Below are 56,593 nucleotides of genomic sequence, written 5' to 3'. Positions count from 1 at the left end.
CTGACCGAAGTGTCTTGCGAAAATGATCGACCTGAGCGATTTGCAGCGAATATGGTTTCAATAGAGAGCTTGCAGGTCGGCGGATTTATTGAACATCCCCCAATCAATCCCCTCTCCCTCTGGGAGAGGGTTAGGGTGAGGGGCTTTTGATCTTTCACAATTCCTGCGCCCGATAAGCCCCCGGTGTCAGCCCCGTCCATTTCTTGAACGCCCGGTGAAACGCCGATGGCTCGGAAAACCCGAGCTGCTCGGCAATCTGCTGCAACGACAGATCCGCCCGCCCCAGATGGTAGATGGCGATATCCCGCCGCAGCTGGTCTTTCAGCTCCTGAAAACTCGTGCCTTCCTCACGCAAGTGCCGCCGCAACGTTTGCGGGCTGATATGCAGATGCGCCGCGACAGCTTCCAGATCCGGCCAATGCGCTGCGTCACGGCTGAGCAAGCGGCGCAGGCGGCTGCTCAGGCTGTCGCCGTCGTCCGGGCGTGAGAGCAGGTCGGCGGGGGAGCGTTCGAGGAAGTGTTTGAGTGTGCGTTCGTCCTGCAACAGCGGCATGGCCAGATAGCGACTGTGAAACAGCAGGCTGCTCCGGGCGCCATCGAAGGTCAGCGGGCAGGGGAACAGCAGGTCGTATTCGCTGCCGTGAGCGGGGCGCGGATAGCTGAAGGTTGCCTGTTCGAGGCGAATCCGCTGGCCGATCAGCCAACTGCCGAGGCGGTGCCAGATCACCAACAGGCTTTCGCTGAGAAAGTGATCCGGGTCCCACAACTGCGCGTCATCCAGGCTCAAACGCACCCATTCGTCTTCGCGGCTCAGGGTCAGGCGCGGGGCGTCGGGGAACAGGCTATAAAACAATAAACCGCGTTGCAGCGCCTTCTCCAGGTTGCGGCAGTGAATCGAGGCGTGACACATCATGGCGAAGCTGCCGGGCTTGCTCGGGACGTTACCGAAACCGAGGTATTCGTCGTCCAGCGCCAGCCACAGCCCTTGAATCAGGCGGGTGAACTGCTCCGGGGCGATGCGCGCGCGAGGCTCGGCGAGCAACTCCGGGCTGATCCCCAGTTGCTGCAACAGCTGTGAATAATCGAAACCGCGCCGGCGTGCACCACCAAGGGCGGCACGGGCGAAATGGCTGGCGATGGTGCGTTCACGCATGAGCGGCAATCCTTGTTCAGGCGACGATCGTAACGGCGGGCCTGCAACGCAACAAGGCGGATTTCCGCCAAATTGCAGGACGAGGGGCGGTGAGTTGGCGGAAATCCGCCATGTTCAAGTAACCGATTGGTGACAGGAAAATCCCGCAGCCCCTGATATCAAAAGGCTTGCTGCCCATCGCACCAATCTGGCACGACGTTTGCGATACAAGCGACAGAAGCGTGCATTTCTCCCGCCCGGGAAGATGCCGTTCCAACAACAAATCCCTCCAGTGCAGGAGGGTTCGCAATTAAGGTTCGGCGCTCGACAGATGGATGTTGCCGCTGGACGCTTGAGGAAACCTGCAATGACGACTCGTCAGCCACTGTACAAATCCCTGTATTTCCAGGTGATCGTTGCCATCGCGATCGGCATCCTGCTCGGTCACTTCTACCCGCAGACCGGCGTGGCCCTCAAGCCACTGGGTGACGGCTTCATCAAGCTGATCAAAATGGTCATCGCCCCGATCATCTTCTGCACTGTTGTCAGCGGCATCGCCGGCATGCAGAACATGAAGTCGGTGGGCAAGACCGGCGGCTACGCGCTGCTGTATTTCGAAATCGTTTCCACCATTGCCCTGCTGATCGGTCTGATCGTGGTCAACGTTGTGCAACCGGGCGCCGGCATGCACATCGACGTCACCACCCTCGACGCCTCGAAAATCGCCACCTACGTGACGGCCAGTAAAGACCAGAGCATTGTCGGCTTCCTCCTCAATGTGATCCCGAACACCATCGTCGGCGCGTTCGCTACCGGTGACATCCTGCAAGTACTGATGTTCTCGGTGATCTTCGGCTACGCTCTGCATCGCCTCGGTGCTTACGGTCGTCCGCTGCTGGACATGATCGATCGCTTCGCCCACGTGATGTTCAACATTATCAACATGATCATGAAACTGGCGCCGATCGGTGCGTTCGGTGCCATGGCGTTCACCATCGGTGCCTACGGTGTCGGCTCGCTGGTGCAACTGGGCCAGTTGATGATCTGCTTCTACATCACCTGCATACTGTTCGTCGTGCTGGTGCTGGGTGCGATCTGCCGTGCTCACGGTTTCAGCGTGTTCAAACTGGTGCGTTACATCCGTGAAGAGCTGTTGATCGTACTGGGCACGTCCTCGTCGGAATCGGCACTGCCACGCATGCTGATCAAGATGGAGCGTCTGGGCGCGAAGAAATCGGTGGTGGGGCTGGTGATTCCGACCGGTTACTCGTTCAACCTCGACGGTACTTCGATCTACCTGACCATGGCCGCCGTGTTCATCGCCCAGGCGACCGACACGCACATGGACATCACCCACCAGATCACCCTGCTGCTGGTACTGCTGCTGTCCTCCAAAGGCGCAGCGGGCGTGACCGGTTCGGGCTTCATCGTGCTGGCTGCGACCCTGTCGGCGGTAGGTCACCTGCCGGTGGCCGGTCTGGCGCTGATCCTCGGTATCGACCGCTTCATGTCCGAAGCCCGCGCACTGACCAACCTGGTCGGCAACGCTGTAGCGACCATCGTCGTGGCCAAGTGGGTCAAGGAGTTGGACACCGATCAACTGCAAACCGAGCTGGCTTCCGGCGGACGCGGGATCTCCGACGAGCGTGCAGAAGACGACCTGGGTGTAGCTGAAGGCCCAACCCCGAGCAATGTGAAGTAAGCATCGCTTGCACAGAAAAACCCGCTTCGGCGGGTTTTTTCTTGCCCGGAATTTGAGCGCAACGGTCACACCTGCTGACATTTGCGGTGATTGCCGCATCGGCGATGGCTGCCTAGGCTGAGTGCATCGCCCAAGGAGTTCGCCCATGTCCGCACCGCTGGCCTCACTGAAGATTCTTGATTTCTCGACCTTGCTGCCGGGGCCGTTCGCCTCGTTGCTGCTGGCGGACATGGGCGCCGAGGTGCTGCGCATCGAATCGCCGACGCGTATGGATCTGCTGCGGGTGCTGCCGCCGCATGATGGCGGGGTATCGGCCAGCCACGCCTACCTTAACCGCAACAAGCGCAGTCTGGCGCTGGATCTGAAACAGCCCGCGGCGCTGGAGATCATCAAGCAGCTGCTGGGCGATTACGACATCGTTCTCGAGCAATTCCGCCCCGGGGTGATGGACCGCCTGGGCCTGGGTTATGAGGCGTTGAAGGCGATCAACCCGCAGCTGATTTACGTGTCGATCAGCGGCTACGGCCAGACCGGGCCGTATAAAGAGCGCGCCGGGCATGACATCAATTATCTGGCGCTGGCCGGGCTGGCCAGTTACACCGGGCGCGCCGACAGCGGGCCGTTGCCGCTGGGCATGCAGGTGGCGGACGTAGCGGGCGGCTCGTTGCACGGGGTGATCGGCTTGCTGGCGGCGGTGATTGCCCGCCAGCAGAGCGGGCAAGGCACGCATCTGGATGTGAGCATGACCGACTGCGCGTTCAGCCTGAACGCCATGGCGGGGGCGGGATATTTGGCCTGCGGGGCCGAGCCGGGTTGGGAGGACCAGATGCTCAATGGCGGCAGTTTCTATGATTATTACCGCACCCGGGATGGGCGCTGGATGTCGGTGGGCAGTCTGGAACCGGCGTTCATGCAGCAATTGTGCGCGGCGCTGGGCCGGCCGGAACTGGCACCGCAAGGGTTGTCGCCCAGGCCTGAGCAGCAACAGGCGCTGAAGGAGGCATTGCGGATCGAATTCGAGCGACATGATTTTGCAGAACTGTGTGAGCTGTTCGCCGGGCTCGATGCCTGTGTCGAGCCGGTATTGAACCTGGGCGAGGCACTGCGCCATCCGCAGTTGCAGGCGCGGGAGCTGGTGACCCAGGTGCCACGCGGCGATGGCACGACGCAGGCGCAGATGGCTTGTCCGTTGAAATTCTCTGAAGCGTTGCCGGCACCAAGGCATGTCGGCGCGGGGTTGGGGCAGCATACGGATGAGGTGTTGGGGGAGTTGGGGTTGAGTACTGAGCGGATTGCAGAACTGCGTTCGGCCAAGGTGATTCTTTAGTACCTGAGCCGCCGCCTTCGCGAGCAGGCTCGCTCCCACATTGAAATGCATTCCCCTGTGGGAGCGAGCCTGCTCGCGATGGGGCCGGTCAAAGCAACACAGAAACCAACTATTCCACCCGCATCTCACCACTGAACACCAAAGTACTGCGGCAGCGCCGGCACAAGTACCGTCGCCCTTGTCTCACCAGGCCATGGCGCTGGGCGGTAAACGGGAAGTCACTGTCGGGGCATGGGCATTTGTAGATATAGCGGGTCACGCTGCGCCGCTTGATTTCATAGGTGTGGCAGCGGTCCGGCGGCAGTTCGTAGACGCCGCGCATGATCAGTTGCCACTCCTCGCCATGGGGCTGGATGCGGTCGCCGAACAGTTGATGAGCGATCAGGTGGGCGACTTCGTGGGCCACGGTCTGCTTGAGGAAGTGTTCGGTGTTTTCCCGGTACAGCTGCGGGTTGAAACGCAGCAGGTTCTCGTGCAGATGCGCGACACCGGCTTTCTGCCCGCGCAGCTTGAGGCTGACCACGGGGCGTTTGAAGGAACGTTTGAAAAAGGATTCAGCGAGTTGGTAACAATCTTCGACGCGGGTATTGAGTTGCTCGGGCATGCTTGATGGATCTCCAGAGATGCCGAGTATGCCGCAACCCCGGTGACTTGCGAATCGCCGACCTGCCGAATGGTCGTCGCCCAACGAGAAGGCCGCCTTGCGGCGGCCTGTATTGGCAGAGGTTGTTTTTCTCAGGGAGGAAACAGGTCAGTTGGTATAGACCGGGCCGACACCCAGGCCCCAGACAATTACCGTAAACGCCATGATCGCCACCAACACCACCAGGCCCACGGCAAGCACCGAGCTGGAAAACAGGAAACCTTCATCGGGCGGGATGTTCATGAACGTCGGCAAGCCGACATACAGCAGGTACACCGTGTAGCAGATAGCCGCCGTGCCGACGATCATCCCCAGCCACATGTGCGGATACAGCGCCGCCAGACCGCCGACGAACAACGGTGTCGCCGTGTAAGTGGCAAACGCCACGCAACGGGCCAGGCTTGGATTGGCGTCATAGGTACGCGCCATCCAGTGCACGAAGGCGCCCATCACCGCGACCCCGCCGAGCATCGCCAGGTACGACATGATGGTCATCCACAAGGCGCTTTCGAACGTGAGCATCACCGGCGCGCGGTTGCCGATCACCCAGCCGACCTGGGTCGTGCCGATGAACGCCGAGACCGCGGGAATCGCCGCCAGAATCAGCGTGTGCGTCAGGTACATGTGGCTGATGCTTTCCTCTTGGTCGCCACGGATTTCCTTCCATTCCTGATCGGGGTGGGTAAACAGTCCCACTACGTGATGGATCATGCCATTCACTCCTCTTGTCATTGCCATCGCCCCCCAACGGAGCGCCTACGGGCCAAGGTGGCCGAGCAAATACAGGTCTAAAGACGTGTGCGACCTTATGTCGCAGTATAGAAAGGACTCCAGCGCACCGGTATGCCGGGCTTAGAGCAAATCGCGCTGTAAACAAAGGGCTTAATCGCGCCAGAATCTTGGTGCTTAGGAGCCGAATGGTTCGGTGGTGAGGGAGCTTGCTCCCGCCCGGCTGCGCAGCAGTCGCAAACCCTCCCGGCTCGCCGTGTCAGGAAAAATTCCGTTGCAGGTTTGGGGGCGCTTCGCACCCCAGCGGGAGCAAGCTCCCTCGCCACAGTAGAGGTGAGTCAATTCGACTGCGGCCCTTCGCCCGCGCCGGGTTTTTGCGTAAAATGCCGGCCTTTCGTCACACCTCACGGATTTCGCGTCATGGGCACTCTTACGGTCAACCAGAACAAACTGCAAAAGCGCCTGCGCCGCCTGGCCGGCGAGGCGGTCGCCGATTTCAACATGATCGAAGACGGCGACAAGGTCATGGTCTGCCTGTCCGGGGGCAAGGACAGCTACACCATGCTCGACGTGCTGATGCACCTGCAGAAGGTTGCGCCGATCAAGTTCGACATCGTCGCGGTGAACATGGACCAGAAACAGCCGGGCTTTCCCGAGCACGTGCTGCCGGCGTACCTGAAAGAACTGGGCATCGAGTATCACATCGTCGAGAAGGACACTTACTCGGTGGTCAAGGAACTGGTGCCGGAAGGCAAGACCACCTGTTCGCTGTGCTCGCGCCTGCGTCGCGGAACGTTGTACACCTTTGCCGACGAAATCGGCGCGACGAAAATGGCCCTCGGTCATCACCGCGACGACATCGTCGAAACGTTCTTCCTCAACATGTTCTTCAACGGCACCCTGAAAGCGATGCCGCCGAAACTGCGCGCCGACGATGGCCGCAACGTGGTGATTCGTCCGCTGGCGTACTGCAACGAGAAGGACATTCAGGCCTACTCGGACTTCAAGCAATTCCCGATTATCCCGTGCAACCTCTGCGGGTCGCAGGAAAACCTGCAGCGTCAGGTGGTCAAGGAAATGCTCCAGGACTGGGACCGCAAGACCCCGGGCCGCACCGAATCGATTTTCCGCAGCCTGCAGAACGTGGTGCCGTCGCAACTGGCCGACCGCAACCTGTTCGACTTCACCAGTCTGAAGATCGACGAGACCGCGGCATCGCGTTTCGTCAATGTCGTCAATCTGTAAACCCGATCCAGATGTGGGAGCGAGCCTGCTCGCGAAAGCGGCGTGTCATTCAACCCAAGTGTTGACTGATCCAACCCCTTCGCGAGCAGGCTCGCTCCCACAGGGATCTGTTCGTTTCATTCAATAGGAGAGGGCATGCGCGATTACAAGTGGCTGCACGAATACTGTCTGAACCGTTTCGGTTCGGCGGCTGAACTGGAAGCCCATCTGCCCGTTCCCAAGACTCCCGCACAACTGCGCAAGATCCGCGACGACCGCTACCTGTCGACCATGGCCCTGCGGGTTTTCCGCGCCGGGCTCAAGCACAGCCTGGTCGACGCCAAATGGCCGGCCTTCGAAGAAGTGTTCTTCAAGTTCGATCCGGAAAAAGTCGTGCTGATGAGCGCCGAGCACCTTGAGCGGCTGATGCAGGACGCGCGGATCATTCGCCACCTCGGCAAGCTGAAAAGCGTGCCGCGCAATGCGCAGTTCATTCTCGATGTGGAAAAGGACAAGGGCAGCTTCGGCGCGCTGATCGCCGAGTGGCCGGTGACCGATATCGTCGGCCTGTGGACGTACCTGAAGAAGCACGGCCATCAACTTGGCGGGCTGTCGGCGCCACGCTTTTTGCGCATGGTCGGCAAGGACACGTTCGTGCCGAGCTACGACGTGGTCGCGGCGCTGAATGCGCAGAAGATTGTCGACAAAGTGCCGACCAGCCAGCGTGATCTGGCGACGGTGCAAAACGCGTTCAATCAATGGCACGAACAAAGTGGCGGACGGCCGATGAGCCAGATCTCGATGATGCTCGCCTATACCGTGAACCATTAAGACCGCGTCGCTGCATTCGCGAGCAGGCTCGCTCCCACAGGGGAATGCATTCCAGATGTGGGAGCGAGCCTGCTCGCGAAAGCGGTTGTTCAGGCGACGCTGATCTCGCCTTCACCCGCCAGTTTGCGATTCAGCTGATAGCGCCAGCGCACATACAGCAACGCCGAGCAGAACACCGCCAGGCTCACGGCCATTTCCAGCAGGCCGAACAGCTGTCGGTTGGGGTCGTACGCCGCCAGTGCACCCTTGATGAAATACAGGTTCACCACAAAACACATCCACGAATGTCCACGGGCGCTGCCCATGATCATCGCCGGCGCTAGCACCAGCCACGGGATCAGCTCGACCAGCAGAATCACCCACGGCCGCGCGCCATGCAGGTCGGCGAACAGCAGGTAATAAGCGGCAAGCAATCCGGCGAGGGCGAAAAAGCTCAGCAGGCTGAGCACGCGCATCGCCTTGACCCGTGGCTCAAGCCACGCCACCGAGGGCAGGACTTTCGGCTTCTTCGCCATCAGCCCACCAGCTTCTGCGCGGTTTTCGCCAGGCGCAGACCGAGCGCGCGACACAGCGCCACTTCGTGCTGATCGAGGCCGTTCTTGCCGTCGGCACCGGCGTGATGGCTGGCTCCGTAAGGCGTGCCGCCACCTTCGGTTTCGAGCAGGGCCGATTCGCTGTAGGGCAGGCCAGTGATCAACATACCGTGGTGCAACAACGGCAACATCATCGACAGCAGCGTGGTTTCCTGACCGCCGTGCAGGCTGGCGGTGGAAGTGAACACACCGGCAGGTTTGCCGACCAGCGCGCCGGTCAGCCACAGGTTGCTGGTGCCGTCGAGGAAGTACTTGAGCGGCGCAGCCATGTTGCCGAAACGCGTCGGACTGCCCAGGGCGAGGCCGGCGCAGTTCTTCAAATCGTCGAGGCTGGCGTAGAGCGCGCCTTCATCGGGAATGTCCGCGGCCACCGCTTCGCATTCGGTGGAGATCGCCGGAACCGTGCGCAGACGCGCTTCCATTCCGGCCTGTTCGACGCCACGGGCAATTTGCCGGGCCATCTCGTTGGTCGAACCGCTGCGGCTGTAATAGAGCACCAGAATGTATGGCGTGCTCATGGCAACAACTCCAGCACGTTCTCCGGTGGCCGGCCGATGATGGCTTTGTCGCCGGCCTCGAGAATCGGCCGCTCCATCAGTTTCGGATGCGCAGCGATGGCCTCGATCAATTTATCGTCGGGGAGACTGGCGTCCGCCAGGTTCAGGGTTTTGTATTCCTCTTCGCCAGTGCGCAGCAGCTGCCGCGCGCTGATTCCGAGCTTGCCGAGCAGAGCCTTGATCTGCGCGGCGTTCAGCGGCGTTTCCAGGTAGCGCACGATAGTCGGCTGCAAGCCGCGGGCTTCGAGCAGTTCCAGCGCGGCGCGGGATTTCGAGCAGCGCGGATTGTGATAAAGCGTCAGATCGGTCATGGCGGGTCGCTTCTGGCGTAAAGTGGCGGCTATTCTAACTGTGCGGCGCGCAATCCAGAACCGTCAGAGGCGATGGGTCGCAGGCGCTTTCGAATTTTCACAAGGAACACGACATGACACGGCGATTGGCAGCGGCATTGACCATTATCGGGGCGTTGATGCTGGGGGGCTGCGGCAATGATTACGGGATCGACCAGAACGGCCAGAAGGTAGCGTCCGAACGTCTCGACAAACATTGGATTGTGCTTAATTACTGGGCCGAATGGTGTGGCCCGTGCCGTACAGAGATTCCTGAACTGAATCATTTGGCTGAACAGCTCAAGAGCAAGAATGTCGGGGTGTTCGGCGTCAACTTCGACAACGTGCAGGGCGCGGAGCTGAAAGAAGCCAGCGAGAAACTGGGCATCAAGTTCACCGTGCTGGCGCAGGATCCGGCCGAGCTGTTCGACCTGCCGCGCAGTGAGGCGCTGCCGGTGACTTTCATCATCGATGACAAGGGCAAGGTACGTGAACAGTTGCTCGGTGAGCAGACGGCGGCGGGGGTGATGGCGAAGCTGGAGGCTTTACGAGCGAGCAAATAAGCCTGCCTGGTCGGTTTTGTGGCGAGGGAGCTTGCTCCCGCTGGGCTGCGAAGCGGCCCTGAACCCTGTTGGCTCGGTGTATCAGGCACACCGCAGTTACCGGTTTTGCGACTGCTGCGCAGCCGAGCGGGAGCAAGCTCCCTCGCCACAGGTAACCTCAGTGTGCATTAAAGGGCTTTAACCCTCTTCCAGCCACCAACGCAACGGCTTGCCTTCAGCCGGCCAGAAGCGTATCTGCTCGATCGGCGAAATGTCCCAGCGTTCGACTTTTTCCAGCGCCTGCAAAAAGCGCTGTTCCTGCTCCATCACCGCCGGGGCGCAGAGCTTGCGGGTCTTGCCGATCTTGCCGAAGCTCAGCTTGTCGCCGTCCTGCGTATAGGGCGCGAACCAATGGTTGCAGCCGCCGTTGCCGTAGGCGCGGCCGTCATCGCCGAGGGTCACGGTCAGATGGCTGTAATCCATCAGTGGCCGCTCGCCGATCCACTCCAGAATGTAGCTGCGGTTGTGCTGCAGTTGGACCGGCTCTGCGGCGCAACCGACCAGTGCGACACCGATCAGTGCGGTCAGGGCAAAGCGTTTCATCACGCAGGCTCCTGGCATTTCGGGCACAGGTGTTTGTCGCCGACGGCCTTCCAGCCCAGTTCGGCAATGCGTGCGGTGGCGGCGGGTTTTTCGGCGGTCTTGCCGAGTTTGGCATCCACGGCAAATTCGAAGCTCAGCTCTTTCGCGCAGCTGTCGCAGTTGACCTGCCAGGTATGAATCGCCAGCTCGCCGAACACCGGGCCTGTGGTCATTGCGGTCCATTGGCCCGGCGGGTTGATCAGATGGCGGACTGTGTCGACGGTCAGGCGCATGGACAAATCCTTGCTGCCTTTGAGCGTGACCAACAGGGCATCGCCGATGCGGATCGAGCCACCGTTGCCGGTCACCTGATAGCGGCCCGGAACCAGGGCGCGGCATTCGGTGAGGGTGTGTTGCGGGTTCATCAGGGTGTAGCGGAAATCGTGTTCGACCATGGGTCCTCCAAATATGCGCGACATGCTAGCACGGGCTCGATTGCAGAATGATGCACGCGTGCGACCTTCGATCCGGTTCAAATGCACCGACAGTCATGGCAAACTGCCGGCCCCCGAATCTGAAGGAACGGAACATGGCGCTGATCGAATGTTATGAATGCAAGCGGAGCATCAGTTCCGAAGCGCTGGTGTGCATTCACTGCGGCGCCCCGATGGCCGAACACGCTGCCATGCAGGCGCCGTCCGCGGCGGCAGCGGCGCAGCCCGCGACAATTTCCTTCGGCAGCCTGCCACGCAACAAGACCGTGCCCGAGGCGGTTGCGCCGCCAGTATCCGAGCCATTACCGAAAGTGATGCCGGCAGCGGCGGGGCGTCGCCGTCGTCAGCAGGCGGCAGAACAGGCACGCGAGGCGCAGCAACCGCTGAATGCCGATGGCAGCCGCCCAGTGGAAGGCTGGCTGAAAATCATGGTGTTTCTGTTGCCGGCGTTTTTCGTCTGGTTCCTCCTGCGCAGCGGCCATTCGAGCAAGCAGCGCCTGCTCGGGTTCGGCTGGCTGGGCTTGCTGATCCTGGCGTCTTCACTGCCCAAGTAACTCGGTTCAACCCTCGACCTGGTTCTGCGGCGCACCCGCTGCCCAGGTCGCGATGTTGTGCAGGGTGGTCGCGGCAATCGCACCCAGCGCCTCGCTGGTCAGAAACGCCTGATGCGCGGTGATGATCACGTTGGGAAAGGTCAGCAGGCGTGCCAGCACATCGTCCTGCAACGGCAGGTCGGAGCGATCCTCGAAAAACAGCTGCGCCTCTTCTTCATAGACATCCAGCCCGAGATACCCGAGTTGACCGTCCTTCAGCGCGTCGATCAGCGCCGGCGTGTCCACCAGGCCACCGCGCCCGGTGTTGATCAGCATCGCCCCCGGTTGCATATGCGCCAGTGACTGGCGATTGATCAGGTGTTTGCTCTGCTCGTTGAGCGGGCAATGCAGGCTGATGATCCGCGACTGCGCGAGCAGCTCCGGCAGGCTCAGATAACGCGCACCCAACGCCAGTACCTCGGGATTGGGATACGGATCGTAGGCCAGCAGTTCACAGCCAAAGCCATGCATGATTTTCGCGAAGGTGGCGCCGATCTGCCCGGTGCCGACGATGCCGACGGTCTTGCCGACCAGATCGAAACCGGTCAGGCCATGCAGGCTGAAATCGCCTTCACGGGTGCGGTTGTAGGCACGGTGCAGGCGACGGTTGAGGGCGAGGATCAGCGCCACCGCATGTTCGGCTACGGCATGCGGCGAGTAGGCCGGCACACGCACCACGGCCAGTCCGAGGCGTTTCGCCGCCGGCAGGTCGACATGGTTGTAACCCGCCGAACGCAGGGCAATCAGCCGTGTGCCACCAGCCGCGAGGCGTTCGAGCACCGGGGCGCTGAGATCATCATTGATGAACGCACAGACCACTTCGTGCTGCTCGGCCAAAGCCGCTGTATCGAGGCTCAGTCGCGCCGCTTGAAAGTGCAGTTCGAGCCCGGCCGGGCAGTCGGCGGCGAGGAAGCTGTCGCGGTCGTAGGTCTGGCTGCTGAAAAAGATCGTGCGCATGAATCCTCCTGGAACATCGACGCGGGCCGCAATCGCCCGCGACAACTGTAGCGCTTTGCGTGCGCTGTGCCTTGCCCTGGATCAGGCGCTGATACGTGCCTGCGCCGCGAGTCGATTGATCGAGCGCTCCAGTTCATCGAGTGCGGCCGCGGCTTTCGGATCGCCCTGCTTGAGCAGGGTTTCGCTGCGCTGGCAGGCCGCACGCAGTTGCGGCACGCCGCAATAACGGGTGGCGCCGTGCAAACGGTGCACGCGTTCGAGCAGGGCATTCTGGTCGTGGCTGTCACGCGCGGCGCGAATCGCTTCGCGGTCGGCTTCCAGCGAGGCCAGCAGCATCGCCAGCATGTCTGCCGCCAGATCGGCCTTGCCCGCCGCCAGACGCAAACCTTCTTCGTGATCGAGCACCGGCAGCTCCTGCTGACTCGCTGCGCTGTCGCCGCTGCGCTCCGGCGCCTGATTGCGCAGGGCCAGTCCGGTCCACTTCAACACCACCTGCGCCAGTTGCCGCTCGCTGATCGGTTTGGTCAGGTAGTCGTCCATGCCGCTTTGCAGCAGCGCGCGTTTTTCGTTGGCCATGGCGTGGGCGGTGAGGGCGACGATCGGCAGCGGCGTGCAATGCCGTTCGCTTTCCCACTGGCGAATGGTTTCGGTGGTCTGGCGACCGTCCATGCCGGGCATCTGCACGTCCATCAATACCAAATCGAAGGATTCGCTCTGCACGGCTTTGACTGCCGCGTAGCCGCTTTCCACCGCGAGTACTCTGGCGCCCATGTCTTCGAGCAGGGTCTGCACCAGCAACAGATTGGCCGGGTTGTCGTCGACACACAGCACGCGCGGCGCACGGCTGGACAGCGGCTCGCCCGGTTCGCTGCGGGTCTGGCGCGGATTGACCAGATCGGCCAGCGCCCGGCGCAACTTGCGCGTACACGCCGGTTTGGCTTGAAGCTGGCTATGCGGGTTGGGCACCGACAGGTGAAACAGCGTCTGCTCGGTGGTCGGGCACAGCACCAGCACTTTGCAGCCCAGATGTTCGAGATCCCAGATGTGCTGATTCAAACGCTCCGGGAGCATGTCGTTGCTGGTGATGCCGATCACCGCGAGATCGATCGCCTGATCGGTCTGATGCGCGCCGGTGACGCCGTTGCTCAGGCTTTCCAGAGTATTGAACGGGGTGACATCGAGGCCGCAGTCTTCCAGTTGATGCTGCAAGGCCTGACGCGCCAGTTCATGGTTTTCCAGTACCGCCACGCGACGCCCGAGCAATGGCGCGGCGGGCAGGTCTTCGGCGTCATCGCGCGTCTTCGGCAGGCTCAGGCTGATCCAGAATTCCGAGCCTTCGCCCGGGGTGCTGTCGACGCCGATCTCGCCGCCCATCTGCTCGATCAGACGCTTGGAAATCACCAGCCCCAGACCCGTGCCGCCGGGCTGCCGCGACAGCGAATTGTCGGCCTGACTGAAGGCCTGGAACAGCGCGCGCACATCCTGATTCGACAAGCCGATGCCGGTGTCCTGAATGCTGATGCGCAGTTGCACGCTGTCTTCATGCTCCTCTTCGAGCATCGCCCGGGCGACGATGGTGCCTTCGCGGGTGAACTTGATTGCATTGCTGACCAGGTTGGTGAGGATCTGCTTGAGACGCAGCGGATCACCGACCAGCGACAGCGGCGTATCGCGATAGACCAGACTGACCAGCTCGAGCTGCTTGGCGTGCGCCGCCGGGGCGAGAATGGTCAGGGTGTCCTGCAACAGGTCACGCAGGTTGAAGGGAATGTGGTCGAGCACCAGTTTGCCGGCCTCGATCTTCGAGAAATCGAGAATCTCGTTGATGATCCCCAACAGACTGTCGGCGGACTTTTCGATGGTGCCCAGATAGTCGAGCTGGCGCGGCGTCAGTTCGCTTTTCTGCAACAAGTGAGTGAAACCGAGAATGCCGTTGAGCGGCGTGCGGATCTCATGGCTCATGTTGGCGAGGAATTCGGATTTGATCCGACTCGCCTCCAGCGCTTCTTTGCGCGCCAGGTCCAGTTCGATGTTCTGGATCTCGATGGTTTCCAGGTTCTGCCGGACGTCTTCGGTGGCCTGATCGACGCTGTGCTGCAATTCTTCGCGAGCGTTCTGCAGGGTGCCGGCCATGCGATTGATGCCAGAGGCCAGTTCGTCCAGTTCCTGACTGCCGAGCGGCGGCAAGCGGGTTTCCAGATGCCCGTCCTTGAGTTGCGCGACGGCCTGTTTGATCTGGCTCAGCGGACGGTTGATGGTGCGGCCCATGCGCAATGCGAGGAGGGCCGCGCCGGCCAGCCCGGCGGCGATCAGCAGCAGGCTGGCGAACAGGCTGCGATAGCCGCGCAACAACATGCCGTTGTGCGACAGCTCAAGTTCGACCCAGCCGAGCAGCCGTTCCGATTCTTCGGGAATGATTTCACCGGCAAGGTTGCGGTGCTTGCCGAACACCGGCATCAGGTAGCGCGTGGCGTCATTGCCGCTGCGCCGTTGCAACAGCGCGCTGTCGCCGCTTGGCGCCTGATTGAGCATGGTCGGGCCGGCGTGGGCCAGTGGCGAGCGGTCCGCAGCGAGGAAGGTCACCGCGCGCACGTCGGGTTGTTCAAGGGACTGGGTGGCGATGCGTTCGAGCAGATCGGCATCGCCGTGGCCCATCGCTGGCGCGACCAGCGGCGCCAGTTGCTCGGCAATCATTTCGCCGCGCTGCATCAACTGGCTTTGCAGGTCGGTCTGCTGCGTCCAGGTGAAATAACCACCCAGCACCAGCGCCATCAGGCTGGTCGGCAACAAGGTCAGCAACAGCACGCGACCTTTGATTCCCAGTTTCTTGAGCACGCCTATCTCCCGCATCCCGCTGATCTGTTGACACATGCGTGCATCCAGCACGCGACATGGGCGCAGTGTAGCGATTTGCAGGCGGGCAATCTTGCGGAAAATGCAGCGCCGCCCGCCCACGCGTTCGTCCGACAGGCCAAGCTTGTGTTGCCCGCTGTCGGACAATCTTGAATAATCCGCCAACTGAGAATTACTTGCAGATACTCATGACTCCTGTTTCCGCTGTCCAGCCACGCATCCTTTCCATTGAAGACGATCCGGTTCTCGGCGCCTATGTGCACGAGCATCTGGGCCGCAGCGGTTTTCAGGTGACCTGGTGCCAGAACGGCCAGGAAGGTCTCAATATTGCGCAGCGTCAGCCTTTCGACGTGGTGCTGATGGACATTCTGCTGCCCGGGCTCGATGGCCTGAAGCTGTTGACGCAACTGCGCCGGAGCCACTCGACGCCTGTATTGCTGATGTCCGCGCTGGGCGCCGAGGCCGATCGCATCAGCGGTTTCCGCCTCGGTGCCGATGACTATCTGCCCAAACCGTTCAGCATGGCCGAATTGCACGTGCGCATCGAAGCGATCCTGCGGCGAGTGGCACTGGATCGGCGCCCACCTGCCGTGGCCGCTGCGCAGGTCGCTGGAACCCTGCGTTTCGATGACCACCAGTGTGACGTGTTCTTCCGCGAGCAAGCGGCCGGGCTGACCCGCAGCGAATTCCGTTTACTGGAAACCCTGCACCGCAACAACGAGGAAGTGCTGAGCAAGGCCTTCCTTTATCAGCACGTCCTGCAACGCGGTTATGCGGCGCACGATCGCAGCCTCGACATGCACATCAGCCAGATCCGCCGCAAACTCAAAGCCATCGATTACACCGAGCGCGAAGTGCGCACGGTGTGGGGCAAGGGCTATGTCTTGAGCGCCGCCGATGAAACTGTCTGAACTGCCGGGGCGGCATTCGCTGTTCTGGAAACTGGCTTGTCTGCTGGTGGCGTTCTGTCTGCTGATGATCTGGCTGAGCTGGTCGTGGGGCCGCTACATGGAAGAGCGCAATCAGTTCCTCTCCAGTGAAGCGCGCAACACCCTCAGCCGCTACGCCGCACAAGCCGAACAGGCGTGGCAGCGCGGCGGGCGCGATGGTGTCGATGACTGGTTGCGAAGCATGGAATTGCGCGAGGCCAGTTGGGTCGGGGTGATCGGCGCTGATCTGCAATCGCTGAGCAGCGAACCCTTGAACGCCGCAGAGGTGCAGCACCTGACCTTTCTGCGAGGTCTCGACTGGCCGATCCACAAGAAGGGCCGGCCGTGGCTGCGGGTACCGTTTCCCAAGGATCCGGCCGCCGGCATTCTGGTCATCGAATTGCCCGAGCGCTTCGTCCCGGGCAAGTACCGGGTGTTCTGGCGCGTCATTACCAACGGCGTGATTCCCGGGCTGTTCACTTTGTTATTGTGCATCGGCCTGTATCGCCTGCTGGTGGTGCCGCTGAACAACCTGCGCGAACAGGCCAACGCCTGGCGCGCCGACCAATTGAATGTGCGCCTGTCGGGCGGCATCACCCAGCGCCCGGATGAACTCGGTGAGCTGGCGCGGGCCTTCGATTCCATGTCCGAACGCCTGCAAACCACGGTCGCCCTGCAGCAGCAATTATTGCGCGACCTGTCCCACGAACTGCGCACACCGCTGAGCCGCCTGCGCGTGGCCAGCGAAAGCGAACAGGGCCTGCCGCAGCTGCGCGAACGCATCGGCCGGGAAGTCGACGGCATGCAACGGCTGGTCGAAGACACCCTGCAACTGGCCTGGCTCGACACCGACCGCTCGCCATTGCCGGGTGAAGCGATCCAGGTTCAGGCGCTGTGGGAAATGCTCACCGACAACGCCTGTTATGAAAGCGGCTGGCCGAGTCTGCAATTGCAGTGTTCGGTCGAGGCGTCGTGCTGGGTGCGCGGCAACCTCAATACCCTGGCGCAAGCGCTGGAAAACATCCTGCGCAACGCCATTCGTCACTCGCCCGAGGGCGGCATCGTGCGGCTGGATGGCCGGCGCGATGGCGAGTATTGGCATTTGTGGCTGGAGGATCAGGGCGGCGGCGTGGCTGAAGAGGATCTGCAGCGGATCTTTTCGCCCTTCATTCGATTGGACGGATCAAGGCCGGGGGATGGCGGGTTTGGCTTGGGGTTGAGCATTGCGCGTAATGCGGTGCAGCGCCAGGGAGGGTTGCTCTGGGCGGAAAATACCAGGGCGGGGTTGCGGTTGAATTTGCGCTTGGTGGCGGATGATGGTGTCGCCCATGCGGACGCCTTCGCGAGCAGGCTCGCTCCCACAATGGGGCTCGGTTCGCCTCAGGCTGTGTGATCTACCGTTAATAGTGTCATCACTGCTGACACTAACTCCTGTGGGAGCGAGCCTGCTCGCGAAACTCTAAGCAGCACCACGAACTGAGTGTTACTCAAATAAAAGTCGCACCACTGGCGCGACTATTTGCTTATTTCCACAAACCATAAGCACCGCACTTTGCGATGGCGTCGCCCATGCGGACGCCTTCGCGAGCAGGCAGCACCACGAGAACTGAGTGTTGCGCAAATAAATGTCTCACCACTGGTGAGACTTTTATTTGCTTATTCCCATAAACCATAAGCACCGCACTTTGCGTGATATGGCCTGCGCGGGTTTGCCGGTATGATAGGCGCCCCCGCACGTCTGGATTGCGAATACGCCATGACCCTGCAGTACCCAACCATCGCCGATTGCGTCGGCAACACGCCGCTGGTGCGTTTGCAGCGCCTGCCCGGCGCCACCAGCAACACCCTTTTGCTCAAGCTCGAAGGGAACAACCCGGCGGGTTCGGTCAAGGACCGGCCGGCGCTGTCGATGATCACCCGTGCCGAGTTGCGCGGGCAGATCAATCCCGGCGATACGCTGATCGAGGCGACCTCCGGCAATACCGGTATCGCCCTGGCAATGGCCGCTGCGATCAAGGGTTACAAGATGATCCTGATCATGCCGGACAACTCCAGCGCCGAGCGCAAAGCGGCGATGACCGCTTACGGCGCCGAGCTGATTCTGGTGACTCAGGAAGAGGGCATGGAAGGCGCCCGCGATCTGGCCCAGCGTATGGAATCCGAAGGCCGTGGCAAGGTGCTCGACCAGTTCGCCAACGGCGACAACCCCGAAGCGCACTACACCACCACCGGTCCGGAAATCTGGCGTCAGACCCAAGGCAGCATCACCCATTTCGTCAGTTCGATGGGCACCACCGGGACCATCATGGGCGTCTCGCGCTACTTGAAGGAGCAGAGCGCCAGCGTGCAGATCGTCGGCCTGCAACCGATGGAAGGCTCGGCCATTCCCGGCATCCGCCGCTGGCCGCAGGAATACCTGCCGAAGATCTATCAGGCTGACCGCGTCGATCGTATTGTCGACATGGCGCAAAGCGAAGCCGAAGACGTCACCCGTCGTCTGGCCCGTGAAGAAGGCATCTTCTGCGGCGTGTCCTCGGGCGGTGCGGTGGCAGCGATGCTGCGCCTGTCCCGAGAAGTTGAAAACGCGGTGATCGTTGCGATCATCTGCGACCGTGGCGACCGTTACCTGTCGACCGGCATTTTCGACGCGCCGAACTGATGGCCAAGCACGAACGAGGCCTGCGCTTCCAGCCCACCGGCGGCAGCAAGGCGCCGCAGATCCCGACCGGTAAAAAGCAGCGCTTGAACATCGAGCGCCTGGCCAATGACGGTCGCGGTATCGCGTTTTTCGAAGGCAAAACCTGGTTCGTCCTCGGCGCCCTTGCCGGTGAAGAGGTCGAAGCGCGGGTGCTTGGCGCCCACGGCAAAGTGGTCGAGGCGCGCACCGAGCGCGTGTTTACTGCAAGCGACTTGCGGCGCCCGGCAGCGTGCCCGCACTTCGGCCGCTGTGGCGGTTGCAGCGTTCAGCACTTGCCCCACGACGAACAACTCGCCCTGAAACAGCGCATGCTCGCCGAGCAATTGTCGCGGGTTGCCGGTGTCGAACCTGAAGAGTGGGCAGCGCCGCTGACCGGCCCGGAATTCGGCTATCGTCGGCGCGCGCGCATTGCCGTGCGCTGGGACATGAAAGCGAAGAGGCTCGAAGTGGGTTTCCGCGCTGCGGGCAGTCAGGACATCGTCGCGATCAGCGAGTGTCCGGTACTGGTACAGCCCTTGCAGCCGATCATGACCCGTTTGCCGGAGATGCTGCGGCGCCTGAGCAAACCGCAGGCGCTGGGCCATGTCGAGTTGTTCAGCGGTTCGTCGCTGGCGGTGTTGCTGCGGCACATGGCGCCGTTGTCCGAAGCGGATCTGACGATTCTCAAGGATTTCTGCCAGTTTCATGAAGCGCAGTTGTGGCTGCATGGCGAAGGTGAACCGCAACCGGTCGAGGTCGGTCAGAGCCTCGGTTATCGCCTGGAGCAGTGGGATCTCGAGCTGGCTTACCGGCCGGGAGATTTTGTTCAGGTCAACGCCGGGGTCAACGAAGCGATGATTGCGCAGGCGCTGGACTGGCTGCAGCCGAGGGCTGACGAACGCGTGCTCGACCTGTTTTGCGGGTTGGGCAACTTCGCTTTGCCGCTGGCCAGAAGCGTCAGCGAAGTGGTGGCGGTGGAGGGCGTGCAGACCATGGTCGAGCGGGCCGCTGCCAACGCCGTCAGTAACAATTTGCATAACACAAAGTTTTTTCAAGCCGATTTATCCCAGCCTTTGAGCGATGCCCAGTGGATCGGAAGCGGCTTTTCTGCGGTACTCTTGGACCCACCGCGTGACGGTGCTTTCGAGGTGGTGCGCAAGCTCGCGACCCTGGGTGCCAAACGGTTGGTGTACGTGTCATGCAACCCGGCAACGTTGGCGCGCGACACGCAGGAATTGATCAAGCAGGGCTACCGGTTAAAACGTGCCGGGATTCTCGATATGTTTCCTCAGACGGCACATGTCGAGGCCATGGCGTTATTTGAAGCGAGCCAGGACGGCTCGTCTGAATCCGTCTGATCTGTCCGCCCAGCGCTCGCCTGAGCCCCGCGAGCGCGAACGGACACTGAGGATCAGCGATTTGACGCATTGAATCTGCGTCGTAGGGAAGGTAAAGCAGCATGGTACAGGTGAGAGCACACCAGCCGATCAACACCGACGGCAGTATCAATCTCGAGGCCTGGCTCGATCACGCGGTCAGTGTCGATCTGGCACTGGATCGCGAGGCCTTGAAAGAAGCCTGCGAGTTCGCTCGCGAGGCCGAACAACAGTCCAACGCCAGGAAGAACCTGTGGGCCGAAGGCTCCGGCAGTTTCAGCACGGGCCTTGAGATCGCCGAGATCCTTGCTGATCTCAAGCTCGATCAGGATTCACTGGTCGCCGCCGTATTGTATCGCGGTGTGCGCGAAGGCCAGATCGAACTGGCGGCAGTCGGCCAGCGTTTCGGCCCGGTGGTGGCCAAGCTGATCGACGGCGTGCAGCGCATGGCGGCCATCAGTGCCAGCCTCAGCCCACGGCAATCGATGGTCATGGGCACGCAAGGGCAGGTCGAGAACCTGCGCAAGATGCTTGTGGCGATGGTCGATGACGTGCGTGTTGCGCTGATCAAACTGGCCGAACGCACCTGCGCCATTCGTGCGGTGAAAACCGCCGACGATGAAAAGCGCAACCGCGTCGCCCGCGAAGTCTTCGACATCTATGCGCCACTCGCGCATCGCCTCGGCATCGGCCATATCAAGTGGGAGCTGGAGGACTTGTCCTTCCGCTATCTCGAACCCGATCAATACAAGCAGATCGCCAAGTTGCTCCACGAGCGGCGGCTGGACCGCGAGCGCTTCATCAGCGACGTGATGACCCAGCTCAAGGACGAACTGCAGGCCACCGGCGTCGACGCCGACATCAGCGGCCGGGCCAAACACATCTACTCGATCTGGCGCAAAATGCAGCGCAAGGGTCTGGAGTTCAGCCAGATCTACGACGTTCGCGCCGTGCGCGTGCTGGTGCCGGAAATGCGCGACTGCTACACCGCGCTCGGTATCGTCCACACTCTGTGGCGGCATATCCCGAAAGAATTCGACGACTACATCGCCAACCCGAAAGAGAACGGCTACCGCTCGCTGCACACCGCGGTGATCGGCCCGGAAGGCAAGGTTCTCGAGGTGCAGATCCGCACCCATTCCATGCACGAAGAAGCCGAACTCGGCGTCTGCGCGCACTGGCGCTACAAGGGCACCGACGTCAAATCCGGCTCGAACCATTACGAAGAGAAAATCTCCTGGCTGCGTCAGGTGCTTGAATGGCACGAAGAGCTGGGTGACATCGGCGGTCTGGCCGAGCAGCTGCGCGTCGACATCGAGCCTGATCGGGTCTACATCTTCACTCCAGACGGTCACGCCATCGACTTGCCGAAAGGCGCGACGCCGCTGGACTTCGCCTATCGCGTGCACACCGAAATCGGCCACAACTGCCGCGGGGCGAAGATCAACGGCCGTATCGTGCCGTTAAACTACAGTCTGCAGACCGGCGAGCAGGTCGAGATCATCACCAGCAAGCACGGCACGCCGAGCCGCGACTGGCTGAACCCGAACCTCGGTTACGTCACCACCTCGCGGGCGCGGGCGAAGATCGTTCACTGGTTCAAGTTGCAGGCTCGCGATCAGAACGTTGCGGCCGGTAAAACCCTGATCGAGCGCGAACTCAATCGCCTCGGCCTGCCGGCGGTGGATTTCGACAAGCTGGCCGAAAAAGCCAACATGAAAACCGCCGAAGACATGTTCGCCGCCCTCGGTGCCGGCGATCTGCGTCAGGCGCATCTGGTCAACCTCGCGCAGCAACTGGTCGAACCGGAGCGCGGCAACGAACAGTTGGAGCTGATCCCGCGCAAGGCTACCGGTTACAAGCCGGGCAAGCGCGGCGATATTCAGATCCAGGGCGTCGGCAACCTGATGACGCAGATGGCCGGCTGCTGCCAGCCGCTGCCGGGCGATGCGATCGTCGGTTACATCACCCAGGGCCGTGGCGTGAGCATTCACCGCCAGGACTGCGCCTCGGTGCTGCAACTGGGCGGGCGCGAGCCGGAGCGGATCATTCAGGTCAGCTGGGGGCCGGTGCCGGTGCTCACCTATCCGGTGGACATCATCATCCGCGCCTACGACCGTTCCGGGCTGCTGCGTGACGTCTCGCAGGTGCTGCTCAACGAGCGCATCAACGTACTCGCGGTGAACACCCGCTCGAACAAGGAAGACAACACTGCGCTGATGTCGCTGACCATCGAGATTCCCGGTCTGGATGCGCTCGGGCGGCTGCTGGGGCGGATTTCGCAATTGCCGAACATCATCGAAACGCGGCGTAACCGTACCCCTTGATGCAATCTCCTGTAGGAGCTGCCGAAGGCTGCGATCTTTTGACTTTGGTTTTTCAAGATCAAAAGATCGCAGCCTTCGGCAGCTCCTACATGGGTATATAGAGGCCTTTATGTACACCCTCGAAGACCTGCTCCATCTGATGTCCCGCCTGCGCGATCCGCAGTTCGGTTGTCCGTGGGACATCAAGCAAACCTACGCGAGCATCGTCCCGCACACCCTCGAAGAAGCCTATGAAGTGGCCGATGCCATCGAGCGCGGCGATCTCGATCACTTGCAGGGCGAGTTGGGCGACCTGCTGTTTCAGGTGGTGTATTACAGCCAGTTGGCCAAGGAAGAAGGCCGGTTCGAATTCGCCGGGGTGATCGACAGCATCACGCGCAAACTGGTCCGCCGCCATCCCCACGTGTTTCCCACCGGCGACCTGTACGCGCCGCTCGACGTGCCGCGCTTGAGCGAAGAGCAGGTCAAGCAGCGCTGGGAAGAAATCAAGGCTGAAGAGCGCGCGGAAAAATCCTCCGCGCCCGAGCAGTTGTCGTTGCTCGACGATGTGCCGGCCACGTTGCCAGCACTGTCGCGCTCAGCCAAGTTGCAGAAGCGCGCCGGGCAGGTCGGTTTCGACTGGCCGGACGCTTTGCCGGTGCTCGACAAGGTCCGCGAAGAGCTCGATGAAGTGCTCGAAGCCATGTCGGGAAACGATCCGCTGGCGGTGGCCGACGAGATCGGCGACCTGCTGTTTTCCGTGGTCAATCTGGCCCGGCATCTGAAGGTCGATCCGGAAACCGCCCTGCGCGGCGCCAACGGCAAGTTTGAAAGACGTTTCCGTTTTATCGAACAGGCATTGCGCGACACCCACCGTCCCATGGAAGATTGCACCCTCGAAGAGTTGGACGCCCTCTGGGGCGAAGCCAAACGCCAGGAAAAGAATGAGCCCAGCTGCGGCTGAGCCGTTGCCCAAGTGAGTAAGCATTGATGAGCATTTCCCTTCGCGACCAGTTGCTCAAGGCAGGCCTGGTCAACCAAAAGCAGGCCAAGCAGGTCAGCAAAGACAAGCAGAAGCAACAGCGTCTGGCCCATAAAGGCCAGGCTGAGCTGGATGATTCGCAGCAGCGCGCCGCCCAGGAAGCCATGGCCGAGAAGGTCAAGCGCGACCAGGAGCTGAACCGCCAGCAGCAGGAGAAAGCCGAGGCCAAGGCCCGTGCCGCGCAGGTCAAGCAATTGATCGAAGTCTCGCGCCTGCCCAAGCTGACCACCGAGGACTACTACAACTTCGTCGACGACAAGAAGGTCAAGCGCATCTCGGTCAACACGCTGATGCGCAACAAGCTCAGCAGCGGTTCGCTGGCGATCGTGCATCACAACGGCGGCTACGAAGTGATCCCCCGTGAAGCGGCCCTGAAGATCCAGGAGCGCGACCCGCAGCGCATCGTTCAGCTCAACGTGCAGACCGAAGAGGTCAACGCCGAGGACGATCCGTACGCGGCCTACCAGATCCCTGACGATCTGATGTGGTAAGCAATTGTGGCGAGGGAGCTTGCTCCCGCTGGGGCGCGAAGCGGCCCCGCTCTTTATCCTGAGAGCAGGGCCTGCTGCGCAGTCCAGCGGGAGCAAGCTCCCTCGCCACAATGTGCAATGTTTGCCTGATCAAGCGGATTTCAATTCTCTTTGCTGTTCCTGCACTTCCAGCTCGGCCTTGTAGTTGTGGGCATCGATCTCGTTGTGGAACATGCCGACCAGCAAGTCTTGTTGATGCACGTCCCAGATGCGGATACCGGCGGCCAGGCCTTCGTGGGACATGTGGGAATCGTCGCGTTCAGTTACTTTTACAGTCATCTGCTAGCTCCAGATCTCAAGTTACTGCACCAAGGCGTGTGCAGGACTCTGTTATAGAATCTGTTAGCCAGCTAAGTAAACCGCCGATTGGCGCAAGGTGTTGTTGCGGATTTCGCAACAGTGCTGCAGGCCGCGTAAACCGCGACATTCGGTCGCAGGGCGATTGGTTTCATGACAGAAGTTTCATCTCCCGACCCATGCGAACCCTTGTGTAGGAGCTGCCGAAGGCTGCGATCTTTTGATCTTGTCTTTTAAAATCAAAGTCAAAAGATCGCAGCCTTCGGCAGCTCCTACACAGCGGATTTGTGTTGGGTCATGAGGTTTTCTGCAGGCCAAAAAAAACGCCCCGAACCAGTCGGGGCGTTTTCATGTGTGGCTCAGCAGTGGGGACTTACTTGCCTTCCCAGCGCTTGAGCACCAGCGTGGCGTTGGTGCCGCCGAAGCCGAAGCTGTTGCTCATCACAGTGTTGATGGTGGCGTTCTCGCGGGTCTTGGTCAGCACCGGCAGATCGGCCACTTCCGGGTCGAGCTCGTCGATGTTGGCGGAGCCGGCAATGAAGTTGCCTTCCATCATCAGCATGCAGTAGATCGCTTCGTGCACGCCGGCGGCGCCCAGGGAGTGACCGGACAGGCTCTTGGTCGAGCTGATCGCTGGAGCCTTGTCGCCGAACACTTCACGCACACCTTTCATTTCCGCGACGTCGCCGACCGGAGTCGAAGTGCCGTGGGTGTTCAGGTAGTCGATCGGGGTGTCGACGGTGGACAGCGCCTGCTGCATGCAGCGGATAGCGCCTTCGCCACTTGGGGCAACCATGTCGTAGCCGTCGGAGGTTGCGCCGTAGCCAACGATCTCGGCGTAGATCTTCGCGCCGCGGGCCAGAGCGTGTTCCAGCTCTTCGACGACAACCATGCCGCCGCCGCCAGCGATGACGAAACCGTCGCGGTCCTTGTCGTAGGCGCGGGAGGCCTGTTCCGGGGTGTCGTTGCGCTTGCTGGACAGAGCGCCCATCGCGTCGAACAGGAACGACTGGCTCCAGTGCTCTTCTTCACCGCCACCGGCGAAGACGATGTCCTGCTTGCCCATCTGGATCTGTTCCATGGCGGTACCGATGCAGTGAGCACTGGTGGCGCAGGCAGAAGCGATGGAGTAGTTCAGGCCCTTGATCTTGAACGGCGTGGCCAGGCAAGCGGAAACGGTGCTGCTCATAGTCCGCGTGACACGGTATGGGCCGACGCGCTTCACGCCTTTCTCACGGAGGATGTCCAGCGCTTCCATCTGGTTCAGCGTGGAGGCACCGCCGGAGCCGGCGATCAGGCCGGTGCGCGGGTTGGACACCTGCTCTTCGGTCAGGCCGGAGTCAGTGATGGCGTCTTTCATGGCCAGGTAGGCATAAGCCGCTGCGTGGCCGACGAAGCGATAGATCTTGCGATCGATCAGCTCTTCAAGGTTGAGGTCGATGGAGCCGGAAACCTGGCTACGCAGACCCATTTCAGCATATTCCGGGTTGAACCGGATGCCAGGGCGGCTTGCACGCAGGTTAGCGGAGACGGTCTCTTTGTCATTGCCCAGGCACGAAACGATGCCCAGACCAGTGATAACGACGCGGCGCATGCGAATAACCCTTAGAAGTTGTCAGTGGAGGTGAACACGCCGACGCGCAGGCCTTCGGCGGTATAGATTTCGCGTCCGTCGACACTGACCGAACCATCGGCGATGGCCATGTTCAGCTTGCCCTTGAGGACGCGTTTGATATGAATGTTGTAAGTGACTTTCTTCGCTGTCGGCAGCACCTGGCCGAAGAATTTCACCTCGCCCGAACCCAGCGCACGGCCGCGGCCCGGCAGGCCTTGCCAGCCCAGGAAGAAACCGACCAGTTGCCACATGGCATCCAGACCCAGGCAGCCCGGCATTACCGGATCGCCTTCGAAATGGCAGGCGAAGAACCACAGGTCAGGGGTGATATCCAGCTCGGCGACCAATTCACCTTTGCCGTACTTGCCGCCTTCTTCGCTGATATGGGTGATGCGATCCACCATCAGCATGTTCGGGGCGGGCAGTTGCGCGTTACCTGGGCCGAACAGCTCACCGCGACTGCAGCGCAGCAGGTCTTCCCGAGTAAAGGCGTTTTGTTTGGTCATGCGAGCTCCTCAATAATCCCATGCGGCAGGTGGGGCAGATCTTCCCGACCGTTCAAAGCGTTCATGCCTCGAACCGGCAGCCTACTCATAGACTATTGCGTTGTGGTGAAAGTCACAGCACCAAGGACATGAATGTACACTTGTGCACTGAAATTTTTAATCAAGCCCCTTTTGGGGCTCGTTCGGGTGCCTAAGACTGCCGCACTTTCGCTTTTCACGCCAGTCGCAGATGGTCGAAAGGCCCACACTACGACACCCAGCGTTGCAAAATCTGCTGCAGGTCATTGCGTTTGAACGGCTTGGCCAGGTAATCGTTCATACCCGCCGCCAGACAGGTTTCGCGGTCGCCCTGCAAGGCGTTGGCGGTCAGCGCGATGATCGGCACATCGCGGCGTCCGGGCAGGTCGCGGATCTGCCGCGTGGCCTCGTAGCCGTCGATGATCGGCAGGCGGCAGTCCATCAGAATCACTTCGAAGTCGCCGCCCTCGGCACTGCGCACCGCCTGCGCGCCATCGGTCGCCACGCTGACCGCGAAGCCGAGGCTGCGCAGCATCGCTTCGATCACGGTCTGGTTGACCGGGTTGTCTTCGACCAGCAAGACATGGCGTCCTTCGCCCTGACCACTGCCGTTCGGCGCACGCGGCGCGCTCAGCGTCGGCATTGCCTGCTTATATAGCGCCAATGGAATTTCCAGAGTGAATACCGAACCGCGTCCTTCCTCACTCTGCGCGCGCAGGGTGCCGCCCATGCGTTCGGCCAAAGTCCGCGCGATCGGCAGACCGAGACCGGTGCCACCGTAACGACGGGAGATCGAGCTGTCGGCTTGCTGGAAGGCATTGAACATCAGCTCCAGGCTCTGCGATGAAATACCGATGCCGCTGTCGCGCACCGAGCAGGTGAACCACAGCAGTTCATGGTCCAGCGACTGCCATTGTGCCTCGATGCTGACCCGGCCCTGCTCGGTGAACTTCAAGGCATTGCCGACCAGATTGACCAGAATCTGCCGGATCCGCGTCGGATCACCCTGCACCTGCAAGCCGCGCATGTCGTCGGGAATGCGCAGGTTCAGCGCCAGGCCGCGCTGCACCGCGCTGTGCTGGAACGACTGCGCACAGGCGCCAATCAGCTCGGCGAGGTTGAACGGAATGTGCTCAAGCTCCAGCTCCGATCGCTCGATCCGCGAGAAGTCGAGAATGTCATTGATGACCTTGAGCAAGTGCTCGGTGGACTCCGAAGCGAGCGCCGCATATTCGACCTGCTCCTCGGTCATCTCGGTGGTTTCGAGCAATTGCAGCATGCCCAGTACGCCGTTCATGGGGGTGCGCAGTTCGTGGCTCATCATCGCCAGGAAGTCGGATTTGGCGTTGTTGGCCTTTTCCGCTTCTTCGCGGGTCTGGATCAGTTGCGCCATCGCCTGCTGCTGTTCGCGACTGGCCTGCTCCAGCGCCTGAGCGAGGTTGTTGATGTGTTGCGACAGCGCGCCCAGCTCAGTGTCATCGACAATCGGCAGTGGGGTTCTGTAGTCGCCTTCCTGAATCGCTTTGACTGCGTCGCCGATGTCGCGGATCGGTTGCGACAGACTGCCGGCCAGGCGCCGGGCGACGACGAAAGTGAAGAGCAGGGCGAACAGCGCGAGAATCGCGGCCTTGAACAGGATCTCCTGCTGGCGCTGACTGAAGGCATCGTTGGACAGCCCGACGATCACTCGCCCCAGATAATCCTCGCCGGCGGCGCTGTTGCTGACTTTGCCGTCCTGGAAAAAATCATTGTGCAAGGCGATCCGTTGCAGACGCACCGGGGCCTGGAATACTTCGACCTGATGCGGGCGGCTGTGGCTGTCGGCCGGTTGTTCGACGTACACCAGAATCCGGTTGGCGCTGTCCTGCACTTCGAGAAAGCGCACGTTGGGCGTGGCCAGTGTTGCCTTGAGCAGGCTTTCCAGCACTTCGTTGTTGCCGGAGATCACCCCGTATTCGGTAGCGGGAGCGAGTTGGTTGGCGATCAGCTGGCCGGTGTGGTTCAGCTCCTGACGCAAATCCTGGATGCGCACGAAGGTAAAGAAACTGATCAACAGCAACGTCAGTAACAGCGCCGGCCCGAGGCTGATCAGCTGCGTGCGGGTGTTGATGTCCCAACGGCGACGGAAATTCATGGGCGGCGCTCTCCTTCGGCCAAGGCACTGGCGACAGATGCTTCATTCAGCGGTTCGATGCCTAAGGAACGAGCCACCTGCGCATTACTTGAGACTTTGAAACGAGCGGGGTAAAGCGTTCGCGGCCAAGCGCTGGTTGGCTGATCGAGCAACTGGTCGAGGATCGCCAGCCAGTCACTCTGGTCGCTGTAGGTACTGGCGAGGCTGCCGGCGCGAACGAAGGCAATGGTGGGGCCGATCAGCGCAACCTGCCGCGAGTAGCTGCTGAGCAAGAGGTTTTTTGCCGTCTGCGAGTTGTACAGATCGGGATCATCGAGGCCGAGCAATACGTCGCTGGTTTTCAACACGGCTTGCAACGGACGGCTGTCGTGGGTGTTGTCCCAGCGCTGGCTGACAATCTCCAGGTTCAATGGCCGCGCAGCCACACGCAGTTCGTCGAGCAGGAACTCGCCGTGCTCATCGAACAGCACGCCGACGCGCCGGGCCTGCGGCAGAATCCGCCTGATCAATTGCAGTTGTCGGCTCAGCGGCGGGTCGCTCCAGAGCAGACTCAGGAGCGCCGGTTGGGCGCCGGCGAAGCGCTGGCGCGCCTGCAAGCGGCTGATGCGCAACACCAGCGTCGCCGGGCCCTGGGAATCCTGCAGGCGCCAGTCGAGACTGGGCAGGTCGAGCAGAATCAGGCGCAGGCTGGCCGGCAGTTTGCCTGGCGCGGGCAGGCTGGCCAGTGGCTGAAAGCGCACGTTGTCGGTCGTGCGCAGTTCACTCAGCGCCTGGACGAAGGCTTGCACGCCGGGGCTTTCCTCGGCGCCGGTCAGGAGAATGTCGGCGGCCTGCACCGCGACGCCGTGCAGCCATGCGGTCAGGAACAGGCAGAACCCCGCCAGCCAGTGGCCAAGGGTTGGCGTCTTCCGTGACGGGCCGTTGCGCATCCTAGAACTCCAGCTCGGCGCTGAAATACATCACCCGGCGTTCGTCGTAATGGTTGTCAACGAAGGTGTTCGGCTGATGGTCGAGGCGCTGTTGCAGCACGCCCGCCAGTTGCAGCTGCGCGTTGCCAATCGGGATGCGTTTGGCGATGCGCGTATCGACGCGTTCGAAGCGATAACCGTTGAGCGCGTTGTCGCCGTAATAGAAGAGGGCGCTGTTCCAGCCATGCCCCCAATTGCGCAGCCAACCGGCCGAACCGCTGTTGCGCGAGGTGAACTGCTGATCCAGCGGATTGCTCGCCTCGGCGTCGACGAAGGCGTAGGTGAAGCGCAAACGGTCGGCGCTGCTGAGGCGCCAGTCGAGTTGCGTTTCGGTACCGCGAAAGCGCGAACTGTTGGCGTTGCTGGCGATGTACTGATTGTTGCGCAGCGGCTCGCTGATCATCCCGGTGATTTCGTCGTAGAACAGCTTCACGTCCACCGCCAGACCGAGCTCGGCGAAGTAGCCGTTGTAGCCCAATTCCCGCGAGCGCATGTGTTCCTGATCGAGATCGCCGGGGCCGCGGGTCTTGACGAAATAGCGCGCCGACGACTGGCCGTAGGCCGAGGGCCGCAGATTGCTGACCTGATAGCTCCAGTTGACGTTGTTCTCGAACATGTCCGGCGAACGGATGGCCTCCGAGTACACCGCGCGCAGGCCGTGACGCGGGGTGATCAGGTAGTTGACCGCGAAGCGCGGGGTCAGCGAACTGCCGATCAGTTGCGTGTCTTCGAACATCGCTCCGCCCTGCAGCAGCCAGTGCTCGGTGGCGCGCCATTCCAGTTGGCCGAAGGCGCGCCAGGTGGTGTCGTCGATGGTGCCGTTGAAATAGGTCTCGGAATCGGCACGGTCGTAGCGGTAGTTGAGGCCGCTGACCAGACGCAGGCTGTCGGACAGGCTGAGGGTGTCCTGCAGTTCGAGGTCGTAGCGCGATTCGCGAGCGCTCTGGTCGATGTCACCGCACAGGGTCTGGCTGGCGCCGTTACGCCATTGCTCGAGCACCTGATTGGCCAGCGCCATTTCCTGCGGCGTGCCGGGCGCCGCGCCGGGGCCGGTGAACTGGTTGATGTTGCGCGCCAGGCGTTCGGTGTAATTGGGGTTGAGCTGCCACAGCTGCGTCAACTCGGGGCTGAACGACACCTCGGCATCGCAGGCGCGCCAGACCTGCTGGCGATCCCAGTGCTGCGCCGACCCTTGCACATAAAGGCTGTGTTCGGGGTTGATATCGAGGTTCCAGCGCACGGAGCCGGCGTAATCCTTGGCCACCACGTCGGAATTGTTACCGGCGTCGGTAATCCCCGAGAACACCGGGCGGTAGGTATACGGCCGCTGATTGCTGCCGTCCTTGGCGTTGAGCTGCCAATCGAGGCTTTGCCCCTCAGTGAGGTCGTGGCTGACTGCCAGGCTCAGACGGTTCAAGCGTCGGCTGTCGAGGTAATCGGCGCCGTTGCGGTCGCTGTCGAAACCGTCATCTTCCTGGCCGGACAGCGACAGGCGCAGGTCACCGCCATCCCAACCGGTGCCCTGGCTGGCATAAAAGTCGTTGATGCCACGCTGGCCGCGAGTGATCTTCAGACGCGTGCCGTGGCTGTCGGCCGGGTGGCGAGTGATGATGTTGATCACTGCCATCAACGCATTGGCGCCGTAGCTGACGGTGTTCGGGCCGCGAAATACCTCGATCCGCTCGATGTCTTCCATGGCCACTGGAATATCGCTCCAGTCCACCGTGGCCAGACCGGCGCGATACACCGATCGGCCATCGATCAACACCTGCATGCGCCGTGCTTCGCTGGCATTGGTGCCGTGGTAGTTCACCGCCGGCTGATTGCCGTTGATGTTGCCGACCATCATTCCCGGCACCAGCCGCAGCAGTTCGCTGATGTCGCGGGCACCGCTGGCGCTGATCAATTCGTTGTCGAGGACAGTCATGCTTCCCGGTACTTCCGCCGGCGTCTGCTTCAGCCGCGTGGCCGTGAGCACCTGCGGCAGCGTCTGGCTGTCGACGAACAGGTCGTCCGCCAGCACCAGCGGGCTGAACAGCAGCGCCAGTAGCAGGGGCGAGCGCGGGGAGAGGGGGCCAGAAAACACGACACAGCCTGTAGAGAAGAGAATTGGCGCGCATGTTAACCGAGGGCTGCAACTTTTCCAGCGACGTTGCAGGCATTTTCCTAGGTTTTATTGGTCTTCTTCCTACAAATGTCGGTAATTGTTGCTGGGGCTGGCCGCGACCGGGTCGCGCCGTATAATGCCCGGCATCGCCACTGGTATGGATTAACGGATTGCATATGACTGAACAGCGCCCGATTGCGGTCCTGGGAGGCGGAAGTTTTGGTACCGCCGTGGCCAATCTGCTGGCCGAGAACGGCCATCAAGTCCTTCAGTGGATGCGTGACCCCGAGCAGGCCGAGGCCATCCGGGTCAATCGTGAAAACCCGCGTTACCTCAAAGGCATCAAGATTCTGCCGGGCGTGACCGCCGTCACCGACCTGCAAGCCACCCTCGAGGCCTGCGATCTGTGCTTCGTCGCGCTGCCGTCCAGCGCCTTGCGCACGGTGCTCGCCGCCCACGCCGAACGCTTGAGCGGCAAGATGCTGGTCAGCCTGACCAAAGGCATCGAAGCGCAGACCTTCAAGCTGATGAGCCAGATCCTCGAAGAAATCGCCCCGCAAGCGCGCATCGGCGTGTTGTCCGGGCCGAACCTGGCGCGGGAAATCGCCGAGCACGCGCTGACCGCCACGGTGGTCGCCAGCGAAGACGAAGAGCTGTGCAAGCAGGTGCAAGCCGCGCTGCACGGTCGCACCTTCCGCGTTTACGCCAGCGCCGACCGGTTCGGTGTCGAGCTGGGCGGGGCGTTGAAAAACGTTTACGCGATCATCGCCGGCATGGCAGTGGCGCTGGAAATGGGCGAGAACACCAAGAGCATGCTGATCACTCGCGCCTTGGCCGAGATGACCCGCTTCGCCGTAAATCAAGGCGCCAACCCGATGACTTTCCTCGGTCTGGCCGGGGTCGGCGATCTGATCGTGACGTGTTCGTCACCGAAGAGCCGCAACTATCAGGTCGGTTTTGCCCTCGGTCAGGGCTTGAGTCTCGACGAAGCGGTGTCGCGTCTCGGCGAGGTCGCCGAAGGGGTCAACACACTGAAAGTGCTCAAGGCCAAGTCCCAGGAAGTCGGCGTATACATGCCGCTGGTCGCCGGGCTGCACGCAATCCTGTTTGAAGGACGCACGCTGGAGCAGGTGATCGGTCTACTGATGCGTGCCGAGCCGAAAACCGACGTCGACTTTATTTCCACCAGCGGTTTCAACTGATTCAGCTGTTACACGGACAGGAAGCAAGCCATGAACGATCCGAAAAGCGAAACCCAGTACGAATCCATCCTCCTGCGAGTGTTGTGGATGATCGTTTATCTGCTGGTCTGGCAAGTCGCGCAATTCATCCTCGGCGCGGTGGTACTGGTGCAACTGATTTACCGCCTGATCTACGGCGCACCGAGCGCCAGCCTGATGAATTTTGGCGACAGCCTCAGCCAGTTCCTCGCGCAGATCGGCCGCTTCGGCACATTCCACAGTGACCAGAAGCCCTGGCCGTTCGCCGACTGGCCAGCGCCGCGCACCCCGGAAGGAGAAGCGCCGCACACCGTCGCCCCGGCCGCGCATCCGGTGCGCGATGAGGAGCCCAAGCTATGAAAATCTGGGTATTGCGTCACGGTGAGGCGGTGCCTCACGGCTCGAAAATCGATTCCGAGCGCGAGCTGACCGAGCACGGCCGCAAGGAAGTCCTGAAGAGCGCCGCGCATCTGATGGGCCAGCCGCTGACGGCGATTTACGCCAGCCCTTATCTACGCGCTCAGCAGACCGCGCAGATTGTTCGTGAGGCACTCGGCTTCGAGCCGGAGATTCGCACGGTCGAGTGGCTGACACCGGAGACTGATCCCGACAAGGTGGCCGAGCAATTGGTTGCGGTGAGCAATGTACTGCTGGTCAGCCACAACCCGTTGGTGGGCCATCTGCTCAGCTACCTGCAACACGGCGCCGGGCATCCACCGGAGAAGGTCAGCACCGCCGGGTTGGCTGAACTGGAAAGCCCTGAACTGCTGATCGGCTCGATGAAGCTCAACAGCCTCAAGCACCCTTAACGCTGGTCCCATGTGGGAGCGAGCCTGCTCGCGAAGGCGGCGTGTCATTCACCCTTTTAGGGGCTGACACACTGCATTCGCGAGCAGGCTCGCTCCCACATTGGTTTCTGCCACCCCATGAAATTATTTGTTTGAAAATTTCAACCAAGCACTTGCTTGGTTGACTACGCTTGCTCCAGACCAAAAAAACAGGAGCGAGTCGCATGTCTGCCGCCTTCCGTTTGCCGCTGGACGTGTTCTACGAACGGGAAGCCCGGCACCCGCGCCAGCGCTTTCTGGTGCAGCCCATCGGTGGCGGCCAGGTCGAGACGCTGAGCTGGGCCGATGTCGGCCATCAGGCACGCTGCGCCGCGCACTGGTTGCGGGCGCGGGAGTTGCCACCCGGCAGCCACATCGCCCTGATCTCGAAAAACTGCGCGCACTGGATCATCGCCGACCTGGCGATCTGGATGGCCGGGCATGTGTCCGTGCCGCTGTATCCCAACCTCACCGCTGAATCCGTGGCGCAGGTGCTGACTCACTCGGAAAGTGCGCTGGCGTTCATCGGCAAGCTCGATGACTGGGCGGGCATGTCGCAAGGCGTGCCGGCGGGTTTGCCGACCATCAGCCTGCCGCTGCATCCGCCGGGCGAATTCGATTTCAGCTGGGCGGACCTGCAAAGCTGTTCGCCAATCCAGGACGATCCGCGTCCGGCCGCCGAGCAACTGGCGACGATCATCTATACCTCCGGCACCACCGGCCTGCCCAAAGGCGTGATGCACAGTTTCGCCAATCTCGGTTTCGCCACCAGTCGTGGCACGCAGCTGTTCGGGCTCAACGAGAACGATCGGCTGCTGTCGTACTTGCCGCTGTGTCACGTCGCCGAGCGCATGTTTGTCGAACTGGCGTCGATCTACACCGGGCAGACGGTTTTTTTCGCCGAAAGCCTCGACACCTTCATTACCGATCTGCAGCGCGCCCGGCCGACGGCGATGTTCGGTGTGCCGCGTATCTGGACCAGGTTCCAGATGGGCGTTTACAGCAAGATCCCGGCGCAGCGTCTGGACTTTCTCCTCGGGCTGCCCTTTATCGGCAAGCGGGTCGGCCACAAAGTACTGGCCGGGCTTGGCCTGGATGCCTTGCGCGTGGCGTTGTCCGGCGCCGCGCCAGTGCCGCAGACCTTGCTCGCCTGGTATCAGAAACTCGGCCTCGATGTGCTGGAGGTGTATGGCATGACCGAGGGCTGCGGTTATTCGCACATCTGCCTGCCGGGCCAGTACAAGCAGGGCTGGATTGGCCAGCCGTGCCCGGAAGTCGAGGTGCGTATCGATGAGTCCGGCGAAGTGCAGGTGCGCAGTCAGGCCAACATGCTCGGTTATTTCAAGGAACCGCAGAAAACCGCCGAGACCCTGACCGCCGATGGTTTTCTGCGCACCGGCGACAAGGGTGAGCAGGACAGTGAAGGGCGCCTGCGCCTGACCGGGCGACTGAAAGAAATCTTCAAGACCAGCAAAGGCAAATACGTCGCGCCGGCGCCGATCGAAAACCGTCTGGCCGTGCATTCGCGCATTGAACAAGTGTGCGTGGTCGGCGATGGCCTGAGTGCACCGCTGGGGTTGTGCGTGCTGTCGACGGTCAATCAGCAGGAACCTCGTGCGAGTCTGCACGCGAGCCTGGAAAAACTCCTCGAAGAGGTCAACGCCGCCCTCGACAAACACGAACGCTTGCGCCGGCTGGTGGTGGTCAAGGACAACTGGGCGGTGGACAACGGCTTCCTCACACCGACCCTGAAAATCAAACGCAATGTCATTGAAGACCGCTACGGCGCACGCTTCGAAGAATGGAGCGCGCGCAGCGAGGCGGTGCTGTGGCAGGATTGAGCGTCGACTACAACAACAAAGGAAGTCTGCGATGAGCTTGTGGCGTACTACTCCCGACATCGAACAGTTGAACGCAATTCAGAAGAACACCATTGGCGAAGTGCTGGACATTCGCTTCGAAGCCTTCGACGAACAATCACTGACCGCGAGCATGGTGATCGACCATCGCACCCACCAGCCATATGGTCTGCTGCATGGCGGCGCCTCTGTGGTGCTGGCGGAAACCGTGGGATCGATGGCCAGTTATCTGTGTATCGATGCCAGCAAGTTCTATTGCGTCGGCCTGGAAATCAACGCCAACCACCTGCGCGGCTTGCGCAGTGGGCGGGTGACGGCGGTGGCCACGCCGATCCATATCGGTCGCACCACGCATGTCTGGGACATCCGCCTGACCAGCGACGAAGGCAAGGCCAGTTGCGTGTCGCGCCTGACCATGGCGGTGGTGCCGCTGGGGCAAACACCACCCTCACAATAAGTCATGCGCTGTTGCGTCGTCCCAGCACGCTCATGGGCAGGTCGATCTCGCTGCGCAACTCGGGGTGATAGCTTTCGGGTGTGGAGCTTCGCCAGACGCCGTTCGCCGCCGTGAACTGGTCGAGAGTGAAGTCTGCGTCATCGCTTCTGTAGAGCTCGAAGGCCCCGAGTTGTACGTGCTGGCCGAGGTAGGTGCGAGTCTCGGCATGCGCACCCAGGCTCGCGACAACACCAGACCTGAGTGGCTCGTCAATGGCGTTGGTGAGTGGGCTGGCGAGCGCTGTCAGTGAGCTGGTCAGCAAACCGCCAGCAGTGCGCGTGGTGACGCCGTATAGCCACTCCCCGGCGTTCGGGAGCGACAGTCCATGTTCTTCAGGGCGACGGAACTCGCCCCCGCGCATTGAATGAATCGCCGTGATGGACATTCCGTCAAGGCCTTCGACCACTGCGCTGACGGCCACTCCCGCCCCGGCGGCGATTTCCGATCTACCCACACCGCCGGCGAAAAGCAGCGCAGCATAAGGCGCCGCGCGCATCACGGCGTTGGCGCCAGACGGGGCAAGCGTAACGTTAGGGCCAACGTTGGCCAGGGTGCGTTGTCCGGCTTCCCTGGTCATGTTCCCCTGCACGCTGGCAAGAATACCGATGGCTGTCAGATTCAAGGCTTGCCTGTCGGCCAGATACGCATAGAGCGGGGCTGCCGCGCCTGCGGCTGCCCCCGCCAGACCGAAAATGCCCGCCATGAGGGTCTGCACGCTGCGATCGTAATTGCGACTGCTGGCGATGCGGCTGCCGGCGCCGATACCCATGGCACCGCCAGCCATCGCCCCGACAAAGGCACCCGCTACCGTCACGCCCAGATTCACGCCGGGATCGGGCGGCGAGTCGGGGCCATCGGATGCCCACTGCTGCATGCCTTCTGCGGCGAAGTAACGAACAGCACCGCCGGCCAAGGCGCTCAGACCATCACGAGCAAACGTGGCGAGCGCCGCGCTGATGCCCTCTTTAACGGTGACGAGCCCCTGAAAGTCCACATGGCCGACAGGATTGCCGTGAACCATGGCAAACAGATTCAAACCGTCACGCGAGCCAAGCGGATCAGCATTGAGCCAGCGTTGAAGCCACGGTGCGTAATAGCGCAAGCCGTAATAATACAGTCCAGTCGCATCGCGTTCTTTGCCCGAGTACCGCAGGGTTTTGCAGTTCGCCTCCACCAGGCTGCGTCCGGCCCACCAGCAAGTGGCGCCGAACGGATAGTAGCTTTCCCGGGAGATGATCTGCGCTTGGGCGTCGAGTTCCAGAGTGGTCGAGTTCAGGTGATCGCTGAAGCTATAGCGATATTGATCCTGCGGGATGCCGTCTGGAGGATCGGTCTCGAAGTGCAGCACCTGCACCGTTGCCCGACCGGCCTTGATGGTGATGACGTTGACACGCTGATCCGGGGAGCTGCGAACCTCCAGGCCGGGCAGATAACGGGATTCAACCAGCCGCTGCACCGATCCGGTGGACGTCTGTCGGATCTTTCGCAGGCGTTGGCCGCCGCCGTCGTATACGTAGTACTCGCTGTCATTCGTTCCATTTTCGCGCACGACGTGATCGACCTGCTGTAAAGCATTGCGTCGACTCCACTGCAGAGCCTGCCCGTTCTGAAGAAACAAGCGATTGCCATTGGCATCGTAAGCGGCGGCAATCTCCTGTTCATCGGGAAGCTGGCCGGTAGTCTTTTGCGGCAGACTGCGATTGCTGCCGCTGGCGACAGCGGTGCGCTCAGTGCGACTGCCACTGGCGGCACGGTGCTCCATCACCAACAGATTTGCGCCGCGATCATAGGTATAGATGCGCGCATAGTTTTCCAGTTGGCCGGGGTCGGCAGGACAGACAAATACTGGCAGCAGTGGCCCCGCGGGAGCGTTGCAAATCTGCCGGCCACTGGCTTCGACAAGGCGCGAGAGGCTGTCATAGCGATAGTGGCAACTTGCTTCGGTGCGCTGGTTACGGTGATGTGCAACCGTCATCGCGTCATCGGTAAGGCAAATGATATTGCCGACAGCATCGTAGACGAAGGTCAGATCCTGCAGGACGCCCGCAGCCGTCCGGCTGTCCAGGTGTTGCAAGCGGCCGTCTTCGAGGGCAAAAGTCGCGTTGGAGAAGACGCCATTGCCTGCCCGCTGATGTTCCAGTGTGCCGAAAGCGTTGTAGCGGATGTCGCTGATCACGGTCTGACTGGCGTTGCTCGTCGCCATTGTCAGACCGATGTGTTGCAGTTGGCCCGCTACGTCTTGCAGTTGTATTTGCCGGTTGCCCAGTGCATCTGTCTGGGCAATCAGTTCCTCCACGGCGTTGTAGTCGTATCGCGTCGTGGCAGGGCGCTCCTCCAGAAGAGTATCGCGATCGGCTTCTATCTGCGGCCAGTCCACTGGCCACCGAGGATCGGCACAGAAGGTTCGTTGCACCTGCATGGCCTGGCTGTTGAGGGTGAAATCAGAGAAAAATTGGCTGCCGGCCGTGTCGTCGTGACGGATCAAGCGACCGCAGCGGTTGGCAGCGTCCTCGAGCGTTCCCGGCAGATAGGTGAAGCGTTCAGTACACCGCTCAGGTTCATCCACCGCCTGTTCGTACCTGGTGCTCGGACGGCGCAAGGCGTCGTAACTGATTCGACTATGGTTGCGCTGCTGATCCCAGTGCTCCAAGGGAATACCGTCCTCTGCATTCATGCTCAAGCGCCATCCCGCATCGGCGTTTTCATCCAGAAGCAAGGCAGTCGACAGGCTGAACACATTGCTCTGATTCGCTGGCTGGTCTGCCTGGAACATCCTCGGGTCGTGGCTTGATGACGGGCGACCCGCTGCGTCATAGGTTTGTCGGGTGATGAAATTCTCCGGCGTGGATTGGCTCTCGCGACGGTGATAGTTGATACCGCGCAGTACCAGCCCACGAGGGTCGAACGCTTGGATGGCGGGTGTATGGGCGTGAGTCACGAGAGCCACCAATCGTCACAATGGAGATGGACCTCTTATCAGCCCATGCAGGATCGGTGTCAACTGACAGGACTGACAGTTGACAAGCGTTCTGTAACACGTGAGCCATAGTCGAGACGCGACTGTCATCATTCCTGGTAGATACGGTCATTGCTGCCGGACGCGGTCTTACGGACAATCCACACTACGTTCCCCGCTCATGGACTTGCCGCATGTCGCAACCGATCTTTTTCGCCCACGCCAACGGCTTCCCCTCGGGGACCTACGGCAAGTTGTTCGCGGCGCTGGCGCCGGAGTATCAGGTCGTGCATCTGGAGCAGCATGCCCATGACCCGCGTTTTCCGGCAGACGACAACTGGTACAACCTCGTCGATGAATTGATCCATCACCTGCAGCAACAGGAGCAGCCGGTGTGGGGCGTCGGCCATTCCTTTGGCGGTCTGCTGCACCTGCACGCGGCGTTGCGTTGTCCCGAGTTGTATCGCGGCGTGGTGATGCTCGACTCGCCGGTGCTGACCCGCACCGATCAGTGGGTGATCCGCGCGGCCAAGCGCTTTGGTTTCATCGACCGACTGACCCCGGCCGGACGCACGCTCGGGCGCCGTGAAGAATTCGCCGATCTAGACAGCGCGCGCAGTTATTTTTCTGGCAAAACCCTGTTTCGCGGCTTCGATCCGGAATGCTTCGATGCCTACCTGCAACACGGTTTGCATCAGGTCGACGATAAACTGCGTCTGCGTTTCGACCCAGCCACGGAAATCAGCATTTATCGCGGCGTGCCACACACCAGCCCCGGGCGTACCCGACAGTTGCAGGTGCCGCTGGCCATGGTGCGCGGGCACAAGAGCCGCGTGGTCATGCGTCATCACAGTCGTTTCGTCTCGCGCCTGCCGCAAGGCGAGGCGCTGAGCATGCCCGGCGGGCACATGTTTCCGCTGGAGCGCCCGCAGGACACAGCGCGCTTGCTCAAGAGTCTGTTCACACGCTGGGAGCAGCGACAGAACAAGGATTGCGCATGAGCCCGACCTGTGAAGAAGTGCGCTTGAACCTGCCGCACATCGAGTTGGCCGCGCACTTGTTCGGCCCCGAAGACGGCTTGCCGGTGATCGCGTTGCACGGCTGGCTTGACAACGCCAACAGCTTTGCGCGGCTGGCGCCCAAGCTCCATGGCTTGCGCATCGTCGCGCTGGACATGGCCGGCCACGGGCATTCCGGGCATCGCCCGAACGGCGCCGGTTATGCCCTGTGGGACTACGCCCATGATGTGCTGCAAGTCGCCGAACAACTGGGCTGGAAGCGTTTCGGCCTGCTCGGGCATTCGATGGGCGCGATCGTTTCGATGGTGCTGGCCGGTTCGCTGCCGCAGCGCATCAGCCATCTGGCGCTGATCGATGGCGTGATTCCTCCGACAGACAAAGGCGAAAACGCCGCCGAGCGCATGGGCATGGCCCTGCAGGCGCAACTCGATCTGCGGGACAAGCGCAAACCGGTCTACACCACCCTCGAGCGTGCCATCGAGGCGCGGATGAAAGGCCTGGTAGCGGTCAGTCGTGAAGCCGCTGAACTGTTGGCCCAACGCGGCTTGATGCCGGTGCCCGGCGGTTACACCTGGCGCACCGATAATCGGTTGACCTTGCCATCGCCGCTGCGCCTGACTGAAGAACAGGCGATGGCGTTTGCCTCGCGCGTCAGTTGCCCGGCGCATCTGATAGTCGCAACTGACGGCATGCTGGCCAAACATCCGGAGCTACTGGAGCGGCTACCTTTCAGTCACGAACAGTTGCCGGGCGGGCATCATCTGCACCTGAATGACGAAGCCGGCGCAGGTCTTGTAGCAGACTGTTTCAATCGCTTCTTCGCCATGCCTTGACTTGCTGCGGGCAACTGTCGAGGCTGGGCGGGTTGAAATGGGAGACAAACTCGATGGATTTCTATACCGCTGCGACCCCGATCCGCCCAGCCATGACCGTCCGGTGAGCCTGACTATGCGGTCACTCAGTCTTTTCGCGCTGGGCTGCTTCAGCTCCTTATCGTTCGCTGCCGATGTGCCCGGCAGCCATGATCTGCAAATCGTGCCGCGTCTGGCCGATGCGCAAATCGTCGACTATCGCCCGGCCGCCGAGCTTGAGCGCATCTATCCTCTGGGTTCGATCCGCAAGATCAGTGGCCAGTTGCGTTTCGACGGGCAGGTCACCGCCCGCGGCCAGACCACCTCGGTGACTTACGAGTTGCCGCCGGAACATTCCGCTACCGAAGCTTTCACCGCCGCCCGCGAGGCCTTGCAACAGCAGGACGCCGAATTGCTGTTCTGGTGTCAGGCCCGCGATTGCGGCGAAAGCAGCCTCTGGGCCAACGAGGTGTTCGGCAACGCCAAGCTGTATGGCTCGGACGAGCAACAGGCCTATCTGTTGCTCAGGCTGGCGGCGCCAAAGGACAACACGCTGGTGGCGCTCTACAGCATTACGCGTGGCAATCGCAAAGCCTATCTGCATGTCGAGCAGTTCGAGGCGACTGCGCCGTTGGGCGACTTGCTGCCGACCTCGGCGACCTTGCTGCGCCAGTTGAAAAGCACTGGCGAGCTGGATTTCCCGAAACTCGCCGCTGAGCCGGACGCCACCTGGCTACGCCTGATTTCCCGTGCCTTGAATCTCGACACGACCTTGCGGGTCACGGTTTCCGGACCCAAGGCCGAAGCCTGGCGCCAGGCGCTGATCAATCAGGGCGTACGGGCGGCGCGGATGGAAACCGGCAATCTCGAAGGCTCTGGCCTGCGCATCGACCTGTTGCGATAAGCTGTGCCTGGCGAGCACGCACGCAGTGTTCGCCTACTCTTTCGCTGACTGACTTTGCCGGGACTTTCCATGCTCAATAACGATCGCCTGCTGGTGCAGATTCTGCTGCTGGTGTTGTTTGGTGCCAGCCTGTGGGTGATGGCGCCGTTCTGGTCGGCGCTGTTCTGGGGCGCGGTGCTGGCGTTCGCCAGTTGGCCGCTGATGCGTTTGCTGACCCGCGCGCTCAATGGCCGCGAATCGCTGGCCGCGTTGATCCTGACACTGGGCTGGATGTTGCTGGTGGCGGCGCCGCTGGTGTGGTTGGGTTTCAACCTCGCCGATCATGTGCGCGACGCCACCGCGTTCATCAAGGATGTGCAGGTCGACGGGTTGCCGGAAGCGCCAACCTGGCTTGGCAGCGTGCCTTTGGTCGGTGAGCGGCTGGTGGCGATGTGGGACAGCATCGACCAGCAGGGCGCGGCGTTGATGGTCTCGATCAAGCCGTATCTGGGGCAGGTCGGCAACTGGCTGCTGGCGCGCAGTGCGCAGATCGGCGGCGGGATTCTCGAGCTGACGCTGAGTCTGGTGTTCGTGTTCTTTTTCTACCGTGACGGGCCGCGACTGGCGGCGTTTGTGCACAGTCTGCTGGAGCGCTTGATTGGCGATCGTGCCGGTTATTACATCGAATTGGTGGCGGGTACGGTACAGCGGGTGGTCAACGGTGTGATTGGTACGGCGGCGGCGCAGGCGTTGCTGGCGTTGATCGGCTTCTTCATTGCCGGGGTGCCGGGGGCGCTGGTGCTGGGGATCGTCACGTTCCTGCTCAGCCTTATTCCGATGGGGCCACCGCTGGTCTGGGTGCCGGCCACGGCTTGGCTGGCGTGGAAGGGCGAGTACGGGATGGCGGTGTTTCTCGGGATCTGGGGGACGTTCATCATCAGTGGCGTGGACAATGTGCTCAAGCCGTATCTGATCAGCCGTGGCGGCAATCTGCCGTTGGTGATTGTGTTGCTCGGGGTGTTTGGCGGATTGATTGCCTTTGGCTTTATCGGGTTGTTTATTGGGCCTACTTTGTTGGCGGTGGCTTATAGTCTGTTGACGGATTGGAGTAAGAGTCAGGCTCGGGTCTAGGGGGCTTGGCGGCCTTTGGGCCGACCATGCTCTGGGTGGTTTGGGTGAATATCCGTTTCTGCGGGGGTGGCTGATTACGGTTTCGCCCTTACGGCGAGTCCCTTTGGCAAACGCCCCAAAGGAACCAAAGGTCTGTGCCCTGACGTTCGGCCCGCTCGCTGGGGCTCGGGGTTCCTTCGCTGCGGGATCGATCCGGGCGCAGCGGCTCCGGTTTGCTTCGCTGCACCTCCTTCCGCTGTGTCTGGCTGCGCCAGACGGTCGCTGCGCTCCCACGCCCGGATCAATCCCTCCGCTCAGCCTGCCGACGGGCTCCGAGATCAGAAGCGGAACTCGAGCTAACGCTCATCGTGTGTAGGAGCTGCCGAAGGCTGCGATCTTTTGCTTTTGCTTTTGCTTTTGCTTTTGCTTTTGCTTTTGCTCTGGCTTTTGCTCTGGCTTTGGCTTTGGCTTTGGCTTTGGCTTTGGCTTTGGCTTTGGCTTTGGCTTGGGCTTTGGCTGTTCTGTGGGAGCTGGCTTGCCAGCGATGGCGGCCTGACAGCCGACCTGGTTCTCACTGAATTCACTGGATCCAGACTGTAGGAGTGAGCCTGCTCGCGATTGCCCGCCCCAGCCAACCCATTTCTCCCTGAAGCTACACAATTCCTGTGGGAGCTGGCTTGCCAGCGATGGGTCCTGGCAGTCAACCAACTCTGCTACAATGCGCGCCGTTTTCGTCCAGCCTGAGAGCCCATCCATGTCCGTCTGCCAGACTCCTATCATCGTCGCCCTGGATTTTCCCACCCGTGACGCCGCGCTGAAGCTGGCCGATCAGTTGGACCCGAAACTGTGCCGGGTCAAAGTGGGCAAGGAACTGTTCACCAGTTGCGCGGCGGAAATCGTCGGCACTCTGCGTGACAAGGGTTTTGAAGTGTTTCTGGACCTGAAATTCCACGACATCCCCAACACCACCGCGATGGCCGTGAAGGCCGCTGCAGAGATGGGCGTGTGGATGGTCAATGTGCACTGCTCCGGTGGCCTGCGCATGATGGCTGCCTGCCGGGAAGAGCTGGACAAGCGCAGCGGTCCGCAACCGCTGTTGATCGGCGTGACCGTTCTGACCAGCATGGAGCGCGAGGATCTGGCCGGTATCGGTCTGGACATCGAGCCGCAGGAACAAGTGCTGCGTCTGGCGGCGCTGGCCGAGAAGGCCGGGATGGACGGTCTGGTGTGTTCCGCGCTGGAGGCGTCGGCGCTGAAGACCGCGCACCCGTCGCTGCAGCTGGTGACTCCGGGGATTCGTCCGGCCGGTAGCGCGCAGGACGATCAGCGGCGCATTCTGACTCCGCGTCAGGCGCTGGATGCCGGTTCCGATTACCTGGTGATCGGCCGTCCGATCAGCCAGGCGGCAGATCCGGCGCAGGCATTGGCGGCGGTCGTAGCCGAAATCGCCTGAACCTTATTGAAGATCCAACTGTGGGAGCGAGCCTGCTCGCGAAGAGGGAGTGTCAGTCGGCATCATTACCGACTGATCCACCGCTTTCGCGAGCAGGCTCGCTCCCACATTGGTTTCAGGCTGGCCTTAAACCTTCAACACCAACTTGCCAAAGTTCTCGCCGTTGAACAGTTTCATCAGCGTCTCCGGAAACGTCTCCAGTCCTTCAACCACATCTTCCTTGCTTTTGAGTTGCCCGTTGGCCATCCAGCCGGCCATCTCCTGCGCGGCGCTGGCGAATTGCGCGGCGTAGTCCATCACCACGAAACCTTCCATCCGCGCGCGGTTGACCAGCAGTGACAAGTAGTTGGCCGGGCCTTTGACCGCCTCTTTATTGTTGTACTGGCTGATCGCGCCGCAGATCACCACCCGCGCTTTCATGTTCAAGCGGCTCAACACCGCGTCGAGAATGTCACCGCCGACGTTATCGAAGTACACGTCCACGCCTTTCGGGCATTCGCGCTTGAGTCCGGCTACAACATCCTCGGCCTTGTAATCGATGGCGCCGTCAAAGCCCAGTTCGTCGATGAGGAATTTACATTTGTCGGCACCGCCGGCAATGCCGACGACGCGGCAGCCTTTGATCCTGGCGATCTGCCCGGCCACGCTGCCCACCGCACCTGCCGCGCCGGACAGCACCACAGTTTCACCGGCCTTGGGTGCGCCGACATCGAGGAGGGCGAAATACGCGGTCATGCCGGTCATGCCCAGCGCAGACAGGTAACGCGGCAATGGTGCGAGTTTCGGGTCGACCTTGTAGAAGCCGCGCGGCTCGCCGAGGAAATAATCCTGCACACCGAGCGCGCCGTTGACGTAATCGCCGACGGCGAAGCCAGGATTGTTCGAGGCGATGACTTTTCCTACGCCCAGTGCGCGCATGACTTCGCCGATCCCTACCGGCGGGATGTAGGACTTGCCTTCGTTCATCCAGCCACGCATGGCCGGATCGAGGGACAGGTATTCATTCTTCACCAGGATCTGTCCTGCCTGTGGCTCGCCGACCGGTACTTCCTGATAAGTGAAGGTCTCGCGGGTTGCGGCGCCCACCGGGCGTTTGGCGAGCAGGAACTGGCGATTGGTCTGGTTGGTCATGACAGGCACTCGAACGGAATGAAGCCTTGTTGATAGCCCTTCAGCGCCGATGCCGCAAGGTTGGCTGATGCGGCGAATGCAGTTCGATCCAGTGCAGTGATGGTGGTGGGCAGGGTTTTATCACCGCAGCGCATGCACCCGTAAACAGCGATTGCATAGTGCTGACGTGCCGCTACCGCAGTTGGCTATGCTGCAACGCCAATATCCCCAGCTTCTTTGCCTTCGAGGACATACCCATGAGCATGACGTTTTCCGGTCAGGTGGTTGTAGTCACGGGAGCCGCCCACGGCATCGGCCGCGCGACGGCCCTGGCGTTTGCCGCTGAAGGCCTGAACGTGGTGGTGGCTGACCTCGATGCGGCCGGCGGTGAAGGCACAGTGGCGCTGATTCGTACAGCCGGCGGCGAAGCGTCCTTCGTGCGCTGCGACGTGACGGTGGAAAGCGATGTAAAAAATCTGATGGACGAGGTGATCAACGCCTACGGTCGGCTCGACTATGCCTTCAACAATGCCGGGATCGAAATCGAGAAAGGCAAACTCGCCGAGGGTTCGCTGGACGAGTTCGACGCGATCATGGGCGTCAACGTCAAAGGCGTCTGGCTGTGCATGAAGTATCAGTTGCCGTTGCTGCTGGCCCAGGGCGGTGGCGCGATCGTCAACACGGCATCGGTGGCCGGGCTGGGCGCAGCGCCGAAGATGAGTATCTACGCGGCGTCGAAACACGCGGTGATCGGCCTGACAAAATCGGCGGCGATCGAATACGCGAAGAAGAAAATCCGCGTCAACGCGGTGTGCCCGGCGGTGATCGATACGGACATGTTCCGCCGTGCCTACGAAGCCGATCCGAAGAAGGGCGAATTCGCCAACGCCATGCACCCGGTCGGGCGCATCGGCAAGGTCGAGGAAATCGCCAGTGCGGTGCTGTATCTGTGCAGCGATGGTGCGGCGTTCACGACCGGGCACTCGCTGGCGGTGGACGGTGGCGTGACGGCGTTCTGAATGTTGGCGTTGTACAAGGAGCCCGCCTTCGTGCGGGCTTTTTTGCTTCTCGCGTCCCGAGACGTGAATACCGTTAAACAATGTGTATCAAATAGTTAGAACTGCCGCATTTGGCGGCGTTGTCGCACAGCCTCGGCGGCGCGGCTGTGATTTACTGCTGCCAGCAAAACTGACAGGAGTTTGCGAGCTCATGGAACTGAGAATTGACCGACGGGCAATGGTGCCGGTCGTGCAGCAGATTGTCGATGGAATGACGGACTGGATCGTGCAAAGCGGCATTCCGCCGGCCACCCGGTTGCCCTCCGTGCGACAGATCGCCAGGGGGAATCTGCTCAGCCAATCGTGCGTCGTCGAAGCCTGCGAGCGCCTGGTCTCGCAAGGTGTGTTGACTGCGCGTCAGGGCGCCGGATTCATCGTCGCGGCCTCGCCACCGTTGCGCGAAGCAGACTCGGAACTGGCGGCGTTCGTGGGCCGCCATGCATGGTGTGATGAGGTGAGCGCCTCGACAGGTCGCTTGGTCCTGGGGCAGGGTGGTTTGCCGCCGAGCTGGCGTGAACCTGACGACCTCAGCTACGCGTTACGCGAGGTGGCGCGCACCGACATGGCCAGTCTTTTCAACTACAGCTCGCCGCTGGGCCTGCCAGCGTTGCGCGAGCAAATTGCCAAGCGCCTCAAACTGCTGAATATCGATGCCTGCAGTACCCGACTCATGAGCACCAGTGGTGCCAGTCACGCGCTGGATCTGATCGTGCGCAGCTTGTTCAAGGCCGGCGATTGCGTGGTGGTGGAAACGCCCGGATATGCACCGTTGTTTGACCTGTTGCGTCTGCACGGCGTACGCATGCTCGAAGTTCGTCGTACACCGAGCGGGCCCGACATCGAAATGCTCGAGTCAGTGCTGCGTCAGTTTCGTCCCGCAGCCTTGTTCATCGGCAGTCATCACCACAATCCCACCGGCAGTTGCCTCACACCCGCCGTGGCCCAGCGCATCGTGCAGTTGAGCAAGATCTACGACCTGCGCGTGATCGAAGATGACGTCTATGCTGATCTGCACACTGGCAACGGTACGCGGCTGGCGGCGCTGGACCATGAAGGCCGGGTCATTTACGTCGGCAGCTTTTCCAAGACACTGAGCAGTTCGTTGCGGGTCGGTTTTGTCCTGGCTGGCAGTGAGCTGCTGACGCGCCTGGCCGAGGTCAAGATGATCAGCGGGCTCGGCTGTTCGAGATTGGCCGAGGCGGTGCTGGCCAGGCTGATGGCGACCGGCGCCTATCGCAAACTGGTGCAACGTCAGCGCCAGCGCTTGAATGCCGATCGCGCGGCGGCCCTGCAGGCCCTGGAAGATGCCGAGTGGGAGGTGTTCGGCAAGCCGGTTGGCGGCCTGTTCATCTGGGCGCGCGTACGGTCGAGCGATCAGGCGTCGGTACGCAGGCAGGCCCAGCGTTGCGGGCTGGAGTTATCGGCAGCGGACGCCTTCAGTCCCAGCGGCGAAGCCGGTGACTGGCAGCGCATCAATGTCGCCTGCGCCTGCGACCCGCGCGCCCGGCAGTTTTTTCGCAATACTTGCGTGGATCGACCTCAAGCATTCTGAAAACGACGCGGGCGTAGCTTTTTGCCATTATTCCGACGCCCGAGACTTGTACTGGTTCGAGCCCGTTGCGAATCTTCATCCACAGACTTTGGCAGGGGACTACGCGCAATGATTTCGGCCGTGCAAGGACGTTTTGCCAACCTCGGTATGGCGAAAAAACTGGGTATCGGATTTGTGCTGGTTTTGTTGCTGACTGCATTGGTCGCGGCGATTGGCGTCTGGTCCCTGCAAGCCATCAGTCTGCGGTTCGACGGCTTGAAGCAGATGTCCGCGCTCAACAGCGGCCTGCTCAACGTGCGCCTGCTCGAGCAGGAGTACGCCCTGCGCGGCAACCCGAAAACCGCCGATGCCTTGCGCGAGGGCGTCGATGGGCTGATCGTCCTTGGCGGTGAGCTCAAGGCTCATTCGCCGGCCAACGTCCCGGTAATGAGCGATGTCGAGCAAGCGCTGGGCGCGTATCGCAAGGCCTTCGATGAATTCGTCTCGCTGAGCCAGGCCAAGGACCTCGCACTGGAAATGGCCAGTTGGTCGGTATCCAGCGTGGCCAATAACCTCGACGTGTTGCAGAGCGGGCTGGCGGATGATGGCGCTTATACGTTGAAAGACACCGAAGGCAAGGATGGTGCTCAGTTCATCGAGCAGGCCAATCAGGTCAGTCAGGTCTCGCGGCTGATGCTGCAAGCGATGAACGAAGCGCGGGTGCGGCTGGACCAAAGCCGCAAGGGCGATACCGACAATGCCGGTCAGGGCAATATCGAGCAGGCCGCGCAAGCGCAGGAGCAGGCCGAGGCGCTGAAAACCACGGTCAAGGACGAGGGCTACCTGACCGTGCTCAATGAAGTGTCGGGGCATATCGCCGGGTTCAACGAAAAACTCGCTGAATACACCGGCCTGCTGGCGCAGGAAAAGACTGTCTACGACCAACTGCATCAGCGTGCCGCGCAGGTTGTGGATCGAGTGAATCAGGCCTATGTCGCCGAAGACGCTTCGATGCAGGCCGAATTGAAGAAGAATTCGCTGCTGATCATCGGCTCTTCGGCGCTGGCCTTGTTGGTCGGATTACTCGCCGCATGGGTGATCACGCGTCTGATCGTGGCACCGTTGCGCAGCGTGATTCGCGTGGCGCAGCAGATTGCGGCGGGTGATCTGACGGCGAAGGTCGAGGTGACGCGCCGCGATGAAATGGGGCAACTCATGTTGGCGATGCAGCAGATGGCCAGCGGCCTGGGCACGATTGTCAGTGGCTTGCAGGCCGGTATCGAGCGACTGGCCGGCTCCGCGCAGTCGTTGTCGGCGGTGACCGAGCAGACCAACCTTGAGGTCAATAGCCAGAAGGAGGAAACCGAGCAGGTCGCCACCGCGATGAACCAGATGACCGCCACCGTCCATGACGTCGCGCGCAATGCCGAAGAGGCGGCGCTGGCGGCGCAGACGGCGGATGACAAGGTCGAGAGTGGCCAGCAGGTGGTACGCCAGAGCATGGCGCGGATCGAGCAGTTGGCCGATTCGGCGACGTCGGCCAGTTCCAGCATCGAGAGCCTCAGTGCCGAGATTCAGAATATCGGCACGGTGCTGGAGGTGATCAAGAGCGTGGCCGAGCAGACCAATCTGTTGGCGCTGAACGCGGCAATCGAAGCGGCGCGGGCCGGGGAGCAGGGCAGGGGATTTGCGGTGGTGGCCGATGAGGTGCGTGCGCTGGCGCGGCGTACGCAGCAATCGACCGAGGAGATCGAGCGTCTGGTCAGTGCTTTGCGGGCGGCGGCGCAGTCGTCGGTGCAGCAGATTCGCAGCAGTGGCGAATTGGTGAAGCTGGCGGTCAGTGATGCGTTGCAGACCGAGAGTGCGCTGGGGAGTATTGCGGCGGCGGTGTCGTTGATTCAGCAGATGAATCAGCAGATTGCGGCGGCGGCGGAGGAGCAGAGTTCGGTGGCGGAGGAGATCAATCGCAGCGTTACGCAGATTCGCGCGAGTGCGGATCATTCTTCCGTGGCGATGCGCGGGAATGCGGCTTCGAGTGTTGAGCTGGCGCAGTTGGGGGGGGAGTTGCGCTCGATGGTTGGGCATTTTCGGCTTTGAGCCTTGGCGGCCTCTGGGCCGACCAGGCGTTGGGTTGATGGTGTGAATATCCGTTGCTTCGGGGGTTGCTGATTACGGTTTCGCCCTTACGGCGAGTCCCTTTTTCAAACGCCGGAGTGCCGGCCCAGCAAAAAGGAACCAAAAGGCTGTGCCCTGACGTTCGGCCCGCTCGCTTGGGCTCGGGGTTCCTTCGCTACGGGATCGATCCGGGCGCAGCGTCTCCGGTTTGCTTCGCTGCACCTCCTCCCGCTGTGTACGACTGCGTCGTACGGTCGCTGCGCTCCCACGCCCGCATCAATCCCTCCGCTCAGCCTGCCGACGGGCTCTAAAGTCAAAAGCTACTCGAGCTTGCGCTCATTGTTGAGTGGTGCGGCTTCGCCGCGGGCAGCTGCGCTGCTTTTGCTTTTCTGTGGGAGCGAGCCTGCTCGCGATGGCGGCCTGACAGCCGACCTGTTCTTGAATGTTACGCGATCCAACTGTAGGAGCTGCCGAAGGCTGCGATCTTTTGCCTTGCCTTTGCCTTTGCCTTTGCCTTTGCTGTTCTGTGGGAGCTGGCTTGCCAGCGAAAGCGGCCTGACAGCCAACCTGTTCTTGAGTGTTACGCGATCCAACTGTAGGAGCTGCCGGAGGCTGCGATCGTTTGACTTTGCTTTTCTGTGGGAGCGAGCCTGCTCGCGAAAGCGATCTGCAAACCACACCCTCTTTAAGTCACCCACAAAAAAGCCACCGACTACGGTGGCTTCTCTCCCAACACTCGCGCTTTAGTCGTAAATCACTTTCTTCTTCCAGTCCGCTTCCGCTTCGACATCCTTCAAGCCGGCGGTCAGTTGGTTTTCTTCACCTTCAACCGGGGCAATCTTGTCCATGACCTGGGCATTGGCACGGGCGAGGAGTTTTTCCAGGTATTGCAGTTGCTCTGCGTACATCTGCGGATCCTGCTGTTTGCGCAGATATTGCACGCCGCGTTCGAAGGCGAGGCGGGCCTGGCCGGGTTGGTTTTGTTGCAGGGATTGTTGGCCGAGGTTGTTGAAGAATTCGATGTGCAGCAGCACGAGGATGTGGCGCACTTCGCGGATCCACTGCTTGGCTTCGTTCGGTGGCAGGAAACCGTCGTGGGCGGCGCGGGTGATCTGGCCGTGCAGGGCTTCGAGGAGGAAGCGCACATCTTTGGCTTTGGCTTCGGTCAGGATCGGCGCGGGCGGGTTGTTCACCGGGATTGATTCGCCTTGCGCCACCAGGGCGCTGAGTTCGGTGATCCGCGCCTTGGTGGTTGCGCTGGTTTTTTCCAGATTCAGCAGGCGCTGGCAGACGTTGAGTTCCAGGCGGGTCAGCAGCAGCTTGAGCGCCGGGGTCATGAACTGGCCGGGGAAGGTTTCGGTCAGTTCGCCGCAGCGGCGCAGGCGGTCGTTGAGTTCGACTTTGGTGCGGGCCTTCTCCAGTTTGTTGTTTTCCACCACATGGTTCATGTAGCCAATGGCGATCAGAATTGCGATCCCGGCTATGACTAGCAGGGTGATCATGAGTGGTGTCACCGGTAAGACCTCTTTATAGGGTTCGCATGCGAGTGTAGTGGCTGGGCATTTGGGCGCCTAGCGCCGCTCGACGGGTTTGATCGGCTGCTGCACTCTGTATCGGCCGCCGGCTGTATAGATGAATGCTGGCGCTTGATGTGCAGATTGCCATCACTGTGCGGTGGACTATAACGCCTTGGCGAGTGGCGGAATATAGGCGTCAGGTTTCGGATGACGGAAAAGCCCTACGCGGCTCGTAATCCGGGTCGAAGTCATTGATTTAAATAAATTTATATCAGGGGGTTGACGACCTCTCAATCCATCCATAGAATGCGCGCCACTTGCAGCGTAAAGCACACAGCGAAACGCGGCAGGGAGTGAATGTTGTAGTGTGTCCCCTTCGTCTAGTGGCCTAGGACACCGCCCTTTCACGGCGGTAACAGGGGTTCGAGTCCCCTAGGGGACGCCAATGCGGGAATAGCTCAGTTGGTAGAGCACGACCTTGCCAAGGTCGGGGTCGCGAGTTCGAGTCTCGTTTCCCGCTCCAATTTTAAACAGCAGTGCTTTCGGGCGGTGCTGAGTGAAACCAGAACCCAGTCTTCGGATGCGGATCTGGACACCGAAACACACACCATGTGTTCCGGGTAGCGTGTCCCCTTCGTCTAGTGGCCTAGGACACCGCCCTTTCACGGCGGTAACAGGGGTTCGAGTCCCCTAGGGGACGCCATTTGCGGGAATAGCTCAGTTGGTAGAGCACGACCTTGCCAAGGTCGGGGTCGCGAGTTCGAGTCTCGTTTCCCGCTCCAATTTCACAAAAACGCCGATCAGTGATGATCGGCGTTTTTGTTTGTGCGCGTTTTGTGGCGGCAACGAAAAGGACCCTGCCCGGAACCCGGGCAGGATGCCTTTTTCAGGCCCTTTTCAATTGCAATGAAATCACGGAATCATACAGCTGCCGGATTCTGCTTCTCGGGGTCAATCCCATAAAGAACAATCGCCTCGGCGACTTTTTCACGTGTTATCGCTCCGTCATCAGCCAGGGCTTTCAAGGCCGCCAAGGCAATGAAATGGCGATCCACTTCGAAAAACCGACGCAGCGATTCGCGGGTGTCCGATTGGCCAAAACCGTCAGTACCCAAGGCGACAAAGCGGCGATTGGGCACGAACGGGCGGATCTGATCGGCGAATATCTTCATATAGTCGGTCGCGATGACCACCGGGCCCTGTGCATCCTGTAGGCAGCTTTCAACATGGCTGATGCGAGGCGTCTGTTGTGGATGAAGCAGGTTCCAGCGTTCGGCAACCTGGCCCTCCCGACGCAGTTCGGTCAGGCTGGTGACGCTCCATACGTCACTGCTGACGGCAAAATCCCGCTCCAACAACTGCGCAGCGGCGACGACTTCCAACAGGATCGAACCGCAACCCATCAGTTGCACATGCTTGCCTTCGTCGGGCTGCGCACTGGTGCTGAGCCGGTACATGCCTTTGAGGATGTCTTGCTCGACACCCTCGGGCATCGGCGGATGGGCGTAGTTCTCGTTGAGCAGCGTGATGTAGTAAAAGATATCCTCGTTGTCGACATACATCCGCCGCATCCCGTCCTGGATGATCACCGCCAATTCATAGGCGTAAGTGGGGTCGTAGGACACGCAGCAGGGGATGGTGGAAGACAGGACATGGCTATGGCCGTCGTCGTGCTGCAGGCCTTCGCCCATCAGCGTGGTCCGGCCGGACGTGGCGCCGAGCAGGAAACCCCGGGCACGGGCGTCACCTGCCGCCCAAGCGAGGTCGCCCACGCGCTGGAAGCCGAACATCGAGTAGAAAATATAGAAGGGCACCGTCATTACGGCGTGGGTGCTGTAGGAAGTGCTCGCGGCGATCCAGGAAGAAATTCCGCCGGATTCGTTCAGGCCTTCCTGCATGATCTGGCCATCCCTGGCTTCCTTGTAATAACTCAGTTGGCCGGCGTCCTGAGGCGTATAGAGCTGGCCGACATGGGAGTGGATGCCAATCTGGCGGAACAGGCTTTCCATACCGAAAGTGCGTGATTCGTCGGGGACGATCGGCACGATCAGTTTGCCAATATTCGGGTCCTTGAGCAGCGTGCCGAGGATGCGCACGAACGCCATGGTCGTCGAGATCGCCCGCTCGCCAGTCCCTTTGAGCTGTGTATCCAGCGCCGACAAAGGCGGGACCTGCAATGGCGCGACGGCATTGAAACGGGCCGGGATGTAGCCGCCCAACTGCCTGCGCCTGGCTTGCAGGTACAGGGTTTCGACGCTGTCCGCAGCCGGTTTGAGGTAAGGCATGTCGCCGAGCTGATCATCACTGAGTTCCAGTCCGAACCGATCACGGAACGCCTTCACCGCGTCGTCGCCCATCTTCTTGAGCTGGTGGTTGATGTTCTGACCTTCACCGGCCTCGCCCATACCGAAACCCTTCACCGTCTTGGCCAGGATCACCGTCGGTCCGCCGATGTGGCGCATGGCGGCGGCGTAGGCGTTGTGGACTTTCTCCGGATCGTGGCCACCGCGGGACAGTTTCCAGATGTCGTCATCGCTCAGGTCACTGACCAGCTCCAGCAGCTCAGGGTATTTGCCGAAGAAATGCTCCCGCACATACGCGCCATTCTGCGCCTTGTAGTTCTGATAGTCGCCATCGACGCACTCCATCATCCGTTGGCGCAGCAGGCCGGTCCTGTCCTTCTCCAACAGGGCATCCCAGCCGCTGCCCCAGATGACCTTGAGTACATTCCAGCCAGCCGCCCGGTACAGGCTTTCAAACTCCTGAATTACCTTGCTGTTGCCGCGAACCGGCCCGTCCAGGCGCTGCAGATTGCAGTTGACGACAAAGATGAGGTTGTCGAGCTTTTCCCGGCCGGCAAGCGAAATCGCCGCCAGGGATTCCGGCTGGTCCATTTCACCGTCGCCGAGGAATGCCCAGACTTTTCGCCCCTGATGTTCCTTCAGCCCGCGGTCTTCCAGGTAGCGCATGAACCGGGCCTGATACGCGGCGGTAATTGGCCCGAGCCCCATGGACACCGTCGGGAATTGCCAGAACTCCGGCATCAGCCGTGGATGTGGATAGGATGAGATACCGTCACGATCGGTTTCGCGGCGGAAGTTGTCGAGTTGCTCTTCACTCAGGCGTCCTTCGAGATACGCCCGTGCATAGATGCCAGGTGAGGAGTGGCCCTGGATGTACACCATGTCGCCGGCGAACTGCTCGGTGCGGCCACGGAAAAAATGCTCGAAGCCGACGTCGTACAAAACCGCCGCCGACGCGTAGGACGCGATGTGTCCGCCCACGTTCGAATGTTTGCCGGCGCGCAGCACCATGGCCAACGCGTTCCAGCGGATATAGGCATTGATCCGGCGCTCCACGGCCAGGTCGCCGGGGTAGGGCTGCTGGCGTTCGACCGGGATCGTATTGACGTAGGGCGTCGTCACGCGCCCGTAGAAATCACCGTGACGGTTGGCGTCGAAATCGAGCATCTGATCGATCAGATAGTGGGCGCGAGGGCGTCCTTCGACACTCGCCACCGACTCAATCGATTCGAGCCATTCGCGAGTCTCTTGTGGATCCTCGTCGAGAAAAGCGGGTTGTTGTGCCATCGTTGTCGTCTCCTGAACATTGCAGCAGCACCGAGTCGTTTGGTGCCTGACCAAGGGGCGTGGGTCAGCGCCAGCCTTCGAGTTTGTAGTTGCAGTTGCAACTACGTGAAAGAACTTAGCCTGCCGTGCGCTACAATTGCAACTAAATCGATTTCATGAAAAAGGTGATGCATGTCTTCCAACGAGCCGGATACCTGGTTCAGATTCGTCAGGGCGCACCGCTGCCTGATCCGCGAGATCGAGCGCCGGCTGGCGGCCGCCGGGCTGCCGGCCTACGCCTGGTACGACGCGTTATGGGGGCTGGAAAGCGGCCCCGAAGGCACGCGGCGAATGAACGAATTGGCGGATGTAATGGCCATCGAGCGCTACAACCTGACGCGCCTGGTGGACCGTCTGGAAGCCGAAGGTCTGGTCATCCGCAGCCGCGCCAGTGATGACGGTCGCGGCGCGTATGCCAGCATCACCGAGCAGGGCAAGGCGTTACGCAAGAAAATGTGGGCCATCTACGAAGGCGCAGTGGATGAACTGTTCTTGTCGCAATTTGACGACGCCGAGCAACGGCTTTTCAGCGATGCCCTCGAGCGCGCGGCCAGCGCGGCGCGCAGCAGTGGGCGGGCGAAGTGAGGGAGCTTTTCATTGCAGCAGGTACCGATCCATGGCCTGTTTGATGAGCTCCTCGCTGATGACGCCTTCCTGAGCCAGAACCTGCAGGGCCAGCACCACGATCCAGCGCTCATCCACCCGGCCCATGGCGGATCCGATCGAGTCGGCACCGAGGGCCACGAACCGTGACGTCACATGTGCACCGATCTGCTCGGCGACATGCCGGGCATACCCGGTCACGGCCACCACCGGCCAATCCTCGGTGTCCAGGCAGTCGAACAAATGCGCTGACCTGCGCGGCATCTGCGGATGCAGGCGATTCCAGCGGTGCGCATTGTCCGCATCGCGGGCCAGGCGGGTATAGCTGGGGCAGCTCCACAGTTCGCTGGCCACGCCCCAGTCCTCGCGGAGCAGTTGTGCCGCCGCCGTCACCGATTGCAACGCCAGCCCTGCTCCGAGCAAGCGCACTTTAGGGAGCGCTGAATCGGTATCGATGCTGCTGAGCCGGTACATGCCCTTGAAGGCCTCGATGGCGCTGAGTCGGCTGACGGGAGCGATGAAGTCACTGGGTTCATCGTGAAGTGCCATGTAATAAAAACCGTCATTGCCTTCCACATACAAACTTTGCAAAGCCGCCAGGGTTATGGCCTGCGCTTCGGCGCCGCTGGCGGGATCAAAGGGCAGGCAGTGCGCGTTAGCGACCAGCCAGAGCGGCACCCAGGGATGAGCCCCCTTGGGCCAGCGTGAAGGCAAGGTTTCGATGTCATTGCATAGAATGCCGCGATGGGCGGATTCATTGGAA

48 protein-coding genes, 4 tRNA genes and 1 pseudogene (1 of these 53 cut by a window edge) are annotated in these 56,593 nt (G+C 61.3%); 32 read left to right on the top strand and 21 right to left on the bottom strand.

The annotated features are described in order from the left end of the window. Positions 1–154: 154 nt before the first annotated feature. On the bottom strand, positions 155–1,153 hold the full coding sequence (locus GXB78_RS11320) for an AraC family transcriptional regulator (protein ID WP_329515446.1): 999 nt from the start codon (positions 1,151–1,153) through the stop codon (positions 155–157). A 346-nt stretch (positions 1,154–1,499) separates the two neighbouring features. Between GXB78_RS11320 and GXB78_RS11315 the strand changes: the two genes are divergently transcribed. Beyond that, a complete protein-coding gene (locus GXB78_RS11315) occupies positions 1,500–2,834 on the top strand; it encodes a dicarboxylate/amino acid:cation symporter (protein WP_329515445.1) in 1,335 nt (444 codons plus the stop codon). Positions 2,835–2,979: 145 nt separating this feature from the next. Further along, a complete protein-coding gene (locus GXB78_RS11310) occupies positions 2,980–4,161 on the top strand; it encodes a CaiB/BaiF CoA transferase family protein (protein WP_329515444.1) in 1,182 nt (393 codons plus the stop codon). 109 nt (positions 4,162–4,270) lie between these two features. Here GXB78_RS11310 and GXB78_RS11305 read toward each other — a convergent pair whose 3' ends face one another. Together GXB78_RS11305 and GXB78_RS11300 are read right to left on the bottom strand one after the other, a co-directional pair. Continuing rightward, positions 4,271–4,765 carry a SprT family zinc-dependent metalloprotease gene (locus GXB78_RS11305; protein ID WP_024013976.1) on the bottom strand — a complete coding sequence of 165 codons (495 nt, stop codon included), beginning with the start codon at positions 4,763–4,765 and terminating at the stop codon, positions 4,271–4,273. A 147-nt stretch (positions 4,766–4,912) separates the two neighbouring features. Then, positions 4,913–5,515: a Yip1 family protein gene (locus GXB78_RS11300; protein ID WP_090285332.1), complete on the bottom strand. Its 603-nt coding sequence runs from the start codon at positions 5,513–5,515 to the stop codon at positions 4,913–4,915. Positions 5,516–5,953: 438 nt separating this feature from the next. Between GXB78_RS11300 and ttcA the strand changes: the two genes are divergently transcribed. Beyond that, the gene (gene ttcA, locus GXB78_RS11295; RefSeq protein ID WP_039757843.1) at positions 5,954–6,778 is read left to right on the top strand and encodes a tRNA 2-thiocytidine(32) synthetase TtcA; all 825 of its coding nucleotides are present in this window, start codon (positions 5,954–5,956) and stop codon (positions 6,776–6,778) included. A gap of 135 nt (positions 6,779–6,913) precedes the next feature. Then, positions 6,914–7,588, top strand: a complete 675-nt coding sequence (locus GXB78_RS11290) for a DNA-3-methyladenine glycosylase I (protein WP_329515443.1) — start codon at positions 6,914–6,916, stop codon at positions 7,586–7,588. A gap of 89 nt (positions 7,589–7,677) precedes the next feature. Here GXB78_RS11290 and GXB78_RS11285 read toward each other — a convergent pair whose 3' ends face one another. The 3 genes from GXB78_RS11285 to arsC are packed head-to-tail and all read right to left on the bottom strand — an operon-like array spanning position 7,678 to position 9,049. Further along, positions 7,678–8,103: a DUF2069 domain-containing protein gene (locus GXB78_RS11285; protein WP_329515442.1), complete on the bottom strand. Its 426-nt coding sequence runs from the start codon at positions 8,101–8,103 to the stop codon at positions 7,678–7,680. Beyond that, positions 8,103–8,699 (bottom strand): NAD(P)H:quinone oxidoreductase, encoded by a 597-nt coding sequence (gene wrbA / locus GXB78_RS11280; RefSeq protein ID WP_137213924.1) that lies wholly within the window; start codon positions 8,697–8,699, stop codon positions 8,103–8,105. The genes GXB78_RS11285 and wrbA overlap by 1 nt, the downstream gene beginning before the upstream one ends. Further along, complete coding sequence (gene arsC / locus GXB78_RS11275; RefSeq protein WP_329515441.1) at positions 8,696–9,049, bottom strand: arsenate reductase (glutaredoxin); 354 nt, start codon at positions 9,047–9,049, stop codon at positions 8,696–8,698. The genes wrbA and arsC overlap by 4 nt, the downstream gene beginning before the upstream one ends. Before the next feature lie 113 nt (positions 9,050–9,162). Between arsC and GXB78_RS11270 the strand changes: the two genes are divergently transcribed. Continuing rightward, on the top strand, positions 9,163–9,630 hold the full coding sequence (locus tag GXB78_RS11270) for a TlpA disulfide reductase family protein (protein WP_329515440.1): 468 nt from the start codon (positions 9,163–9,165) through the stop codon (positions 9,628–9,630). Between the two features lie 177 nt (positions 9,631–9,807). On the opposite strand, the gene GXB78_RS11265 is transcribed toward GXB78_RS11270, so the two are convergent. Next, entirely contained in the window at positions 9,808–10,212 is a 405-nt protein-coding gene (locus tag GXB78_RS11265) for an META domain-containing protein (protein WP_329515439.1), read from the bottom strand. Then, positions 10,212–10,646 carry a hypothetical protein gene (locus tag GXB78_RS11260; RefSeq protein ID WP_039757838.1) on the bottom strand — a complete coding sequence of 145 codons (435 nt, stop codon included), beginning with the start codon at positions 10,644–10,646 and terminating at the stop codon, positions 10,212–10,214. The genes GXB78_RS11265 and GXB78_RS11260 overlap by 1 nt, the downstream gene beginning before the upstream one ends. 134 nt (positions 10,647–10,780) lie before the next feature. Here GXB78_RS11260 and GXB78_RS11255 point away from each other — a divergent pair, with 134 nt between their 5' ends. Continuing rightward, entirely contained in the window at positions 10,781–11,239 is a 459-nt protein-coding gene (locus GXB78_RS11255; RefSeq protein WP_329515438.1) for a hypothetical protein, read from the top strand. A gap of 6 nt (positions 11,240–11,245) precedes the next feature. Here GXB78_RS11255 and GXB78_RS11250 read toward each other — a convergent pair whose 3' ends face one another. After that, a complete protein-coding gene (locus GXB78_RS11250) occupies positions 11,246–12,235 on the bottom strand; it encodes a 2-hydroxyacid dehydrogenase (protein WP_329515437.1) in 990 nt (329 codons plus the stop codon). 81 nt (positions 12,236–12,316) lie between these two features. Next, on the bottom strand, positions 12,317–15,070 hold the full coding sequence (locus tag GXB78_RS11245; RefSeq protein WP_329515501.1) for a response regulator: 2,754 nt from the start codon (positions 15,068–15,070) through the stop codon (positions 12,317–12,319). Positions 15,071–15,276: 206 nt separating this feature from the next. Between GXB78_RS11245 and GXB78_RS11240 the strand changes: the two genes are divergently transcribed. From GXB78_RS11240 to GXB78_RS11210, 7 genes are all read left to right on the top strand, one after another. Further along, on the top strand, positions 15,277–15,999 hold the full coding sequence (locus GXB78_RS11240; RefSeq protein WP_329515436.1) for a response regulator transcription factor: 723 nt from the start codon (positions 15,277–15,279) through the stop codon (positions 15,997–15,999). Continuing rightward, positions 15,986–17,410 carry a sensor histidine kinase gene (locus GXB78_RS11235; RefSeq protein WP_329515435.1) on the top strand — a complete coding sequence of 475 codons (1,425 nt, stop codon included), beginning with the start codon at positions 15,986–15,988 and terminating at the stop codon, positions 17,408–17,410. The genes GXB78_RS11240 and GXB78_RS11235 overlap by 14 nt, the downstream gene beginning before the upstream one ends. 363 nt (positions 17,411–17,773) lie before the next feature. After that, on the top strand, positions 17,774–18,676 hold the full coding sequence (cysM, locus tag GXB78_RS11230; protein WP_329515500.1) for a cysteine synthase CysM: 903 nt from the start codon (positions 17,774–17,776) through the stop codon (positions 18,674–18,676). Continuing rightward, positions 18,676–20,052, top strand: coding sequence for a 23S rRNA (uracil(1939)-C(5))-methyltransferase RlmD (gene rlmD / locus GXB78_RS11225; RefSeq protein WP_329515434.1), 1,377 nt, complete (start codon positions 18,676–18,678; stop codon positions 20,050–20,052). Before cysM ends, rlmD begins: the two co-directional genes overlap by 1 nt. A gap of 101 nt (positions 20,053–20,153) precedes the next feature. Next, positions 20,154–22,397 carry a GTP diphosphokinase gene (gene relA / locus GXB78_RS11220; RefSeq protein ID WP_064364824.1) on the top strand — a complete coding sequence of 748 codons (2,244 nt, stop codon included), beginning with the start codon at positions 20,154–20,156 and terminating at the stop codon, positions 22,395–22,397. Between the two features lie 109 nt (positions 22,398–22,506). After that, positions 22,507–23,340: a nucleoside triphosphate pyrophosphohydrolase gene (gene mazG, locus GXB78_RS11215; RefSeq protein ID WP_329515433.1), complete on the top strand. Its 834-nt coding sequence runs from the start codon at positions 22,507–22,509 to the stop codon at positions 23,338–23,340. Positions 23,341–23,366: 26 nt separating this feature from the next. Further along, a complete protein-coding gene (locus GXB78_RS11210) occupies positions 23,367–23,909 on the top strand; it encodes a DUF2058 domain-containing protein (RefSeq protein ID WP_329515432.1) in 543 nt (180 codons plus the stop codon). Positions 23,910–24,038: 129 nt separating this feature from the next. Here GXB78_RS11210 and GXB78_RS11205 read toward each other — a convergent pair whose 3' ends face one another. The 6 genes from GXB78_RS11205 to GXB78_RS11180 form a co-directional block, all read right to left on the bottom strand. Beyond that, a complete protein-coding gene (locus GXB78_RS11205; RefSeq protein ID WP_016773646.1) occupies positions 24,039–24,227 on the bottom strand; it encodes a hypothetical protein in 189 nt (62 codons plus the stop codon). A 391-nt stretch (positions 24,228–24,618) separates the two neighbouring features. Then, on the bottom strand, positions 24,619–25,839 hold the full coding sequence (gene fabB, locus GXB78_RS11200; protein WP_016773647.1) for a beta-ketoacyl-ACP synthase I: 1,221 nt from the start codon (positions 25,837–25,839) through the stop codon (positions 24,619–24,621). Positions 25,840–25,850: 11 nt separating this feature from the next. After that, positions 25,851–26,366 carry a 3-hydroxyacyl-[acyl-carrier-protein] dehydratase FabA gene (gene fabA, locus GXB78_RS11195; RefSeq protein ID WP_011060067.1) on the bottom strand — a complete coding sequence of 172 codons (516 nt, stop codon included), beginning with the start codon at positions 26,364–26,366 and terminating at the stop codon, positions 25,851–25,853. A 247-nt stretch (positions 26,367–26,613) separates the two neighbouring features. Then, positions 26,614–28,518: an ATP-binding protein gene (locus GXB78_RS11190; protein WP_329515431.1), complete on the bottom strand. Its 1,905-nt coding sequence runs from the start codon at positions 28,516–28,518 to the stop codon at positions 26,614–26,616. Beyond that, positions 28,515–29,447, bottom strand: coding sequence for an ABC transporter substrate-binding protein (locus GXB78_RS11185; protein WP_329515430.1), 933 nt, complete (start codon positions 29,445–29,447; stop codon positions 28,515–28,517). The genes GXB78_RS11190 and GXB78_RS11185 overlap by 4 nt, the downstream gene beginning before the upstream one ends. 1 nt (position 29,448) lies before the next feature. Further along, complete coding sequence (locus GXB78_RS11180; RefSeq protein WP_329515429.1) at positions 29,449–31,572, bottom strand: TonB-dependent receptor plug domain-containing protein; 2,124 nt, start codon at positions 31,570–31,572, stop codon at positions 29,449–29,451. Between the two features lie 197 nt (positions 31,573–31,769). On the opposite strand from GXB78_RS11180, the gene GXB78_RS11175 reads away from it, so the two are divergent. The 5 genes from GXB78_RS11175 to GXB78_RS11155 all read left to right on the top strand — a co-directional run bounded on the left by GXB78_RS11175 (position 31,770) and on the right by GXB78_RS11155 (position 35,956). After that, positions 31,770–32,795 (top strand): NAD(P)H-dependent glycerol-3-phosphate dehydrogenase, encoded by a 1,026-nt coding sequence (locus GXB78_RS11175; protein ID WP_329515428.1) that lies wholly within the window; start codon positions 31,770–31,772, stop codon positions 32,793–32,795. 30 nt (positions 32,796–32,825) lie between these two features. After that, on the top strand, positions 32,826–33,173 hold the full coding sequence (locus tag GXB78_RS11170) for a DUF4389 domain-containing protein (RefSeq protein ID WP_016773653.1): 348 nt from the start codon (positions 32,826–32,828) through the stop codon (positions 33,171–33,173). Further along, the gene (gene sixA, locus GXB78_RS11165; protein WP_329515427.1) at positions 33,170–33,622 is read left to right on the top strand and encodes a phosphohistidine phosphatase SixA; all 453 of its coding nucleotides are present in this window, start codon (positions 33,170–33,172) and stop codon (positions 33,620–33,622) included. The genes GXB78_RS11170 and sixA overlap by 4 nt, the downstream gene beginning before the upstream one ends. A 203-nt stretch (positions 33,623–33,825) precedes the next feature. Further along, on the top strand, positions 33,826–35,481 hold the full coding sequence (locus GXB78_RS11160; protein WP_329515426.1) for an AMP-binding protein: 1,656 nt from the start codon (positions 33,826–33,828) through the stop codon (positions 35,479–35,481). A 31-nt stretch (positions 35,482–35,512) separates the two neighbouring features. Continuing rightward, the gene (locus tag GXB78_RS11155) at positions 35,513–35,956 is read left to right on the top strand and encodes a hotdog fold thioesterase (RefSeq protein WP_329515425.1); all 444 of its coding nucleotides are present in this window, start codon (positions 35,513–35,515) and stop codon (positions 35,954–35,956) included. A 1-nt stretch (position 35,957) separates the two neighbouring features. Here the strand turns inward: GXB78_RS11155 and GXB78_RS11150 are convergent, their stop codons facing one another. Continuing rightward, positions 35,958–38,933, bottom strand: coding sequence for an RHS repeat domain-containing protein (locus GXB78_RS11150; RefSeq protein ID WP_329515424.1), 2,976 nt, complete (start codon positions 38,931–38,933; stop codon positions 35,958–35,960). A 212-nt stretch (positions 38,934–39,145) separates the two neighbouring features. Here GXB78_RS11150 and GXB78_RS11145 point away from each other — a divergent pair, with 212 nt between their 5' ends. The 5 genes from GXB78_RS11145 (at position 39,146) to pyrF (ending at position 44,267) form a co-directional block, all read left to right on the top strand. Then, the gene (locus tag GXB78_RS11145) at positions 39,146–39,952 is read left to right on the top strand and encodes an alpha/beta fold hydrolase (RefSeq protein WP_329515423.1); all 807 of its coding nucleotides are present in this window, start codon (positions 39,146–39,148) and stop codon (positions 39,950–39,952) included. Then, positions 39,949–40,803 carry an alpha/beta hydrolase gene (locus GXB78_RS11140; protein ID WP_329515422.1) on the top strand — a complete coding sequence of 285 codons (855 nt, stop codon included), beginning with the start codon at positions 39,949–39,951 and terminating at the stop codon, positions 40,801–40,803. Before GXB78_RS11145 ends, GXB78_RS11140 begins: the two co-directional genes overlap by 4 nt. A gap of 115 nt (positions 40,804–40,918) precedes the next feature. Further along, a complete protein-coding gene (locus GXB78_RS11135) occupies positions 40,919–41,725 on the top strand; it encodes a DUF4892 domain-containing protein (RefSeq protein ID WP_329515421.1) in 807 nt (268 codons plus the stop codon). A 69-nt stretch (positions 41,726–41,794) separates the two neighbouring features. Continuing rightward, entirely contained in the window at positions 41,795–42,835 is a 1,041-nt protein-coding gene (locus GXB78_RS11130; protein WP_329515420.1) for an AI-2E family transporter, read from the top strand. Positions 42,836–43,568: 733 nt separating this feature from the next. After that, entirely contained in the window at positions 43,569–44,267 is a 699-nt protein-coding gene (pyrF, locus tag GXB78_RS11125) for an orotidine-5'-phosphate decarboxylase (RefSeq protein ID WP_329515419.1), read from the top strand. A 126-nt stretch (positions 44,268–44,393) separates the two neighbouring features. Here pyrF and GXB78_RS11120 read toward each other — a convergent pair whose 3' ends face one another. Next, entirely contained in the window at positions 44,394–45,398 is a 1,005-nt protein-coding gene (locus GXB78_RS11120; protein WP_329515418.1) for an NADP-dependent oxidoreductase, read from the bottom strand. Between the two features lie 236 nt (positions 45,399–45,634). Here GXB78_RS11120 and GXB78_RS11115 point away from each other — a divergent pair, with 236 nt between their 5' ends. The 4 genes and pseudogenes from GXB78_RS11115 to GXB78_RS28145 all read left to right on the top strand — a co-directional run bounded on the left by GXB78_RS11115 (position 45,635) and on the right by GXB78_RS28145 (position 50,063). Beyond that, positions 45,635–46,396, top strand: coding sequence for an SDR family oxidoreductase (locus tag GXB78_RS11115; protein WP_329515417.1), 762 nt, complete (start codon positions 45,635–45,637; stop codon positions 46,394–46,396). 190 nt (positions 46,397–46,586) lie between these two features. Further along, complete coding sequence (locus GXB78_RS11110) at positions 46,587–47,987, top strand: aminotransferase-like domain-containing protein (protein ID WP_329515416.1); 1,401 nt, start codon at positions 46,587–46,589, stop codon at positions 47,985–47,987. Positions 47,988–48,095: 108 nt separating this feature from the next. Beyond that, positions 48,096–49,202, top strand: a pseudogene (locus tag GXB78_RS28150) (HAMP domain-containing protein); the annotation flags it as partial. Next, positions 49,182–50,063 (top strand): methyl-accepting chemotaxis protein, encoded by an 882-nt coding sequence (locus GXB78_RS28145; protein WP_408005126.1) that lies wholly within the window; start codon positions 49,182–49,184, stop codon positions 50,061–50,063. The pseudogene GXB78_RS28150 and the gene GXB78_RS28145, both read left to right, overlap by 21 nt. 761 nt (positions 50,064–50,824) lie before the next feature. Here GXB78_RS28145 and GXB78_RS11100 read toward each other — a convergent pair. Next, a complete protein-coding gene (locus GXB78_RS11100; RefSeq protein ID WP_329515414.1) occupies positions 50,825–51,583 on the bottom strand; it encodes a hypothetical protein in 759 nt (252 codons plus the stop codon). Positions 51,584–51,967: 384 nt separating this feature from the next. Here GXB78_RS11100 and GXB78_RS11095 point away from each other — a divergent pair. The 4 genes from GXB78_RS11095 to GXB78_RS11080 all read left to right on the top strand — a co-directional run bounded on the left by GXB78_RS11095 (position 51,968) and on the right by GXB78_RS11080 (position 52,380). Then, positions 51,968–52,043 (top strand) — tRNA-Glu (locus tag GXB78_RS11095). Between the two features lie 2 nt (positions 52,044–52,045). Next, positions 52,046–52,121 (top strand) — tRNA-Gly (locus tag GXB78_RS11090). A gap of 104 nt (positions 52,122–52,225) precedes the next feature. Next, positions 52,226–52,301: transfer RNA gene (locus GXB78_RS11085), tRNA-Glu, on the top strand. Positions 52,302–52,304: 3 nt separating this feature from the next. Further along, a tRNA-Gly gene (locus tag GXB78_RS11080) sits at positions 52,305–52,380 on the top strand. A gap of 138 nt (positions 52,381–52,518) precedes the next feature. Here the strand turns inward: GXB78_RS11080 and aceE are convergent. Further along, a complete protein-coding gene (aceE, locus tag GXB78_RS11075; RefSeq protein ID WP_329515413.1) occupies positions 52,519–55,188 on the bottom strand; it encodes a pyruvate dehydrogenase (acetyl-transferring), homodimeric type in 2,670 nt (889 codons plus the stop codon). Positions 55,189–55,359: 171 nt separating this feature from the next. Here aceE and GXB78_RS11070 point away from each other — a divergent pair, with 171 nt between their 5' ends. Beyond that, positions 55,360–55,812, top strand: coding sequence for a MarR family winged helix-turn-helix transcriptional regulator (locus tag GXB78_RS11070; protein WP_329515412.1), 453 nt, complete (start codon positions 55,360–55,362; stop codon positions 55,810–55,812). A 9-nt stretch (positions 55,813–55,821) separates the two neighbouring features. On the opposite strand, the gene GXB78_RS11065 is transcribed toward GXB78_RS11070, so the two are convergent. Then, positions 55,822–56,593, bottom strand: the 3' portion of a protein-coding gene (locus GXB78_RS11065) for a transketolase-like TK C-terminal-containing protein (RefSeq protein ID WP_329515411.1). 329 nt of this gene lie beyond the right edge of the window; 772 of the gene's 1,101 nt are visible here — the last part of the coding sequence; its start codon lies off the right edge, out of view; its stop codon occupies positions 55,822–55,824.

Source organism: Pseudomonas moraviensis subsp. stanleyae (assembly GCF_036283065.1).
In the GTDB taxonomy this organism is placed as follows: Bacteria; Pseudomonadota; Gammaproteobacteria; order Pseudomonadales; family Pseudomonadaceae; genus Aquipseudomonas; species Aquipseudomonas stanleyae.
This window is presented reverse-complemented; position numbering and strand designations above follow the sequence as displayed.

Excerpts from the sequence above, each read along its gene's own strand:
- GXB78_RS11120 (WP_329515418.1), bottom strand. The coding sequence starts at position 45,398 with ATGACCAACCAGACCAATCGCCAGTTCCTGCTCGCCAAACGCCCGGTG.
- GXB78_RS28145 (WP_408005126.1), top strand. The coding sequence starts at position 49,182 with ATGTTGGCGATGCAGCAGATGGCCAGCGGCCTGGGCACGATTGTCAGT.
- GXB78_RS11130 (WP_329515420.1), top strand. The coding sequence starts at position 41,795 with ATGCTCAATAACGATCGCCTGCTGGTGCAGATTCTGCTGCTGGTGTTG.
- GXB78_RS11175 (WP_329515428.1), top strand. The coding sequence starts at position 31,770 with ATGACTGAACAGCGCCCGATTGCGGTCCTGGGAGGCGGAAGTTTTGGT.
- GXB78_RS11265 (WP_329515439.1), bottom strand. The coding sequence starts at position 10,212 with ATGAAACGCTTTGCCCTGACCGCACTGATCGGTGTCGCACTGGTCGGT.
- GXB78_RS11135 (WP_329515421.1), top strand. The coding sequence starts at position 40,919 with ATGCGGTCACTCAGTCTTTTCGCGCTGGGCTGCTTCAGCTCCTTATCG.
- wrbA (WP_137213924.1), bottom strand. The coding sequence starts at position 8,699 with ATGAGCACGCCATACATTCTGGTGCTCTATTACAGCCGCAGCGGTTCG.
- GXB78_RS11205 (WP_016773646.1), bottom strand. The coding sequence starts at position 24,227 with ATGACTGTAAAAGTAACTGAACGCGACGATTCCCACATGTCCCACGAA.
- GXB78_RS11250 (WP_329515437.1), bottom strand. The coding sequence starts at position 12,235 with ATGCGCACGATCTTTTTCAGCAGCCAGACCTACGACCGCGACAGCTTC.
- GXB78_RS11260 (WP_039757838.1), bottom strand. The coding sequence starts at position 10,646 with ATGGTCGAACACGATTTCCGCTACACCCTGATGAACCCGCAACACACC.
- GXB78_RS11320 (WP_329515446.1), bottom strand. The coding sequence starts at position 1,153 with ATGCGTGAACGCACCATCGCCAGCCATTTCGCCCGTGCCGCCCTTGGT.
- GXB78_RS11310 (WP_329515444.1), top strand. The coding sequence starts at position 2,980 with ATGTCCGCACCGCTGGCCTCACTGAAGATTCTTGATTTCTCGACCTTG.
- GXB78_RS11160 (WP_329515426.1), top strand. The coding sequence starts at position 33,826 with ATGTCTGCCGCCTTCCGTTTGCCGCTGGACGTGTTCTACGAACGGGAA.
- GXB78_RS11270 (WP_329515440.1), top strand. The coding sequence starts at position 9,163 with ATGACACGGCGATTGGCAGCGGCATTGACCATTATCGGGGCGTTGATG.
- GXB78_RS11210 (WP_329515432.1), top strand. The coding sequence starts at position 23,367 with ATGAGCATTTCCCTTCGCGACCAGTTGCTCAAGGCAGGCCTGGTCAAC.
- GXB78_RS11285 (WP_329515442.1), bottom strand. The coding sequence starts at position 8,103 with ATGGCGAAGAAGCCGAAAGTCCTGCCCTCGGTGGCGTGGCTTGAGCCA.
- GXB78_RS11300 (WP_090285332.1), bottom strand. The coding sequence starts at position 5,515 with ATGATCCATCACGTAGTGGGACTGTTTACCCACCCCGATCAGGAATGG.
- GXB78_RS11315 (WP_329515445.1), top strand. The coding sequence starts at position 1,500 with ATGACGACTCGTCAGCCACTGTACAAATCCCTGTATTTCCAGGTGATC.
- fabA (WP_011060067.1), bottom strand. The coding sequence starts at position 26,366 with ATGACCAAACAAAACGCCTTTACTCGGGAAGACCTGCTGCGCTGCAGT.
- GXB78_RS11140 (WP_329515422.1), top strand. The coding sequence starts at position 39,949 with ATGAGCCCGACCTGTGAAGAAGTGCGCTTGAACCTGCCGCACATCGAG.
- GXB78_RS11290 (WP_329515443.1), top strand. The coding sequence starts at position 6,914 with ATGCGCGATTACAAGTGGCTGCACGAATACTGTCTGAACCGTTTCGGT.
- sixA (WP_329515427.1), top strand. The coding sequence starts at position 33,170 with ATGAAAATCTGGGTATTGCGTCACGGTGAGGCGGTGCCTCACGGCTCG.
- ttcA (WP_039757843.1), top strand. The coding sequence starts at position 5,954 with ATGGGCACTCTTACGGTCAACCAGAACAAACTGCAAAAGCGCCTGCGC.
- aceE (WP_329515413.1), bottom strand. The coding sequence starts at position 55,188 with ATGGCACAACAACCCGCTTTTCTCGACGAGGATCCACAAGAGACTCGC.
- GXB78_RS11070 (WP_329515412.1), top strand. The coding sequence starts at position 55,360 with ATGTCTTCCAACGAGCCGGATACCTGGTTCAGATTCGTCAGGGCGCAC.
- rlmD (WP_329515434.1), top strand. The coding sequence starts at position 18,676 with ATGGCCAAGCACGAACGAGGCCTGCGCTTCCAGCCCACCGGCGGCAGC.
- GXB78_RS11235 (WP_329515435.1), top strand. The coding sequence starts at position 15,986 with ATGAAACTGTCTGAACTGCCGGGGCGGCATTCGCTGTTCTGGAAACTG.
- GXB78_RS11110 (WP_329515416.1), top strand. The coding sequence starts at position 46,587 with ATGGAACTGAGAATTGACCGACGGGCAATGGTGCCGGTCGTGCAGCAG.
- fabB (WP_016773647.1), bottom strand. The coding sequence starts at position 25,839 with ATGCGCCGCGTCGTTATCACTGGTCTGGGCATCGTTTCGTGCCTGGGC.
- GXB78_RS11145 (WP_329515423.1), top strand. The coding sequence starts at position 39,146 with ATGTCGCAACCGATCTTTTTCGCCCACGCCAACGGCTTCCCCTCGGGG.
- relA (WP_064364824.1), top strand. The coding sequence starts at position 20,154 with ATGGTACAGGTGAGAGCACACCAGCCGATCAACACCGACGGCAGTATC.
- cysM (WP_329515500.1), top strand. The coding sequence starts at position 17,774 with ATGACCCTGCAGTACCCAACCATCGCCGATTGCGTCGGCAACACGCCG.
- GXB78_RS11170 (WP_016773653.1), top strand. The coding sequence starts at position 32,826 with ATGAACGATCCGAAAAGCGAAACCCAGTACGAATCCATCCTCCTGCGA.
- pyrF (WP_329515419.1), top strand. The coding sequence starts at position 43,569 with ATGTCCGTCTGCCAGACTCCTATCATCGTCGCCCTGGATTTTCCCACC.
- mazG (WP_329515433.1), top strand. The coding sequence starts at position 22,507 with ATGTACACCCTCGAAGACCTGCTCCATCTGATGTCCCGCCTGCGCGAT.
- arsC (WP_329515441.1), bottom strand. The coding sequence starts at position 9,049 with ATGACCGATCTGACGCTTTATCACAATCCGCGCTGCTCGAAATCCCGC.
- GXB78_RS11100 (WP_329515414.1), bottom strand. The coding sequence starts at position 51,583 with ATGATCACCCTGCTAGTCATAGCCGGGATCGCAATTCTGATCGCCATT.
- GXB78_RS11190 (WP_329515431.1), bottom strand. The coding sequence starts at position 28,518 with ATGAATTTCCGTCGCCGTTGGGACATCAACACCCGCACGCAGCTGATC.
- GXB78_RS11255 (WP_329515438.1), top strand. The coding sequence starts at position 10,781 with ATGGCGCTGATCGAATGTTATGAATGCAAGCGGAGCATCAGTTCCGAA.
- GXB78_RS11240 (WP_329515436.1), top strand. The coding sequence starts at position 15,277 with ATGACTCCTGTTTCCGCTGTCCAGCCACGCATCCTTTCCATTGAAGAC.
- GXB78_RS11305 (WP_024013976.1), bottom strand. The coding sequence starts at position 4,765 with ATGCCCGAGCAACTCAATACCCGCGTCGAAGATTGTTACCAACTCGCT.
- GXB78_RS11155 (WP_329515425.1), top strand. The coding sequence starts at position 35,513 with ATGAGCTTGTGGCGTACTACTCCCGACATCGAACAGTTGAACGCAATT.
- GXB78_RS11115 (WP_329515417.1), top strand. The coding sequence starts at position 45,635 with ATGAGCATGACGTTTTCCGGTCAGGTGGTTGTAGTCACGGGAGCCGCC.
- GXB78_RS11185 (WP_329515430.1), bottom strand. The coding sequence starts at position 29,447 with ATGCGCAACGGCCCGTCACGGAAGACGCCAACCCTTGGCCACTGGCTG.